General features: G+C 62.5%; 53 protein-coding genes and 1 pseudogene (1 of these 54 only partly in view). 30 read left to right on the plus strand and 24 right to left on the minus strand.

Translation table 11 applies throughout. The features are described 5' to 3' along the window. Positions 1-15: 15 nt before the first annotated feature. Positions 16-369, minus strand: coding sequence for a YkgJ family cysteine cluster protein (locus tag HX811_RS18700; protein WP_003208747.1), 354 nt, complete (start codon positions 367-369; stop codon positions 16-18). A gap of 115 nt (positions 370-484) precedes the next feature. Here HX811_RS18700 and HX811_RS18705 point away from each other — a divergent pair, with 115 nt between their 5' ends. Next, complete coding sequence (locus HX811_RS18705; protein WP_003208746.1) at positions 485-1,777, plus strand: FAD-binding oxidoreductase; 1,293 nt, start codon at positions 485-487, stop codon at positions 1,775-1,777. A gap of 1 nt (position 1,778) precedes the next feature. Here HX811_RS18705 and HX811_RS18710 read toward each other — a convergent pair whose 3' ends face one another. Beyond that, positions 1,779-2,015 (minus strand): DUF1127 domain-containing protein, encoded by a 237-nt coding sequence (locus HX811_RS18710; protein WP_023659297.1) that lies wholly within the window; start codon positions 2,013-2,015, stop codon positions 1,779-1,781. 165 nt (positions 2,016-2,180) lie between these two features. Between HX811_RS18710 and HX811_RS18715 the strand changes: the two genes are divergently transcribed. Both HX811_RS18715 and HX811_RS18720 read left to right on the plus strand, forming a co-directional pair. Then, the gene (locus tag HX811_RS18715; protein ID WP_008439421.1) at positions 2,181-3,605 is read left to right on the plus strand and encodes a PLP-dependent aminotransferase family protein; all 1,425 of its coding nucleotides are present in this window, start codon (positions 2,181-2,183) and stop codon (positions 3,603-3,605) included. 62 nt (positions 3,606-3,667) lie between these two features. After that, a complete protein-coding gene (locus tag HX811_RS18720) occupies positions 3,668-5,230 on the plus strand; it encodes a phospholipase D family protein (protein ID WP_177046891.1) in 1,563 nt (520 codons plus the stop codon). A gap of 124 nt (positions 5,231-5,354) precedes the next feature. Here HX811_RS18720 and HX811_RS18725 read toward each other — a convergent pair whose 3' ends face one another. Both HX811_RS18725 and HX811_RS18730 read right to left on the minus strand, forming a co-directional pair. Next, complete coding sequence (locus HX811_RS18725; RefSeq protein WP_134327524.1) at positions 5,355-6,497, minus strand: MFS transporter; 1,143 nt, start codon at positions 6,495-6,497, stop codon at positions 5,355-5,357. A 156-nt stretch (positions 6,498-6,653) separates the two neighbouring features. Beyond that, positions 6,654-8,147, minus strand: a complete 1,494-nt coding sequence (locus HX811_RS18730; RefSeq protein ID WP_177046839.1) for an aldehyde dehydrogenase — start codon at positions 8,145-8,147, stop codon at positions 6,654-6,656. A 230-nt stretch (positions 8,148-8,377) separates the two neighbouring features. Here HX811_RS18730 and HX811_RS18735 point away from each other — a divergent pair, with 230 nt between their 5' ends. After that, positions 8,378-8,740: a cupin domain-containing protein gene (locus HX811_RS18735; protein ID WP_003213261.1), complete on the plus strand. Its 363-nt coding sequence runs from the start codon at positions 8,378-8,380 to the stop codon at positions 8,738-8,740. A 70-nt stretch (positions 8,741-8,810) separates the two neighbouring features. On the opposite strand, the gene rpmG is transcribed toward HX811_RS18735, so the two are convergent. Next, the gene (gene rpmG / locus HX811_RS18740) at positions 8,811-8,966 is read right to left on the minus strand and encodes a 50S ribosomal protein L33 (RefSeq protein ID WP_003176906.1); all 156 of its coding nucleotides are present in this window, start codon (positions 8,964-8,966) and stop codon (positions 8,811-8,813) included. An 11-nt stretch (positions 8,967-8,977) separates the two neighbouring features. Next, positions 8,978-9,211 carry a 50S ribosomal protein L28 gene (gene rpmB, locus HX811_RS18745; protein WP_003213263.1) on the minus strand — a complete coding sequence of 78 codons (234 nt, stop codon included), beginning with the start codon at positions 9,209-9,211 and terminating at the stop codon, positions 8,978-8,980. Between the two features lie 458 nt (positions 9,212-9,669). Between rpmB and HX811_RS18750 the strand changes: the two genes are divergently transcribed. Further along, on the plus strand, positions 9,670-11,262 hold the full coding sequence (locus tag HX811_RS18750; protein WP_177046841.1) for an ABC transporter substrate-binding protein: 1,593 nt from the start codon (positions 9,670-9,672) through the stop codon (positions 11,260-11,262). A gap of 58 nt (positions 11,263-11,320) precedes the next feature. On the opposite strand, the gene radC is transcribed toward HX811_RS18750, so the two are convergent. Further along, the gene (radC, locus tag HX811_RS18755; RefSeq protein WP_177046843.1) at positions 11,321-11,995 is read right to left on the minus strand and encodes a DNA repair protein RadC; all 675 of its coding nucleotides are present in this window, start codon (positions 11,993-11,995) and stop codon (positions 11,321-11,323) included. 130 nt (positions 11,996-12,125) lie between these two features. Here radC and coaBC point away from each other — a divergent pair, with 130 nt between their 5' ends. The 4 genes and pseudogenes from coaBC (at position 12,126) to argB (ending at position 16,393) form a co-directional block, all read left to right on the plus strand. Further along, positions 12,126-13,334 carry a bifunctional phosphopantothenoylcysteine decarboxylase/phosphopantothenate--cysteine ligase CoaBC gene (gene coaBC, locus HX811_RS18760; protein ID WP_008439425.1) on the plus strand — a complete coding sequence of 403 codons (1,209 nt, stop codon included), beginning with the start codon at positions 12,126-12,128 and terminating at the stop codon, positions 13,332-13,334. 5 nt (positions 13,335-13,339) lie between these two features. Then, the gene (gene dut / locus HX811_RS18765; protein WP_003213270.1) at positions 13,340-13,795 is read left to right on the plus strand and encodes a dUTP diphosphatase; all 456 of its coding nucleotides are present in this window, start codon (positions 13,340-13,342) and stop codon (positions 13,793-13,795) included. Between the two features lie 296 nt (positions 13,796-14,091). Then, positions 14,092-15,468, plus strand: a pseudogene (locus tag HX811_RS18770) (phosphomannomutase/phosphoglucomutase); the annotation flags it as partial. A gap of 19 nt (positions 15,469-15,487) precedes the next feature. Further along, positions 15,488-16,393 (plus strand): acetylglutamate kinase, encoded by a 906-nt coding sequence (gene argB / locus HX811_RS18775; RefSeq protein ID WP_003213275.1) that lies wholly within the window; start codon positions 15,488-15,490, stop codon positions 16,391-16,393. Between the two features lie 168 nt (positions 16,394-16,561). Here argB and pyrE read toward each other — a convergent pair whose 3' ends face one another. Beyond that, on the minus strand, positions 16,562-17,206 hold the full coding sequence (gene pyrE / locus HX811_RS18780) for an orotate phosphoribosyltransferase (protein WP_003213276.1): 645 nt from the start codon (positions 17,204-17,206) through the stop codon (positions 16,562-16,564). Between the two features lie 82 nt (positions 17,207-17,288). Between pyrE and HX811_RS18785 the strand changes: the two genes are divergently transcribed. Continuing rightward, positions 17,289-18,068, plus strand: coding sequence for an exodeoxyribonuclease III (locus HX811_RS18785; protein ID WP_003176915.1), 780 nt, complete (start codon positions 17,289-17,291; stop codon positions 18,066-18,068). Positions 18,069-18,126: 58 nt separating this feature from the next. Here the strand turns inward: HX811_RS18785 and HX811_RS18790 are convergent, their stop codons facing one another. After that, entirely contained in the window at positions 18,127-18,495 is a 369-nt protein-coding gene (locus HX811_RS18790; protein WP_003213278.1) for a DUF4870 domain-containing protein, read from the minus strand. Positions 18,496-18,517: 22 nt separating this feature from the next. Further along, positions 18,518-19,240 carry a ribonuclease PH gene (gene rph, locus HX811_RS18795; protein ID WP_003213280.1) on the minus strand — a complete coding sequence of 241 codons (723 nt, stop codon included), beginning with the start codon at positions 19,238-19,240 and terminating at the stop codon, positions 18,518-18,520. A 217-nt stretch (positions 19,241-19,457) separates the two neighbouring features. On the opposite strand from rph, the gene HX811_RS18800 reads away from it, so the two are divergent. The 7 genes from HX811_RS18800 to HX811_RS18830 all read left to right on the plus strand — a co-directional run bounded on the left by HX811_RS18800 (position 19,458) and on the right by HX811_RS18830 (position 25,572). Next, a complete protein-coding gene (locus HX811_RS18800) occupies positions 19,458-20,321 on the plus strand; it encodes a YicC/YloC family endoribonuclease (RefSeq protein WP_008439430.1) in 864 nt (287 codons plus the stop codon). An 11-nt stretch (positions 20,322-20,332) separates the two neighbouring features. After that, a complete protein-coding gene (gmk, locus tag HX811_RS18805) occupies positions 20,333-20,953 on the plus strand; it encodes a guanylate kinase (protein ID WP_003213284.1) in 621 nt (206 codons plus the stop codon). A gap of 167 nt (positions 20,954-21,120) precedes the next feature. Beyond that, complete coding sequence (rpoZ, locus tag HX811_RS18810; protein WP_003176920.1) at positions 21,121-21,384, plus strand: DNA-directed RNA polymerase subunit omega; 264 nt, start codon at positions 21,121-21,123, stop codon at positions 21,382-21,384. Positions 21,385-21,444: 60 nt separating this feature from the next. Beyond that, positions 21,445-23,550 (plus strand): bifunctional GTP diphosphokinase/guanosine-3',5'-bis pyrophosphate 3'-pyrophosphohydrolase, encoded by a 2,106-nt coding sequence (spoT, locus tag HX811_RS18815; protein ID WP_008439435.1) that lies wholly within the window; start codon positions 21,445-21,447, stop codon positions 23,548-23,550. Between the two features lie 24 nt (positions 23,551-23,574). Further along, positions 23,575-23,955 (plus strand): RidA family protein, encoded by a 381-nt coding sequence (locus tag HX811_RS18820; protein WP_003213288.1) that lies wholly within the window; start codon positions 23,575-23,577, stop codon positions 23,953-23,955. A gap of 63 nt (positions 23,956-24,018) precedes the next feature. Then, positions 24,019-24,762: a hypothetical protein gene (locus HX811_RS18825; RefSeq protein ID WP_003213290.1), complete on the plus strand. Its 744-nt coding sequence runs from the start codon at positions 24,019-24,021 to the stop codon at positions 24,760-24,762. Between the two features lie 75 nt (positions 24,763-24,837). Beyond that, on the plus strand, positions 24,838-25,572 hold the full coding sequence (locus HX811_RS18830; RefSeq protein WP_177046845.1) for a hypothetical protein: 735 nt from the start codon (positions 24,838-24,840) through the stop codon (positions 25,570-25,572). Between the two features lie 5 nt (positions 25,573-25,577). On the opposite strand, the gene HX811_RS18835 is transcribed toward HX811_RS18830, so the two are convergent. After that, positions 25,578-26,429, minus strand: a complete 852-nt coding sequence (locus tag HX811_RS18835) for an SDR family oxidoreductase (protein ID WP_177046847.1) — start codon at positions 26,427-26,429, stop codon at positions 25,578-25,580. 189 nt (positions 26,430-26,618) lie between these two features. On the opposite strand from HX811_RS18835, the gene exbB reads away from it, so the two are divergent. The 9 genes from exbB (at position 26,619) to HX811_RS18880 (ending at position 35,257) form a co-directional block, all read left to right on the plus strand. After that, positions 26,619-27,605, plus strand: coding sequence for a tonB-system energizer ExbB (gene exbB, locus HX811_RS18840; RefSeq protein WP_087693713.1), 987 nt, complete (start codon positions 26,619-26,621; stop codon positions 27,603-27,605). Between the two features lie 6 nt (positions 27,606-27,611). Continuing rightward, positions 27,612-28,037, plus strand: coding sequence for a TonB system transport protein ExbD (gene exbD / locus HX811_RS18845; RefSeq protein WP_003213296.1), 426 nt, complete (start codon positions 27,612-27,614; stop codon positions 28,035-28,037). Next, on the plus strand, positions 28,034-28,783 hold the full coding sequence (locus HX811_RS18850) for an energy transducer TonB (protein ID WP_003213297.1): 750 nt from the start codon (positions 28,034-28,036) through the stop codon (positions 28,781-28,783). Before exbD ends, HX811_RS18850 begins: the two co-directional genes overlap by 4 nt. A gap of 168 nt (positions 28,784-28,951) precedes the next feature. After that, a complete protein-coding gene (locus HX811_RS18855) occupies positions 28,952-29,287 on the plus strand; it encodes a cupredoxin domain-containing protein (protein ID WP_177041067.1) in 336 nt (111 codons plus the stop codon). Between the two features lie 3 nt (positions 29,288-29,290). Continuing rightward, complete coding sequence (locus tag HX811_RS18860; protein ID WP_008439439.1) at positions 29,291-30,109, plus strand: FTR1 family protein; 819 nt, start codon at positions 29,291-29,293, stop codon at positions 30,107-30,109. 19 nt (positions 30,110-30,128) lie between these two features. Then, complete coding sequence (locus tag HX811_RS18865; protein WP_087693714.1) at positions 30,129-30,659, plus strand: iron transporter; 531 nt, start codon at positions 30,129-30,131, stop codon at positions 30,657-30,659. Positions 30,660-30,773: 114 nt separating this feature from the next. Next, the gene (locus tag HX811_RS18870) at positions 30,774-31,694 is read left to right on the plus strand and encodes a hydrogen peroxide-inducible genes activator (RefSeq protein ID WP_003213305.1); all 921 of its coding nucleotides are present in this window, start codon (positions 30,774-30,776) and stop codon (positions 31,692-31,694) included. Positions 31,695-31,702: 8 nt separating this feature from the next. Next, positions 31,703-33,778: an ATP-dependent DNA helicase RecG gene (gene recG / locus HX811_RS18875; protein ID WP_003213306.1), complete on the plus strand. Its 2,076-nt coding sequence runs from the start codon at positions 31,703-31,705 to the stop codon at positions 33,776-33,778. A gap of 78 nt (positions 33,779-33,856) precedes the next feature. Further along, entirely contained in the window at positions 33,857-35,257 is a 1,401-nt protein-coding gene (locus tag HX811_RS18880) for an aminoacyl-tRNA deacylase and HDOD domain-containing protein (protein WP_177046849.1), read from the plus strand. Positions 35,258-35,391: 134 nt separating this feature from the next. On the opposite strand, the gene HX811_RS18885 is transcribed toward HX811_RS18880, so the two are convergent. The 13 genes from HX811_RS18885 to tagH all read right to left on the minus strand — a co-directional run bounded on the left by HX811_RS18885 (position 35,392) and on the right by tagH (position 52,906). Beyond that, complete coding sequence (locus HX811_RS18885; RefSeq protein ID WP_008439448.1) at positions 35,392-35,772, minus strand: hypothetical protein; 381 nt, start codon at positions 35,770-35,772, stop codon at positions 35,392-35,394. 125 nt (positions 35,773-35,897) lie between these two features. Then, the gene (gene tagQ / locus HX811_RS18890; protein ID WP_003213311.1) at positions 35,898-36,821 is read right to left on the minus strand and encodes a type VI secretion system-associated lipoprotein TagQ; all 924 of its coding nucleotides are present in this window, start codon (positions 36,819-36,821) and stop codon (positions 35,898-35,900) included. Between the two features lie 84 nt (positions 36,822-36,905). Beyond that, positions 36,906-38,618, minus strand: a complete 1,713-nt coding sequence (locus tag HX811_RS18895; protein WP_003213313.1) for an SUMF1/EgtB/PvdO family nonheme iron enzyme — start codon at positions 38,616-38,618, stop codon at positions 36,906-36,908. Further along, positions 38,611-39,795 carry an ABC transporter permease gene (locus HX811_RS18900; RefSeq protein ID WP_177046852.1) on the minus strand — a complete coding sequence of 395 codons (1,185 nt, stop codon included), beginning with the start codon at positions 39,793-39,795 and terminating at the stop codon, positions 38,611-38,613. The genes HX811_RS18895 and HX811_RS18900 overlap by 8 nt, the downstream gene beginning before the upstream one ends. Further along, positions 39,795-40,499 carry an ABC transporter ATP-binding protein gene (locus HX811_RS18905; RefSeq protein ID WP_177046854.1) on the minus strand — a complete coding sequence of 235 codons (705 nt, stop codon included), beginning with the start codon at positions 40,497-40,499 and terminating at the stop codon, positions 39,795-39,797. The genes HX811_RS18900 and HX811_RS18905 overlap by 1 nt, the downstream gene beginning before the upstream one ends. Then, complete coding sequence (locus HX811_RS18910) at positions 40,499-43,507, minus strand: serine/threonine-protein kinase (RefSeq protein ID WP_177046856.1); 3,009 nt, start codon at positions 43,505-43,507, stop codon at positions 40,499-40,501. The genes HX811_RS18905 and HX811_RS18910 overlap by 1 nt, the downstream gene beginning before the upstream one ends. After that, the gene (locus HX811_RS18915) at positions 43,504-44,223 is read right to left on the minus strand and encodes a PP2C family serine/threonine-protein phosphatase (protein WP_177046858.1); all 720 of its coding nucleotides are present in this window, start codon (positions 44,221-44,223) and stop codon (positions 43,504-43,506) included. The genes HX811_RS18910 and HX811_RS18915 overlap by 4 nt, the downstream gene beginning before the upstream one ends. Continuing rightward, positions 44,224-44,877 (minus strand): type VI secretion system-associated protein TagF, encoded by a 654-nt coding sequence (gene tagF, locus HX811_RS18920; protein ID WP_008439457.1) that lies wholly within the window; start codon positions 44,875-44,877, stop codon positions 44,224-44,226. Then, a complete protein-coding gene (tssM, locus tag HX811_RS18925; RefSeq protein WP_177046860.1) occupies positions 44,874-48,374 on the minus strand; it encodes a type VI secretion system membrane subunit TssM in 3,501 nt (1,166 codons plus the stop codon). The genes tagF and tssM overlap by 4 nt, the downstream gene beginning before the upstream one ends. Then, on the minus strand, positions 48,371-49,660 hold the full coding sequence (locus HX811_RS18930; RefSeq protein WP_102370169.1) for a DotU family type VI secretion system protein: 1,290 nt from the start codon (positions 49,658-49,660) through the stop codon (positions 48,371-48,373). Before HX811_RS18930 ends, tssM begins: the two co-directional genes overlap by 4 nt. Positions 49,661-49,666: 6 nt before the next feature. Further along, on the minus strand, positions 49,667-51,001 hold the full coding sequence (gene tssK, locus HX811_RS18935; protein WP_003213330.1) for a type VI secretion system baseplate subunit TssK: 1,335 nt from the start codon (positions 50,999-51,001) through the stop codon (positions 49,667-49,669). A 14-nt stretch (positions 51,002-51,015) separates the two neighbouring features. Next, the gene (gene tssJ / locus HX811_RS18940; protein ID WP_003213332.1) at positions 51,016-51,522 is read right to left on the minus strand and encodes a type VI secretion system lipoprotein TssJ; all 507 of its coding nucleotides are present in this window, start codon (positions 51,520-51,522) and stop codon (positions 51,016-51,018) included. A gap of 52 nt (positions 51,523-51,574) precedes the next feature. Continuing rightward, on the minus strand, positions 51,575-52,906 hold the full coding sequence (gene tagH, locus HX811_RS18945) for a type VI secretion system-associated FHA domain protein TagH (protein WP_177046863.1): 1,332 nt from the start codon (positions 52,904-52,906) through the stop codon (positions 51,575-51,577). A 403-nt stretch (positions 52,907-53,309) separates the two neighbouring features. Here tagH and tssA point away from each other — a divergent pair, with 403 nt between their 5' ends. The 4 genes from tssA to HX811_RS18965 all read left to right on the plus strand — a co-directional run. Further along, positions 53,310-54,329, plus strand: coding sequence for a type VI secretion system protein TssA (gene tssA, locus HX811_RS18950; protein ID WP_177046865.1), 1,020 nt, complete (start codon positions 53,310-53,312; stop codon positions 54,327-54,329). Between the two features lie 54 nt (positions 54,330-54,383). After that, positions 54,384-54,890: a type VI secretion system contractile sheath small subunit gene (gene tssB / locus HX811_RS18955; RefSeq protein ID WP_003213340.1), complete on the plus strand. Its 507-nt coding sequence runs from the start codon at positions 54,384-54,386 to the stop codon at positions 54,888-54,890. Positions 54,891-54,892: 2 nt separating this feature from the next. Continuing rightward, positions 54,893-56,389, plus strand: coding sequence for a type VI secretion system contractile sheath large subunit (tssC, locus tag HX811_RS18960; RefSeq protein WP_003213343.1), 1,497 nt, complete (start codon positions 54,893-54,895; stop codon positions 56,387-56,389). 174 nt (positions 56,390-56,563) lie between these two features. Next, on the plus strand, positions 56,564-56,598 hold the 5' portion of the coding sequence (locus HX811_RS18965) for a type VI secretion system tube protein Hcp (RefSeq protein WP_003213345.1). 454 nt of this gene lie beyond the right edge of the window; 35 of the gene's 489 nt are visible here — the first part of the coding sequence; its start codon is at positions 56,564-56,566; its stop codon lies beyond the right edge, outside the window.

Below are 56,598 nucleotides of genomic sequence, written 5' to 3' on the forward strand. Positions count from 1 at the left end.
GAGCGGGGACATCCGCTAGACCAATACCTGACGCGTCGACGCCATGTACGCATGAATCTGCTTTTCCACCCGTGGGTGGATCAACTCCACCGGGCGGCGGTCGTTGGGGCATGGCAAGGTCGGCGTGGTGCCGAACAAGCGGCAAATCAGCGGGCGCTCGTCGTACACGGTGCAGCCATTGGGGCCAAGGTGCACGCAGTTGAGTTCGTCCATCGCCGCTTCCTGCTCGGCAGCGGTCTTGCGCGGCAGGCGCGACATTTCCTCGGGGGACGTGGTCACCGGCCCACAGCAGTCGTGGCAACCCGGGACACACTCGAACGAGGGAATCTGCCGGCGCAGCGCGTTGACTTTCTGACTGTTGCAACTCATCGACACAGGGACCGAACGGCGAATAGGCGTGGATTCTGCCCTAAAAGCCCCCGGTGAGACAGCTTCGCCCGACCGCTGTATCCTGCGTCAAATTTTCCAAACAGGGATGCTCCCCATGACCGCCAGCGCCCGGCACGCCAATTCCTACTACGCCGCCAGCAGTTTCCCGCAGCCTGATTATCCGGTGCTGACAGGTGAAATCGTGGCCGATGTGTGCGTGGTCGGCGGCGGCTTTTCGGGGCTCAACACTGCTCTGGAACTGGCCGAACGGGGTTTCAGCGTAGTCCTGCTGGAAGCCCGCAAGATTGCCTGGGGCGCCAGCGGGCGCAATGGCGGGCAACTGATTCGTGGCGTCGGTCATGGCCTGGATCAGTTCACCAACGTCATCGGCACCGAGGGCGTGCGCCAGATGAAACTGATGGGCCTGGAAGCCGTGGAAATCGTGCGCCAGCGGGTCGAGCGTTCGCAGATCGCCTGCGACCTGACCTGGGGCTACTGCGACCTGGCCAACAAACCCCGCGACCTGGAACACCTGGCCGCCGACGCCGAAGAGCTGCAAGGCCTTGGCTATCGCCATGAAGTGCGCCTGCTGCAAGCCAGCGAGATGCGCAGTGTGATCGGCTCCAACCGCTATGTTGGCGGCATGATCGACATGGGCTCCGGCCACCTGCACCCGCTGAACCTGGCCCTCGGCGAGGCAGCCGCTGCACAGCAGTTGGGCGTCCAGTTGTTCGAGCATTCCGAGGCGGTTCGGATCGATTACGGCCCGGAGGTCAACGTTCACACCGCCCAGGGCAATGTGCGCGCCAAGACCCTGGTGCTGGGCTGCAATGCTTATTTGAACGGCCTCAACCCGCATCTGAGCGGCAAGGTGCTGCCCGCAGGCAGCTACATCATCGCCACCGAGCCCTTGAGCGAAGCCCAGGCAGCCGAGTTGCTGCCGCAAAACATGGCGGTGTGTGACCAGCGGGTGACGGTGGATTACTTCCGGCTGTCCGCCGACCGACGCTTGCTGTTCGGCGGTGCCTGCCATTACTCCGGACGGGATCCGAAGGACATCGGTGCCTACATGCGTCCGAAAATGCTGCAGGTGTTCCCACAACTGGCCAACGTGAAAATCGACTACCAGTGGGGCGGGATGATCGGCATTGGCGCCAACCGCCTGCCGCAGATTGGCCGGCTGGCCGACCAGCCCAATGTGTATTTCGCCCAGGCCTATGCCGGCCATGGCCTCAATGCCACCCACCTGGCAGGCAAGCTGTTGGGCGAAGCCATCAGCGGCCAGCAAAGCGGGCGCTTTGATCTGTTTGCCAAGGTGCCGCACATCACTTTCCCGGGCGGCAAGCATTTGCGCTCGCCGCTGCTGGCGCTGGGAATGCTCTGGCACCGATTGAAAGAACTGGTCTGAATCAGCCGCGCCAGAAGGGCTTCAAGCCTTCCCGGCGCGCCTGCTCGGCACTCAGGCCCACGTCTCGCAGTTGCTCGGGGGTCAGCTCCAGCAAGGTTTTGCGCGTATGCATGCGGTGCCAGAACAACGCCCATGAACTGAGTGTGGGGGCCTTGGTACGCGCCGCCATGCGCCGCTCCTGCCCGGCTTCCAGTTCCTGACTGTGTAACGCCAACCGCACATCGCTCATACCGCTCATTTTCCTGCCCCTCATTAACGTGTTGCCATGAGTACGTAGGATGAGCCGGCGCGTAAAACCATGACAGATTCAACCACCCTGTATTAAATCCATACAGATACTGCCTATCGGCCGCTGAATCCTGTATTTTCAGCCTATCTGTACTGGTAACCGGGAAGCACCGCCATGACCCTATACGTCAACCTCGCCGAACTGTTGGGCACGCGCATCGAGCAGGGTTTCTATCGCCCGGGCGACAGATTGCCGTCAGTTCGGGCCTTGAGTGTGGAGCATGGGGTCAGCCTGAGCACCGTGCAGCAGGCCTACCGCGTACTGGAAGACAACGGCCTGGCGATGCCCAAACCCAAATCCGGCTACTTCGTACCGGTGGGCCGCGACTTGCCGGCATTGCCCGCCGTAGGCCGCCCCGCCCAGCGCCCGGTGGAAATTTCCCAGTGGGACCAGGTGCTGGAGCTGATCCGCGCGGTGCCACGCAAAGACGCCATACAGTTGGGCCGGGGCATGCCGGATGTATTGTCGCCGACCATGAAACCCCTGCTACGCAGCCTCGCCCGGATCAGTCGGCGCCAGGACATGCCGGGGCTGTATTACGACACCATCCACGGCAACCTGGACCTGCGTGAACAGATTGCCCGCCTGATGCTCGATTCAGGCTGCCAACTGACGCCCCAGGACCTGGTGATCACCACCGGCTGCCACGAGGCCCTGTCCGCCAGCATCCACGCCATTTGCGAGCCCGGCGACATCGTTGCCGTCGACTCGCCAAGCTTCCACGGCGCCATGCAAACCCTCAAGGGCCTGGGCATGAAAGCCCTGGAAATCCCCACCGACCCACTCACCGGTATCAGCCTGGAAGCGCTGGAACTGGCACTGGAACAATGGCCGATCAAAGTCATACAGTTGACCCCCAACTGCAACAACCCACTGGGCTACATCATGCCGGAGTCGCGCAAACGCGCACTGCTGACCCTGGCCCAGCGCTTTGACGTGGCGATCATCGAAGACGACGTGTATGGCGAACTGGCCTACAGCTACCCGCGCCCACGCACCATCAAGTCCTTCGACGAGGATGGCCGCGTCGTACTGTGCAGCTCTTTCTCGAAGACCCTCGCACCCGGCCTGCGGATTGGCTGGGTCGCACCCGGTCGCTATCTGGAGCGTGTGCTGCACATGAAATACATCAGCACCGGCTCCACCGCGACCCAGCCGCAGATCGCGATTGCCGAGTTTCTGAAAGGTGGACATTTCGAGCCACATTTGCGGCGGATGCGCACGCAATACCAGCGCAATCGCGACCTGATGCTCGATTGGGTCAGCCGCTATTTCCCGGCGGGCACCCGCGCCAGCCGCCCCCAGGGCAGTTTCATGCTGTGGGTGGAACTGCCGGAAGGCTTCGATACCCTGAAACTCAACCGGCTGCTGGTGGATGAAGGTGTACAGATTGCAGTGGGAAGTATCTTTTCCGCCTCCGGCAAGTACAGGAACTGCCTGCGCATGAACTACGCTGCCAAACCAACGCCGCAGATTGAAGAGGCTGTACGCAAGGTCGGCGCGACCGCCATCCGGTTGCTGGCCGAAGCGATGGACTGACCTTTTACGGGAAATAGCCGTCATATGCCGACAATCGCCCTGATTCGGAACCCATGTCATTGATGACCCACCGGCTATTACCATTTTTCCTGCTGGGCATCCTGGCCCTGGGCGGCTGCGCCACCATCGACGCGCCACGCACGCCCAGTGAGGCGCTGCCGGCCAGCGAATCTTCCTTCGGCCGCTCGATCCAGGCCCAGGCCGCACCCTACAAAGGCCGCTCCGGGTTCCGCCTGCTGCCCAACAGCAGCGAAGCCTTCATGGCCCGCGCCGAACTGATCCGCAACGCCCAGACCAGCCTCGACTTGCAGTACTACATCGTCCACGACGGCATCAGCACCCGCATGCTCGTGGATGAACTGCTCAAGGCCGCCGACCGTGGCGTGCGCGTGCGCATCCTGCTGGACGACACCACCAGCGACGGCCTGGACCAGATCATCGCCACCCTCGCCGCCCACCCGCAGATCCAGATTCGCCTGTTCAACCCGCTGCACCTGGGCCGCAGCACCGGCGTGACGCGGGCCATGGCACGGCTGTTCGACCTGTCGCTGCAACACCGGCGCATGCACAACAAGCTGTGGCTGGCAGACAACAGCGTGGCCATCGTCGGCGGGCGCAACCTGGGGGATGAGTATTTCGACGCCGAGCCCAACCTCAACTTCACCGATATCGACATGCTCAGCGTGGGCCCGGTGGCCGAGCAACTCGGCCACAGTTTCGATCAGTACTGGAACAGTGCCCTGAGCAAACCCATTGGTGACTTCGTCAGCAGCGCTTCCAAAGGCGACCTGGCCAGCGCCCGCGTACGCCTGGAAGATTCCCTTGCCGAGTCTCGCCAACAAAACCATGCCCTGTACAACCGCCTGCGCACCTACAAGACCCAGCCGCGCATGGACATCTGGCGCCGTGAGCTGATCTGGGCCTGGAACCAGGCACTGTGGGATGCGCCGAGCAAGGTGCTGGCCAAGGCCGATCCGGATCCACGGCTGCTGCTGACGACCCAACTGGCGCCGGAGTTGGAAGGTGTCAGCCATGAGCTGATGATGATTTCGGCTTACTTCGTGCCCGGGCAGCCCGGGCTGGTGTACCTGACCGGTCGCGCGGACGCCGGCGTATCGGTAAGCCTGCTGACCAACTCCCTGGAAGCCACCGACGTACCGGCCGTGCACGGCGGTTATGCGCCCTATCGCAAGGCGCTGCTGGAACACGGGGTGAAGCTATACGAGTTGCGCCGCCAGCCGGGAGACGGTGGCGGCAGCGGCCCTCATCTGTTCCGCAAAGGTACATTCCACGGTTCGGATTCCAGCTTGCACAGCAAGGCGATCATCTTTGATCGGGAGAAATCCTTCATCGGCTCATTCAACTTCGACCCGCGCTCGGTGCTGTGGAACACCGAAGTCGGGGTGCTGGTGGACAGTCCCGAACTGGCGGAACACGTGCGCAACCTGGCACTGGAGGGCATGGCGCCCCCGTTGAGCTATCAGGCGAAGCTGCAGAATGGCCAGGTGGTATGGGTGACCGAAGACAACGGCCAACTGCACACCCTGACCCGCGAACCCGGCAGTTGGTGGCGCCGGTTCAATGCCTGGTTTGCCACATCCGTCGGGCTGGAACGCATGCTTTAAGAACAGCGACGGGACCTGTGGGAGCTGGCTTGCCTGCGATGGCGGAGTGTCAGTTTACGCATCCGGTGCTGACACTCCGCCATCGCGGGCAAGCCCGGCTCCCACAGGTGATCGCATTTCAAGTTCAGGCGGGTTGTGCGGCGCCGAACGCACCTTGGCGCAGCAACAGGATCACCAACCCCAACGCCCCCGCCGCCATCAACAACGGCAACGCATGCCCGCTGATCCACTGGCTGCCGGCACCGGCCACCAGCGGGCCGATCAGGCAGCCAATGCCCCACAGCTGCGCGATATGCGCATTGGCGCGCACCAGTGCGTCGTCGCGGTAGCGCTCGCCAATCAGGATCAGCGACAGGGTGAATAACCCGCCGGCGCTGGCCCCGAACAGCACCCACACCGGCCAGATCATCAGCGTATCGAGCAACAGCGGAATCGCCAGGCTCGTCACCAGCAGCATCAGCGCGCAGCCGAGAAACAGCGTGCGCCGAGGCAGGTAGTCCGCCAGCGCGCCAATCGGCAGTTGCAGCAACGCATCACCGACCACCACCGTGCTGACCATCGCCAGGGCAATCTCGGCGGTGAAACCCTGTTGCAGGCAATACACCGGTAACAACGTAAGAATCATCGCCTCGAATGCGGCGAACAACGCCACTGCCCAGGCAATCGCCGGCAAGCCCTGGCAGAAGCGCAGCAAGTCGCCAAAGGTCACGCTGAAAGACTCGGCAGTCGGCGCACCGGTGCGGCCCAGCAGCAGGATCGGCGAGCACGTCAGCAGGCCGACACCCACCCAGAAGCCAATGTCGTTGTCCGTACCCAGCGCGCCTAGCAGCAACGGGCCCGACAGCTGGCTCAAGGCATAGCTGCAGCCATACAGCGCCACCAGACGGCCGCGCCAGCGCTCGATCACCAGTTGGTTGATCCAGCTTTCGCCGAGGATAAACACGATGGTCAGGATCACCCCGATCATCAGCCGCAACACCAGCCATACCGGGTAGCTGGGCAATACCGCCAGCAAGCCGATGGAAATCGCCCCCGCCCACAGGCACAGGCGCATCAGGTTCGCCGTGCCCAGGCGCGAGGCCAGGCCGCTGGAGACCTTGGCACCCAGCAGCACACCAAAGGCCGGCATCGCCGCCATGACTCCGATGGCGAAGCTGCCATAGCCCCAGCTTTCCAGGCGCAGGGACACCAGCGGCATGCTCACGCCCAAGGCCAGGCCCACGCTCAAGACCGACGCCAACACGGCGAAATAGGTCGCCCAACGCATTTCCACGCTCCTGTGGATGATTTGGAGATCACACAAAACAGTGTGGGAGCGGGCTTGCTCGCGAATGCGGTGTACCAGTCAATACATCAGCGACTGTGATACCTCATTCGCGAGCAAGCCCGCTCCCACATTTTTTTCAGCGGTGTTCCTGGAGGCTTACAACTTGATCCAGGTCGCCTTCAGCTCGGTGTACTTGTCGAACGCGTGCAGCGACTTGTCGCGGCCGTTACCCGACTGCTTGAAACCACCGAACGGTGCGGTCATGTCGCCGCCATCGTACTGGTTGACCCACACGCTGCCGGCACGCAGTGCCTTGGCGGTCAGGTGTGCCTTGGAGATGTTCGACGTCCACACCGCAGCGGCCAGGCCGTATTGGGTGTCGTTGGCGATCGCAATGGCTTCTTCCACGCTGTCGAAGGCAATTACCGACAGCACCGGGCCGAAGATTTCTTCCTGGGCGATCTTCATGGCGTTGGTCACGCCGTCGAAAATCGTCGGCTCCACATAGGTGCCACCGCTTTCCTGCAGCGTGCGCTTGCCGCCGGCCACCAGCTTGGCGCCATCGGCATGCCCGGCTTCGATGTACGACAGCACGGTGTTCATCTGCTGGGTATCCACCAGCGCACCGACCGTGGTGGCCGGGTCGAGCGGGTTGCCCGGCTTCCAGGTCTTGAGGGCCTCGATTACCAGCGGCAGGAATTTATCCTTGATCGAACGCTCCACCAGCAGGCGCGAACCGGCGGTGCACACTTCGCCCTGGTTGAAGGCGATGGCGCCGGCCGCGGATTCGGCGGCGGCTTGCAGGTCCGGGGCATCGGCAAACACGATGTTCGGGCTCTTGCCGCCAGCTTCCAGCCAGACGCGCTTCATGTTCGACTCGCCGGAGCGAATCAGCAGTTGCTTGGCGATCTTGGTGGAACCGGTGAACACCAGGGTGTCGACGTCCATGTGCAGCGCCAGGGCGTTACCCACGGTGTGGCCATAACCCGGCAGCACGTTGAACACGCCTTTCGGGATGCCGGCTTCAACCGCGAGGGCAGCGATGCGGATGGCAGTCAGCGGTGATTTTTCAGATGGCTTGAGGATCACCGAGTTACCGGTGGACAACGCCGGCCCGAGTTTCCAGCAGGCCATCATCAGCGGGAAGTTCCACGGCACGATGGCCGCGACAACGCCGACGGGCTCACGGGTCACCAGGCCCAGCTGGTCGTGAGGGGTGGCTGCGACTTCATCGTAGATCTTGTCGATGGCCTCGCCGCTCCAGCTCAGCGCTTGCGCCGCGCCTGGGACGTCGATGTTCAGGGAGTCGCTGATCGGCTTGCCCATGTCCAGGGTTTCAAGCAGTGCCAGCTCTTCGGCGTTGGCCTTGAGCAAGCCGGCGAAACGGATCATGGTGGCTTTGCGCTTGGCTGGCGCCAGGCGCGACCAGGCACCGGAATTGAACGTGGCACGGGCGTTTTCTACGGCACGCTGGGCGTCGGCGACGTCACAGCTGGCAACGGTTGCCAGCAGGCGGCCATCGACTGGGCTCAGGCATTCGAACGTGTCGCCGGAAACGGCGGCGGTGTATTCGCCATTGATGTAGGCGCGGCCTTCGATCTTCAGATCCTTGGCGCGTTGTTCCCAGTCGGCACGGGTCAGGGTGGTCATGCGAGTGTCCTCCTCTTATTGAATACAAGGGCCGGGCGATGTACCCAGGCACCTTCGAAGAATTCTTGCCCGGCCAGCCAGCTGTTCGGCTCAAGGCAGCTGCCACCCTAAACCAGCGGCGATGGATGTTTCAATATATTTGACATAACGGCAGCAAACGCCCTTGCGATGTTCATTTTAATAAACATAGACTTTGAGCTCTCCAACCGCAGGCCAGACGGGACACGCCCATGAACATCCAGAATATCGTCGACTTCAGCCAGGCCAGGACCGAGCCTGATCGCTACCGTCCGGCTGCGGAAAAAATCCTCAAGGGCGACCCGGAGCAAACCGTCTACAACCACTACAACAGTCCGTGCGGCCAGATGAGCGCCGGGGTCTGGGAAGGTGAAGTCGGACAGTGGAAGGTCAACTACACCGAGCATGAGTATTGCGAGATCGTGCAGGGTGTTTCGGTGTTGCGCGATGCCGACGGCAACGCCAAGACCTTGCGGGCCGGTGATCGCTTCGTCATTCCGGCCGGCTTCAGCGGCACCTGGGAAGTGCTGGAACCCTGCCGCAAGATCTACGTGGTGTTCGAAGAAAAGGCCTGATCATTTATCAGGCACAAAAAAAAGCCCGCATCGTGAGATACGGGCTTTTTTTCACAAGAAAGAAAACCAATTACTTGATTTTGCCTTCTTTGTAGATCACGTGCTTGCGAACGCGCGGGTCGAACATTTTCTTTTCGAGCTTGTCCGGGGTAGTACGCTTGTTCTTGTCGGTAGTGTAGAAGTGACCAGTACCGGCGCTAGAGATCATTCGAATCAATTCACGCATGATTTAGCTCCTTAGATTTTGCCGTCGCGGCGCAGTTCGGCCAGCACGACAGTGATGCCGCGCTTGTCGATAACACGCATGCCTTTGGCAGATACGCGCAGACGAACAAAACGTTTCTCTTCTTCAACCCAAAAGCGGTGATGCTGCAGGTTTGGCAGGAAACGACGACGGGTTTTGTTGTTTGCGTGGGAAATGTTATTCCCAGTCACCGGACCCTTACCGGTAACTTGACAGACTCTCGACATGCCTCAGCCCTCTAAAACCACATGCCCAACCCGGCATGGGTTGGCCGCTTAATCTCTCAGTCATTTGGCGCCAGGCGCCGCGTTTCTTTAGGGTCTTACCGGCTACACCTACTAGCGAAGGAACCGGGCCCCTAGAAAAGAGCGCTGCTTTATACCAGAAAGACCCCAGTGCAACAACAGGCCGTGTACTTTTATACGCGTAAATCCAGGCCATGGACGCCTGAACCGTTGCCAGGGTGGGCCGCTATAGAAGCTAACCGCTCGTCGCACAGAATGATTTACAGCGCCCGCGCGCACTGCAAAGTGCTCGGCAAAACGACCTGAGGCGCCATCAAAACAGTATTTGCGGCAAAAGCACAGGCAAAAATGGGCTAGTCATTTGTCAATCAGCCCACTACGGTAGGACTTTTCCAGACTGCACTCGCAGATGGGCCTTCGATCTGCAAAGGAAACCGAATATGCGCCTCGCTGCCCTACCGCTATTGCTAGCCCCTCTTTTTATTGCTGCACACGCCCAGGCGGCCACTACCCTGAGCGTCTGCACCGAAGCCAGCCCCGAAGGCTTCGACGTGGTGCAATACAACTCGCTGACCACCACCAACGCCTCGGCAGACGTATTGATGAACCGCCTGGTGGACTTCGACGCCACCAGCGGCAAGCTGGTCCCGAGCCTGGCAGACAGCTGGGAAGTGTCGCCGGACGGCCTCACCTACACCTTCAAGCTGCACCCGGACGTTAAATTCCACCGCACTGACTACTTCACGCCTAGCCGCAGCCTGACCGCCGAAGACGTGCGCTTCAGCTTCGAGCGCATGCTCGACCCGGCCAACCCCTGGCACAAGATCGCCCAGAGCGGCTTCCCCCACGCCCAGTCGCTGCAGTTGCCCACGCTGATCAAGAAGATCGACGCCCTCGACCCGCTGACCGTGCGCTTCACCCTGGACCACGCCGATTCGACCTTCCTCGCCGCCTTGAGCATGGGCTTTGCCTCGATCTACCCGGCGGAATACGCCGACAAACTGCTCAAGGCCGGCACCCCGGAGAAGCTCAACAGCCAGCCTATCGGCACCGGGCCGTTCATTTTCGGGCGCTTCCAGAAGGACGCGACGATTCGCTACAAGGCCAACCCGGATTACTTCGCCGGCAAGCCTGCGGTGGATAACCTGATCTTTGCGATCACCCCGGACGCCAACGTGCGCCTGCAGAGACTGCGTCGCGACGAGTGCCAGATCGCCTTGTCGCCCAAGCCCCTGGATATTGATGCCGCCCAGAAAGACGCCGACCTGAAGGTCGAGAAAACCGCGGCCTTCATGACCGCGTTTGTCGCCATCAACAGCCAGCATCCGCCACTGGACAAGCCGGAAGTTCGCCAGGCGATCAACCTGGCCTTCGACAAGGCCAGCTATCTGAAGGCCGTATTCGAAGGCACCGCCGAAGCCGCCAACGGCCCTTACCCACCCAATACCTGGAGCTATGCCAAGGACCTGCCGGGCTATCCGCAGGACATTGCCAAGGCCAAGCAGCTGCTGGATCGCGCCGGGCTCAAGGATGGCTTCAAGACCACGATCTGGACCCGGCCGTCGGGCAGCCTGCTGAACCCCAACCCCAGCCTGGGCGCCCAACTGCTGCAGGCGGACCTGGCCAAGGTCGGCATCCAGGCTGAAATCCGCGTGATCGAGTGGGGCGAACTGATCCGCCGCGCCAAGGCCGGCGAGCACGACCTGCTGTTCATGGGCTGGGCCGGTGACAACGGCGACCCGGATAACTTCCTGACGCCGCAGTTCTCCTGCGCGGCCGTGAATTCCGGCACCAACTTTGCCCGCTACTGCGACCCGGCGCTGGACAAGCTGATCAGCGCCGGCAAGACCACCAGCGAACAAGGCGTGCGCAGCAAGCTGTACCAGCAGGCCCAGGCGCAGATCCAGCAACAGGCGCTCTGGCTGCCACTGGCGCACCCGACCGCGTTTGCGCTGACCCGCAAGAATGTCGAGGGGTATCAGGTGAGCCCGTTCGGGCGTCAGGATTACTCGAAAGTCAGCGTCAAGCCATAAGCTACAAGCTGCAAGCCTGCTTGAGGCTTGCAGCTTGCCACTTGCAGCGGCTTTCACCCTACATCCACCCAAATTCCGCCATCGACAGCGGGTCGCCCTCCCCCACAATGATGTGGTCCAGCACACGCACGTCCACCATCTCCAGCGCCTTTTGCAACACCTTGGTCAATTTTCGATCAGCGATGCTGGGCTCGGGGCTGCCGGAAGGATGGTTGTGGCACAGGATCAGCGCCGCGGCGTTGTAGTCCAGCGCGCGCTTCACCACTTGTCGCGGGTAGACGATGGCGTTGTCAATGGTGCCTTGAAACAGCTTTTCGAAGCCCAGCACCCGGTGTTTTGAGTCGAGAAACAGACAGCCGAATATCTCGTGAGGCTCATGGCGCAGCAGTGCCTTGAGGTAGTCGCGCACAGCCTCCGGACTTTCCAGCACCGAGTCGTTGCGCAGGCGTTCAGCCAAATGGCGGCGCGCCATCTCCAGTACGGCTTGAAGCTGGGCGAACTTCGCCGGCCCCAACCCCAAATGCTGGCTGAACACCGGCTGCCTCGCCTCCATCAGCGCCCGAAGGCTGCCAAATTGCGCCAGCAGATGGCGCGCCAGGTCCACGGCACTCCTGCCTGACACCCCGGTGCGCAGGAAAATCGCCAGCAATTCCGCGTCGGAAAGGTTCTCCGCTCCCAGCTCCAACAGCTTCTCCCGCGGACGCTCTGCCGCAGGCCAATCGCGAATACTCATGGCACCTCCGTGTGCATGTGCGCCGCTGTTGCATGGCGGACGCTGTGGTATCTTAGGCCATCTTTTTGCGTGCGATTTCACCTGGGGAGGGGGCATCGCAACGCCATCACTGAACTGGAAAGGCAAGCCAATGCAGCGTCTGTATCGGAAACGCATCGTTCTCGGCGTCGGCGGCGGCATTGCCGCCTACAAGAGCGCAGAGCTGGTTCGCAGGCTTCTCGACCAGGGCGCCGAAGTGCGCGTGGTCATGACCCGTGGCGGCAGTGAATTCATCACCCCGTTGACCATGCAGGCCTTGTCCGGCCACCCGGTTCACCTCGACCTGCTGGACCCTGCGGCCGAAGCCGCCATGGGCCACATCGAGCTGGCCAAGTGGGCCGACCTGGTGCTGATCGCCCCGGCCACCGCCGACCTGATCGCCCGCCTGGCCCAAGGCATTGCCGACGACCTGCTGACCACCCTGGTACTGGCCACCGACGCCACCGTCGCGATCGCCCCGGCCATGAACCAGGCCATGTGGCGCGACCCGGCCACCCAGGCCAACACCCAACTCCTGCAAAGCCGCGGCCTCAAGGTTTTCGGCCCGGCCTCCGGCAGCCAGGCCTGCGGCGACGTGGGCATGGGCCGCATGCTCGAAGCCACCGACCTGGCCCACTGCGCCGCCGACTGCTTCCAGCACCTGGCCCTGACCGGCAAGCACGTGCTGATCACCGCCGGCCCGACCCAGGAAAACATCGACCCGGTGCGCTACATCACCAACCATAGCTCAGGAAAAATGGGCTTTGCCCTGGCGGAAGCGGCGGTCGAGGCAGGCGCCCGTGTGACGTTGATCACCGGCCCGGTGCATCTGCCGACCCCGGATCGCGTTACCCGAATCGACGTAGTCAGCGCCCGCGACATGCTGGCGGCCTGTGAAGCGGCGATTCCCTGCGACCTGTTCATCGCTTCGGCTGCGGTAGCGGACTACCGCCCCGAGGTGGTTGCGCCGCAGAAACTCAAGAAAGACCCTACAAGCGGCGACGGCCTGCTCCTGCAAATGGTCCGCAACCCGGACATCCTGGCGACCATCGCCACCCGTGAGGACCGCCCGTTCAGCGTCGGTTTTGCTGCCGAAACCGAGCATTTGCTGGACTATGCCGCACGCAAATTGAAAGACAAAAACCTCGACCTGATTGTCGCCAACGATGTCGCCAACCCGAGCATCGGCTTCAACAGCGAGGAAAATGCCATCAGCGTGATCGACCGCGAGTTGCACGCTACCGTTTTCGCCCAGACCAGCAAGGGCAAGATTGCCCGCCAACTGATCTCTTTTATCGCCCAACGGCTGAACCAGGTTTAATTTCCATGCACGCTTTGCAAGCCAAGATCCTCGACCCCCGCATCGGCAACGAATTCCCGCTGCCGGCCTACGCCACACCAGGCTCCGCCGGCCTCGACCTGCGTGCCATGCTCAAGCAGGACACCGTGCTTGAACCAGGCCAGACCATTCTGATTCCGACCGGCCTGTCGATCTACGTGGGCGACCCGGGCCTGGCGGCGCTGATCCTGCCGCGCTCCGGCCTGGGCCACAAACACGGCATCGTCCTCGGCAACCTGGTGGGGCTGATCGACTCGGACTACCAGGGCGAGTTGATGGTGTCCTGCTGGAACCGTGGCCAGACCGCGTTCAACATCGCCGTCGGCGAGCGCATTGCCCAGCTGGTGCTGGTACCGGTGGTGCAGGCGCACTTCGAGCTGGTCGAAGAGTTCGACGAAACACAACGCGGCGCAGGTGGCTTCGGGCATTCCGGCAGCCACTGACTAAGCTGAATTGACTTAGCCGAACAAGCCGGGTGCCTCACCCGGCCTGATGCCAACGCATGGCCTTTCAGGATGAAGAATGCGCGGAACTTATCAGCAAGGTTTCCCCAGTGAAATCAGGGCATTAAGCGGGCAAAAGGGCGGAGCTTCGGCGCCGATGGCACTTTTGCACCACGAACTCTATGCCAAAAACGCCGTCTTACCCTTCAGTTTGAGCCTGCCGGTCAGCACCCTTGAGGCCAGCCCAGCCCCTTATCGATGGAGTTCCCCCCGCAATGAGCAACCCAGCCCGAGTCGCCCCGACATTTCCCGACAGCATTTTCCGCGCCTATGACATTCGTGGCGTGGTCCCCAAGACCCTGACCGCCGAGACCGCCTACTGGATCGGCCGCGCCATTGGCTCCCAGAGCCTGGCCCAGGGCGAGCCCAACGTTTCCGTAGGCCGTGATGGCCGCCTGTCCGGCCCCGAGCTGGTCGAGCAACTGATCCAGGGCCTGGCCGACAGCGGTTGCCACGTCAGCGACGTGGGCCTGGTGCCGACGCCTGCGCTGTACTACGCGGCCAACGTACTGGCCGGCAAGTCGGGCGTGATGCTCACCGGCAGCCATAACCCGTCGGACTACAACGGCTTCAAGATCGTCATCGCTGGCGACACCCTGGCCAACGAACAGATCCAGGCCCTGCACACCCGCCTGAAGACCAACGACCTGACCAGCGGCGAAGGCAGCGTCACCAAAGTCGACATCCTGCAGCGCTACTCTGACCAAATCACCGGCGACGTCAAACTCGCGCGCCGCCTCAAAGTGGTGGTGGACTGCGGCAATGGCGCGGCCGGCGTGATCGCCCCGCAACTGCTCGAAGCCCTGAACTGCGAAGTGATCCCGCTGTTCTGTGACGTCGACGGCAACTTCCCGAACCATCACCCGGATCCAGGCAAGCCCGAGAACCTGGTGGACCTGATCGCCAAGGTCAAGGAGACAGGGGCTGACGTCGGCCTGGCCTTCGACGGTGACGGCGACCGCGTTGGCGTGGTGACGGACACCGGCGAAAACGTGTTTGCGGACCGCCTGCTGATGCTGTTTGCCCGCGACGTGGTTGCGCGCAACCCAGGTGCCGAAATTATCTTCGACGTGAAGTGCACCCGCCGCCTCACACCGCTGATCAAGGAATATGGCGGTCGCCCGCTAATGTGGAAGACTGGCCACTCGTTGATCAAAAAGAAAATGAAAGAAACCGGCGCGCTGTTGGCCGGCGAAATGAGCGGCCATGTGTTCTTCAAGGAGCGCTGGTTCGGCTTTGACGACGGCATTTACAGCGCCGCTCGTCTGCTGGAGATCCTCAGCAAGGAAAAATCGACCGCGCAGGAGCTGTTCCAGACCTTCCCGAATGATATTTCTACGCCAGAGATCAATATCCATGTGACCGAGGAGAGCAAATTCAGCATCATTGACGCACTGCACGATGCGCAATGGGGCGAAGGCGCCGACCTGACCAGCATTGATGGTGTGCGAGTCGATTACGCCAAAGGCTGGGGCCTGGTTCGCGCATCCAACACCACACCGGTGCTGGTGCTGCGTTTCGAGGCGGATACCGAGGCTGAGTTGCAGCGCATCAAGGACGTGTTCCACGCCCAGTTGAAACGTGTTGCCCCTGATCTCCAATTACCGTTCTGATTTTTTACCGGAGCCCTGAATGACCCTCGAACGCGAAGCCGCCGCCAATACCGCCAAGGTCCTTTCCGAAGCGTTGCCTTACATTCGACGCTACGTCGGCAAGACGCTGGTGATCAAGTACGGCGGCAATGCCATGGAAAGCGACGAGCTGAAAACCGGCTTTGCCCGCGACATCGTGTTGATGAAAGCCGTCGGGATCAACCCGGTGGTGGTACACGGTGGCGGCCCGCAAATCGGTGACCTGCTCAAGCGCCTGTCCATCGAGAGTCACTTCATCGACGGCATGCGTGTGACCGACGCCCAGACCATGGACGTGGTAGAGATGGTCCTGGGCGGCCAGGTGAACAAAGACATCGTCAATCTGATCAACCGCCATGGCGGCAGCGCCATCGGCCTGACCGGCAAGGACGCCGAACTGATCCGGGCGAAGAAGCTCACCGTGACCCGCAAGACCCCGGAGATGACCCAGCCGGAAATCATCGACATCGGCCAGGTGGGCGAAGTGATCGGCATCAACACCGACCTGCTGAACCTGCTGGTGAAAGGCGATTTCATTCCGGTGATCGCGCCGATCGGTGTCGGTGCCAACGGTGAGTCCTACAACATCAACGCCGACCTGGTGGCCGGCAAGGTGGCCGAGGCGCTGAAGGCCGAGAAGCTGATGCTGCTCACCAACATCGCCGGCTTGATGGACAAGGAAGGCAAGGTCTTGACCGGCCTGACGACCCAGCAAGTGGACGACCTGATCGCCGACGGCACCATCTACGGCGGCATGCTGCCGAAGATCCGCTGCGCGCTGGAAGCGGTGCAAGGCGGCGTTGGCAGCTCGTTGATCCTGGATGGCCGGGTGCCGAATGCGATCCTGCTGGAAATCTTCACCGATACCGGTGTGGGTACCCTGATCAGCAACCGCAAGCGCCCCTAAGCGCTGGTAAACAAAAAGGCCCCGTTCAATTCGATTGAACGGGGCCTTTTCTATGTACTCGGTCTAAAAATGTGGGAGCGGGCTTGCTCGCGAAAGCGGCGGGTCAGTCGACACATATATCAACTGACAAGCCGTATTCGCGAGCAAGCCCGCTCCCACATGGATCTTCTAAACGCCGAACTGCTCGCGATAAGCCTTGACCGCCGGCAAATGCTGCTTGAGCTGCGGGTCATCTTCCAGGAACTGCAACACTTGGTTCAACGAAACAATGCTCACCACCGGAATCGCGAAATCACGCTCCACTTCCTGGATCGCCGACAATTCACCGTTGCCGCGCTCCTGGCGGTTCAGCGCGATCAACACGCCGGCCGCCTTGGCGCCGTCCTGGGAAGCGATGATCTGCATCACTTCGCGAATCGCCGTACCGGCAGTGATCACGTCGTCGATGATCAGCACGTCGCCCTTGAGCGGCGCACCCACCAGGCTGCCGCCTTCGCCGTGGGCCTTGGCTTCCTTGCGGTTGAAGCACCAAGGCAGATCCAGCTCGTGATGTTCAGCCAGAGCCACGGCGGTCGCGGCCGCCAGGGGGATGCCTTTGTAGGCAGGGCCGAACAGCACGTCGAAGGAAATGCCGCTTTCAACGATGGCGGCCGCATAGAAACGACCCAGCTGCGCCAGGGCAGAACCCGAGTTGAAAAGGCCGGCATTGAAGAAGTAAGGGCTGGTGCGCCCGGACTTCAGGGTGAACTCACCGAAGCGCAATACGCCGCGATCGATGGCAAAACGAATAAAATCGCGTTGATACGCCTGCATGAAAAAAGCCTCAGATACCACGGATTTAGCTAATTAGGTAGACGGCGTGTATCATACACGCACGCGATTTTTGGGGCCATTTATGCGGATCATCAGTGTGAACGTCAATGGTATTCAGGCTGCAGTCGAGCGTGGTTTGCTCAGTTGGCTGCAAGCCCAGAATGCCGACGTCATCTGCCTGCAGGACACCCGCGCCTCCGCCTTTGAACTGGACGACCCAGCCTTCCAACTGGATGGCTACTTCCTTTATGCCTGTGATGCCGAAGTTCCCGCCCAAGGCGGCGTGGCTTTGTATTCGCGGTTGCAACCCAAGGCGGTCATCAGCGGCCTCGGCTTCGAGACAGCCGACCGCTACGGGCGCTACCTGCAAGCCGATTTCGATAAGGTCAGCATTGCGACCTTGCTGCTTCCATCAGGGCAGAATGGCGATGAAGACTTGAACCAGAAGTTCAAGCTAATGGACGACTTCGCCCGTTATCTGGATAAACAGCGGCGCAAACGTCGCGAGTACATTTACTGTGGCTCGCTGTACGTGGCGCAACAGAAGCTGGATATCAAGAACTGGCGCGACAGCCAGCAATCCCCGGGCTTCCTGGCGCCGGAACGGGCCTGGATGGACGAGATTGTCGGCAACATGGGCTATGTCGATGCCCTGCGGGAAGTCAGCCGCGAAGGCGACCAGTACAGCTGGTGGCCGGATAACGAACAGGCCGAGATGCTCAACCTCGGCTGGCGTTTTGACTACCAGCTGCTGACGCCAGGCTTGCGTCGCTTCGTGCGCAGCGCACGTCTGCCACGCCAGCCGCGCTTCTCGCAGCACGCGCCGCTGATCGTGGACTACGACTGGACCTTGACCATCTAAGGTCTTTTTCCAGGCACAAAAAAACCGACATCACTGTCGGTTTTTTTGTGGGCGGTGGTTATTTGATCAACCGCAATGTCCACGGATAACGATAAGCCACGCCCTTGTTGGCCTTGATGCCCGCAATGATCGTCATCACCACCGCGCCGATCACCAGCACGGTCATCAACACAAAGCCGATCACGATAAAACCCAGCAGGAAGCAGACCGCCCAGGCAATGCCCACGGTGATCTGGAAATTCAGCGCTTCCTTGCCCTGGTCATCAATGAACGGGTCTGCATCCTTCTTCACCTGCCAAAGAATCAAGGGCCCCAGCAGGCTGCCGAACGGGAACATCAGCCCGAAGAACGCCGCAAAATGACAGAGCATCGCCCACTGGCGAACTTCCTTGGACGGTGTCGGCAGTGGAAGTTGGCTGTCACTCATGGCGTCGCTCCTTGGGATTGAATCAGTCGGCCAATGCGGCGTTCTGCAGTTCGAAGATTTCGGTCATGCCCTTCTGGGCCAGGGCCAGCATGGCATTCAGGTCCGCCGGCTGGAATGGCGCGCCTTCGGCGGTGCCCTGCACTTCGATGAAACCACCGGTGCTGGTCATCACCACGTTCAGGTCGGTCTCGGCAGCCGAATCTTCAAGATAGTCCAGATCCAGCACCGGCTCGCCCTGATACATGCCGACCGATACAGCCGCGATCATCTGCTTGAGCGGATCGCCGCCTTTCAGGCCACCACGTTTCTTGATGACCTTGAGCGCGTCGACCAGGGCAACCATGGCCCCGGTGATGGAGGCAGTACGGGTACCACCGTCGGCCTGGATCACGTCGCAGTCGACGTACAGGGTCACGTCGCCCAGCTTGGACATGTCCAGGGCTGCACGCAGGGAGCGACCGATCAGGCGCTGGATTTCCAGGGTGCGGCCGCCTTGCTTGCCACGGCTGGCTTCACGCTGGTTACGCTCGCCGGTGGCGCGCGGCAGCATGCCGTATTCGGCGGTCAACCAACCCTGGCCCTGGCCCTTGAGGAAACGCGGCACGCCGTTTTCGACGCTGACGGTGCAGATAACCTTGGTATCGCCAAACTCGACCAGTACAGATCCCTCGGCGTGTTTGGTGTAGTTGCGGGTGATGCGGATCGAGCGGAGCTGATCGGCAGCGCGACCACTTGGACGTTTCATAGGGGATACCTGTACGGAGGACGAAAAACTGCCGAGCATTATAGAGCCGCCAGCCCTGATCGGCACGGCTAAAAAATCCTGTTACAAACCCGGGCACCGAAGCCACTGTTTGGGGCCACCCGTCCCCTTGAGCTACAATCCTGCGCCTTCGCAGCCTGTCGGCTTCAATCTACCCATCAGCCCGCCTGTTTGCGGGACTGCATCGCGAGGTACCTCCATGGTGCACAGCATGACCGCCTTCGCCCGCGTCGAAAAAGCCGGCGTCCAAGGCACCCTGAGCTGGGAATTGCGCTCGGTCAACAGCCGCTACCTGGAGCCGCACCTGCGCCTGCCGGAATCGTTTCGCGACCTCGAAGGCGCGGTTCGTGAGGCACTGCGCCAGGGCATCTCCCGCGGCAAGCTGGAATGCACCCTGCGCTTTACCGAGGAAACCACCGGCAAGCCGTTGCAGGTGGATCGCGAGCGCGCCGCCCAATTGGTCGCCGCCGCCGAAACCATCGCCGGCCTGATCAAGCAGCCTGCCGCCATCAACCCGCTGGAAGTCCTGGCCTGGCCCGGCGTGCTGGTGGCCGACGCCACTGACCCACAGGCGTTGAACGCCGAGGCGCTGGCCCTGTTCAACCAGGGCTTGAAAGAACTCAAGGCCGGCCGCGAGCGTGAAGGGGCCGAACTGGCCCGCCTGATCAGCGACCGCCTGACCTCCATTGAAGAAGACGTGGTGACCCTGCGCGAACTGGTGCCGCAGATGCTTGCCACCCAGCGCCAGAAGGTCCTGGACCGCTTCGCCGACATGCAGGCCGAACTGGATCCGGTGCGTCTGGAGCAGGAGATGGTCCTGCTGGCACAAAAGAGCGACGTTGCCGAAGAGCTCGACCGCTTGAGCACCCACATTCTGGAAGTGCGCCGCGTGCTCAAGTCCGCCGGTGCCGCCGGTCGGCGCCTGGACTTCCTGATGCAGGAACTCAACCGCGAAGCCAATACACTGGGCTCCAAAGCCTTTGATCCGCGCAGCACCCAGGCTGCGGTCAACCTCAAAGTGTTGATCGAGCAAATGCGCGAACAAGTACAGAATATCGAGTAAGGCACCCTGACATGACCCACAGCACCGGCACCCTTTACATCATTTCTGCCCCATCGGGCGCGGGCAAAAGCAGCCTGGTCAAGGCCCTGACCGACGCTGACGAGCAGATCCGCATCTCGGTATCCCACACCACCCGCGCCATGCGCCCGGGTGAAGTGAACGGCGTGCACTACCACTTCGTCGAGCGCACCGAGTTCGTCAAGATGATCGAGCACGGTGATTTCCTGGAGCGCGCCGAGGTCTTCGGCAACCTCTACGGCACCTCGCAAAGCCACCTGCAGCAGACCCTGGACGAAGGCCACGACCTGATCCTGGAAATCGACTGGCAGGGCGCCGAGCAAGTGCGCCAGTTGATGCCCAAAGCCCGCTCGATCTTCATCCTGCCGCCTTCGCTGGAAGCATTGCACCAGCGCCTGACCAATCGTGGCCAGGACAGCGACGAGATCATCGAAGGTCGCATGCGTGAAGCCGTCAGTGAAATGAGCCACTACGTCGACTACGACTACCTGATCATCAACGACGATTTCGCTCACGCGCTGGACGATCTGAAAGCGATTTTCCGCGCCAATCAGCTCCAGCAAAAGCGTCAGCAGCAGCGTTTCGGCAAATTATTGGCCGAACTGCTCGGCTGATTGGCTCTTCCCAAAACCGCTGCAGGGGCTTTACATTGGCACTTGTAGCGCGTTTGCGATGGCCTGCGAAAAATCAGCGCTTCCCTAAACGCTGGTGATTTTTTAAACTGTTCAGTCCGCTCGCCCAACCGGGCAGCGCGCATATTGCATTCGCTCCGAGGAATACCATGGCCCGCGTAACCGTTGAAGACTGCCTAGAACACGTGGATAACCGCTTTGAGCTGGTCATGCTCTCTACCAAGCGTGCCCGTCAACTGGCCACTGGCGGCAAAGAGCCCCTGGTCCAGTGGGAAAACGACAAGCCTACCGTTGTAGCCCTGCGTGAAATCGCTGAAGGCCTGATGAGCTACGAGTTCATCGCCAACGCCGAAATCGTTGAAGACGAACCGCTGTTCGCAGCGTTCGAGGACGAGTCCAACGAGGCCGTCTAAGCCTATGCCTGGTCGACGTAGCACGGCGCGGGGTCACAGCCAACGGCAGGAGTTAATACTTTGCCGAGCATAGACGCCCTCGCCGATCGCTTATCGACCTACCTCGGCCCAGACCAGGTCAACCTGGTCCGCCGAGCGTATTTCTACGCCGAACAAGCCCACGACGGCCAACGCCGCCGCAGTGGCGAGGCGTATGTCACGCATCCTCTTGCCGTGGCCAATATTCTTGCCGACATGCACATGGACCATCAGAGCCTGATGGCCGCGATGCTGCATGACGTGATCGAAGACACCGGCATTGCCAAGGAAGCGCTCAGTGCGCAATTTGGCGAAACCGTGGCCGAACTGGTCGACGGGGTCAGCAAACTGACCCAGATGAACTTCGAGACCAAGGCCGAAGCCCAGGCGGAAAACTTCCAGAAGATGGCCATGGCCATGGCCCGGGACATCCGGGTGATCCTGGTCAAGCTGGCCGACCGGCTGCACAACATGCGCACGCTGGAAGTGCTGTCCGGTGAAAAACGCCGGCGCATCGCCAAGGAAACCCTGGAAATCTACGCGCCCATCGCCAACCGGCTGGGCATGCATGCCATTCGTATCGAGTTCGAAGACCTCGGCTTCAAGGCCATGCACCCGATGCGTTCCGCGCGCATCTACCAGGCAGTGAAACGCGCCCGGGGCAATCGCAAGGAAATCGTCAACAAGATCGAAGAATCCCTGAGCCATTGCCTGGCGATCGATGAGATCGAGGGCGAAGTCAGCGGCCGGCAGAAACACATCTACGGCATCTACAAGAAGATGCGCGGCAAGCGCCGGGCCTTCAACGAGATCATGGACGTGTACGCGTTCCGGATCATCGTCGACAAGGTCGATACCTGCTACCGCGTGCTGGGTGCTGTACATAATTTGTACAAGCCCCTGCCCGGACGCTTCAAGGATTACATCGCGATTCCCAAGGCCAACGGCTACCAGTCGCTGCATACCACGCTGTTCGGTATGCACGGGGTGCCGATCGAGATCCAGATCCGCACCCGCGAAATGGAAGAGATGGCCAACAACGGCATCGCCGCCCATTGGCTGTACAAATCCACCGGCGACGAGCAGCCAAAAGGCACCCATGCCCGCGCCCGCCAGTGGGTCAAGGGCGTGCTGGAAATGCAGCAACGTGCCGGCAACTCCCTGGAATTTATCGAAAGCGTGAAGATCGACCTGTTCCCGGACGAGGTCTACGTGTTCACGCCCAAAGGCCGGATCATGGAGCTGCCCAAAGGCTCCACGGCGGTCGACTTTGCCTACGCGGTGCACACCGATGTGGGTAACAGCTGCATAGCCTGTCGGATCAATCGTCGACTGGCCCCGCTGTCGGAACCGCTGCAAAGCGGTTCCACGGTGGAGATCGTCAGCGCACCGGGCGCGCGCCCGAACCCGGCCTGGCTCAACTTTGTGGTCACCGGCAAGGCTCGCACCCACATCCGTCACGCCCTGAAACTGCAACGCCGTTCCGAGTCCATCAGCCTGGGCGAACGCCTGCTGAACAAGGTGCTCAACGGCTTCGACAGCTCACTGGACAAGATCCCGGCCGAACGCGTGCAGGCGATGTTGCACGAGTACCGCCAGGAACTGATCGAAGACTTGCTGGAAGACATCGGCCTGGGCAACCGCATGGCCTATGTGGTCGCGCGCCGCCTGCTGGGCGAAGGCGAACAGTTGCCAAGCCCCGAAGGCCCGCTGGCGATTCGCGGCACCGAAGGCCTGGTGCTCAGCTACGCCAAGTGCTGCACGCCGATCCCGGGCGACCCGATTGTCGGCCACTTGTCCGCCGGCAAAGGCATGGTGGTGCACCTGGACAACTGCCGCAATATCAGTGAAATCCGCCACAACCCCGAGAAATGCATCCAGCTTTCGTGGGCAAAGGATGTCACTGGCGAATTCAACGTCGAGCTGCGGGTCGAGCTGGAACACCAGCGCGGCCTGATCGCCCTACTGGCCAGCAGCGTGAACGCGGCCGACGGCAATATCGAGAAAATCAGCATGGACGAACGCGATGGCCGCATCAGCGTGGTCCAACTGGTGGTCAGCGTGCACGACCGCGTGCACCTGGCCCGCGTGATCAAGAAACTGCGCGCCCTGACCGGGGTCATCCGCATCACCCGCATGCGCGCCTAGCCCATCCATTACAAGGAGTCATTCATGACCAAGACTGTTATCACCAGCGACAAGGCACCAGCAGCAATCGGTACTTATTCCCAGGCGATCAAGGCGGGCAATACCGTCTACATGTCCGGCCAGATTCCACTGGACCCAAAAACCATGGAGCTGGTTGAAGGTTTTGAAGCCCAGACCATCCAGGTCTTCGAAAACCTGAAGTCGGTTGCCGAAGCTGCGGGCGGTTCGTTCAAGGACATCGTCAAACTGAACATCTTCCTCACCGACCTGAGCCACTTCGCCAAGGTCAACGAGATCATGGGCAAATACTTCGAACAGCCGTACCCTGCCCGCGCCGCCATCGGCGTTGCCGCCCTGCCAAAGGGCGCGCAGGTTGAGATGGACGCCATTCTGGTCATCGAGTAAAACATCCGGCGCAGCGCTTCCACGGGAAGGCTGCGCCGAATTGGTTCTTGGAAGGATTTCGTAATGCGCAAAGCGCTCGTTGCCTCTTCGTTGCTCGCCCTGTTGCTCGGCGGCTGCGCCAGCAATCCCGCCGACCTGGATGTGAGCGGCACCTGGATCAACCAGGCCGCCATCGACGCGGCAGCCAAGGGCGGCCCTTTGCGTGAAGCCCTGCAGAGCTATGGTCCGAACCTCGAATGGGAGGTGAACACCAAAGCGTCCCAGGCCCGCTACTACAACGGTTTTGAAGTAGCTGAAGGCAAATTGCTGGGTGAAAAATCCGGCGCCTGGAGTGTCGATTTCTACGGCAGCTCCGCCACTGAACTCAAGCGTAAAGGCAAGCTGCTGCTGCAAGGGGCCAATGATAACGAGCCCGAGCAACTGTTCGCCCGTGCCAAGGATCCAGCCCCCGAAGGCGCGCCACTGGGTGCCAACTTCGAACGCACCCTGTACGCCGCCTACATGGGCGGCACCTGGAAAATCAGCAGCGGCACTGGCGAAGGCGCCACCGTACAGTTCCAGGCCAATGGCCAGGTGACCGGCTTGCCCGGCGCCGATCAGTACTCGCTGTGCCTGGCGGGCGATTGCGCCTCCATGAGCGGCGGCTACGACAGTATCTGGCTACAGTTGAACGGCCAGGGCAACCCGTGGATCTTTGCGCGCAAGGGCAAGCAACTGGAGATCTTCCAGGCGATCAACACCGCCCAGGCCGACGAGGTACCCTCGTTTACCCCCGGGCCACGGCAGTGGTTGCTGGAAAAACAGTGATACAGAACAAAGGAGCCCACGGGCTCCTTTTTCTTTAGTCTGCGCCATGGTTTTTTCACCTCCAGGGATTGCCCGATGCGCACCTTACTTGCCCTTGGCCTGATGCTGCTGGGTGGCTGCACTCAAACATCGCAAACAAACGATATCAATGGGCTATGGATCAATCAGGCTGCCATCGACTCAGCCGCCCAGGGCAGGCCCTTGTTGAGAGCCATTGATGCCCACGGTTTGAACCTGGAATGGAACATCGACACCCGCAGCGGCAAGGCGCAGGTCAGCAACGCGTTTGAGTCGGGCGAAGGTCAATTACGGCCGAAGGCACCGGATGTATGGACCGTCGACTACAACGGCCATGGCACCGATGAACTGCATTTGGATGGCAAACAACTGATCCAGCAGACCACACGAAACTACGCGGCCCAACGCTTCACCCGTCCCGGCCAACCCATCGTCGAAGGTGCCAGGTGGGGTACGACTTTCAGACTGGCGCTCAACTCAGCCTATATGGCCGGCCAGTGGAAAATCATTGAAGGCCAGGGCGCCGGCAACCTCGTAGTGTTCAACGCCGACGGCAGCGTATCGGGCCTGGCGCAAAACGACCGGTACGAGCTTTGCCTGGGCGGCGATTGCGCCACCCAGGGGGCCGGCAATGACACCCTCTACCTGGGCAAGGGCGATGTGGGAGCCAGCTGGATTTTTATCCGCTACGGCAAACAGCTGGAGATTCTCCAGGCAATCAACCTGTCGCGACCCGACGAAATCCCTCAACTCACTCCAGGCCCGCGCCAGTGGCTGCTGGAAAAGCAGTGACGCAATTACCGCTGAAGAATCGCCGCATACCCTTCGCGATAACTCGGGTACTTCGGCACCCAGCCCAACGCCTTCGCCCGGGCATTACTGCACCGCTTGCTGCCGGCTCGTCGCACGCTGGCGTCTGCAGCCCATTCGGTCACGCCGAGATACTCACGCAGCCAGTCCACCACCTCGGCCAAAGGCGCAGGTGCGTCGTCGACGCCGATGTAGCACTGTTGCAGTGCACCGCCCTGCTCCACATGCCGCAGCAAAAACGCCAGCAGGCCGGCGGCGTCGTCAACGTGAATCCGGTTGCCATATAAAGGTGGGTCGATCGTCACGCGATAGCCTTCACGTACCTGGGTCGACAAACGCTCACGGCCCGGCCCATAGATCCCGGTAAGGCGCACGACAGTGGCGGGAATCCCGCTCTTCAATGCCACCTGCTCGGCCTCCAGCATGACTTGCCCGGAATAACCGCTCGCCTGGGTCGCGGATTCTTCGTCGACCCACTCACCGTTCTGCTGCCCGTAAACACTGCTGCTGGACACAAACAGCAGGTGCCTGGGCTCCTGGCCGTAGTCGTTCAGCCACTCCAGCACATGCCGCAACCCTTGCACGTATGCCGCGCGATAACCGGCCTCGTCGTGATCGGTGGCCGCCGCGCAATACACCAGGTAATCCACCCCGCCCACCGGCCAGGTATCGGGGCAGTCTTCATTGAACAGGTCGCCGGCAATCCCGATAACCCCCTTGGGAAGGCGCGAAATATCCCGCCGCAGGCCATGAACCTCCCAGCCCTGGGCCAGCAATTGGGTGGCCAGACGGCTACCGACATCGCCGCAACCGGCAATCACCACAGAAGGCGCAGACATCACAAAACTCCGTTCTTAAAGGTCAAGGTTAGCCCCCGCAGATGACCAGCGGCCAGCAAAACGACAAATAAAGTAACTGTATTACTTCTGTTAACAAGAATTACTTGCAATAATAACCGCCCATTTGTCCTCGACCCGTTACGGTCTGGAAGGACGCTCACTCATTTTTTTCTCTCAGGTCCGGCCAGCATGACACGCAATACATCCCCCGCTTCGCCAACCAAGCCTCACAGCCCATCCCGCGCCTGGCGTGCGATTGCTGCAGTGCTGTTCAGCGTCCTGCTGGCACCGACCGCCGCGTTCGCCGACAACACCGCGCCGGCCGCCCCGCCTGCAGCGAGCGCGCCAGCTACAGAGCAAAACGCTCCTGCGCCAGCCGCCGCACCGGCCGCGACCGACCCGGCCCTGGCCGCCGAAGGCGCACCGGCTGACGAATCCGGCGTCGTGCTGGAAGAAGACAACAGCCTGGGCATGGCCCACGACCTGTCGCCGTGGGGCATGTACCAGAACGCTGACATCATCGTGAAGATCGTGATGATCGGCCTGGCCATCGCTTCGATCATCACCTGGACCATCTGGATCGCCAAGGGCTTCGAACTGCTGGGCGCCAAGCGTCGCCTGCGCACTGAAATCGTCCACCTGAAAAAAGCCACCACCCTGAAAGAAGCCAGCGAAAGCGCGGCGAAGAAGGGCACCCTGGCGCACCTGCTGGTTCACGACGCACTCGAAGAGATGCGCCTGTCTGCCAACACCCGTGAAAAGGAAGGCATCAAGGAACGCGTGAGTTTCCGTCTTGAGCGCCTGGTTGCCGCCTGCGGTCGCAACATGAGCAACGGCACCGGCGTGCTGGCAACCATCGGTTCCACCGCGCCCTTCGTCGGCCTGTTCGGTACCGTGTGGGGCATCATGAACAGCTTCATCGGCATCGCCAAAACCCAGACCACCAACCTCGCCGTCGTGGCGCCCGGCATCGCCGAAGCCCTGCTGGCAACCGCACTGGGCCTGGTTGCCGCGATTCCTGCGGTGGTGATCTACAACGTCTTCGCCCGTTCGATCGCCGGCTACAAGGCGCAGGTGTCGGACGCTTCGGCAGAAGTCCTGTTGCTGGTCAGCCGTGACCTCGATCACCTGCCTTCCGAGCGCAGCTCGCAACCGCACATGGTGAAAGTGGGGTAATCGGCCATGGGCCTGCATTTGAATCAAGGCGACGACGAGCTCGTCGAGAACCACGAAATCAACGTCACGCCGTTTATCGACGTGATGCTGGTGCTGCTGATCATCTTCATGGTGGCAGCACCGTTGGCCACCGTGGATATCAAGGTCGACCTGCCCGCTTCCAGCGCGAAACCTGCGCCGCGGCCGGAGAAACCGATATTCCTCAGCGTGAAGGCGGACCAGCGTCTGTTCCTGGGCGAAGAAGAAGTCAAATCCGACACCCTGGGCGCGGTGCTCGACGCCAAGACCCAGGGCAAGAAAGACACGACCATCTTCTTCCAGGCCGACAAGGGCGTGGACTACGGCGACCTGATGAGCGTGATGGATGCCCTGCGGGCGGCCGGCTACCTCAAGGTAGGCCTGGTCGGACTTGAGACGGCAGCCAAGAAATGATCACGACGCGCCACAAACTGACGCGTTATGGCACCAGCCTCGCCGTCGTGCTGGGCGTCCACGCCGTCGCGATCATCATCGCGCTCCAGTGGTCGGCGCCACATATGGTCCAGCTGCCTCCGGCCGCCATGGTCATCGACCTGGCACCGATGCCGGCGCCGCCACCTCCGGCCCCGCCGAAGGTGATCACGCCGCCACAGCCGCCTGCGCCGGTCGAAGAGCTGCCATTGCCGAAACTGGCCGAGGCACCTAAGCCCACGATCCAGGTGCCAAAGCCGGTCAAGCCCAAGCCAAAACCACAGCCGCCCAAGCCTGTGGAGAAGAAGCCCGATCCGCCCAAGGAAAAACCTTCCGAAGAGCCGCCGAGCGAAACTCCGCAGAACAACGCGCCTACGGAAAAATCCGCCCAGCCACAACCGGGCCCTTCACCGCAGCAGATCGCGGCCAAGGCCACCTGGGAAAGTACCCTGCTGGGCCACCTGCAGAAGTACAAGAAGTACCCGCCGGGCGCCCAGGCGCGTGGCAAGGAAGGCCTGAACCGCCTGCGTTTCGTGGTGGATGCCGATGGCAACGTGCTGTCCTACGAACTGGTGGGCCGCTCCGGCAACGCCGACCTGGACCGCGCCACCCTCGACATGATCCGTCGTGCCCAGCCGCTGCCCAAGCCGCCGGCCGACATGTTGAAAGGCGGGAGCATCGAGATCGTTGCACCATTCGTTTACAACATCGAAAAACGTCGCCGCTAAACCCTACCGTGGGCACTCTCGGGTGCCCACGGCTGCTGTTCCCTCCCCCGCGCATCACCGCAACCTGAACCAGGCTTGAACGAATCGACACCTAACTCGATCTTCACTTGTAACAATTAAAGACAACGCTAATTATCCGCGAATAGTTCTCATTAGCGGACATTCGGCATGCCCAACCTTGCCCGGCTGGCTCTCCTCCTACTGGCTTTCCCCGTCGCCGCACAGGCGGATCAGCTGGTCACCCTGGTCATTCAGAATCACACCTTCAGCCCCTCGACGTTCGAGGTGCCGGCCGGTGAGCGCTTTCGCATTCAACTCACCAGCCACGATGAAAGCGTCGACGAGTTCGAAAGCTACGACATGAAATTCGAAAAAATCATTGTCCCCGGCAACACCATCACGGTGTTTGCCGGCCCGCTGCATCCCGGCACCTACACCTTCTTCGATGACTACCACCCCGACCAGGCCAAAGGCACGGTCACCGCCGTCGCAGCCAAGGAGTAAGCCATGCTGGCCTGTCTGTTGATCGTGTTTCGTGAAGTGCTGGAAGCCGGGATTGTGGTGGGCATCGTGATGGCCGCCACCCAGGGCCTGGCAAGACGTGGGCTGTTCATTGGCGGCGGAATCGCAGCCGGCGTGCTCGGTGCCGGCATCCTCGCACTATTTACCGGCGCAATTACCCAGGCGCTGCAGGGCTTTGGCCAGGAGATTTTCAACGCAGCCATCCTGGTGGTCGCCGTAGTCATGCTGGGCTGGCACAACCTGTGGATGGCCAGTCATGGTCGCGAGCTGGCGACCCAACTGCGCAGCGCCGGCAATTCAGTACTCAAGGGTGAAAAATCACTCTGGGCCCTGGCCGTGGTCATCACCGTGGCCGTGCTGCGCGAAGGCTCGGAAATCGTGCTGTTCCTCTATGGCATCGCCGCCTCCAGCCAGACAGACCCACTGTCGATGCTGGCCGGCGGCGTGCTCGGTATCGTCGCCGGCGCCGCGCTGTCCTGGCTGATGTACCGCGGCCTGGTCGCCATCAGCCTCAAGCGCCTGTTCTCGATTACCGGCTGGATGATCGCCTTGCTTGCCGCCGGCATGGCTGGCCGGGCCGCCGCGATCCTCGCCGGTATCGACCTGATTCCCGCCTGGGGCTACCAGCTCTGGGACACCTCCTGGCTGGTCTCCGATGGCAGCCTCACCGGCCGCGCATTGACCGCGCTGGTGGGCTACACCGACCGACCTCTGGGCGTTCAATTGGTGGCGTGGCTCGTCACCCTCTCGCTCCTGGTGCTGGGTAACCGTTTACTGCATTCACGCCCGACACAATCACATTAACCGCCCCAGGAGCCCCACCATGAAACACCTGCGCAACCCCTTCGCCGCCGCACTGCTGCTCGTCAGCGCCGTGGCCGCTTCCTCCCTCGCCCAAGCCCGCGAATACCCGATTGGCGGACCGGTGCAGATCAATGACATGGAGATCGCCTCCTCGTACTTGGTGGGCATCGAAATGGCGCCCATGCCGCCAGGCATGGTGATGAGCAAGGACTCGGTACACCTTGAAACCGATGTGCACGCCACCGCCGACAACAAATACGGCCTGTCCAACGGTGAGTGGGTGCCCTACCTGACCATCAGCTACTCACTGGTCAAGGAGGGCTCGCCCGACTACAAGGAAATCGGCACGCTGTTGCCGATGGTGGCCAAAGACGGCGCCCACTACGCCAACAACGTGAAAATGGACGGCCCCGGCACCTACACCGTGGTGTTGCGCTATGAAAGCCCACAGATCAAGGGCTTCTTCCACCATGTAGACAAGGAAACCGGCGTGCCTGAATGGTGGGCTCCCTTCACCGAAACCTTCACCTTCAAGTACCCGCAAAAGTGAAATACGGGGCGGCGATACCCGATTAACCGGTGTTGCGGCCCCTACGCTGTCTGATAACGTGCGTCTATCGATTGCAGCCGGTATGCTTGGCCCGCAACCTCATGGACGCCCGCTATGACTCTTACAGAATTACGCTACATCGTTACCCTCGCCCAAGAGCAGCACTTCGGCCACGCGGCCGAGCGTTGCCACGTCAGCCAGCCGACGCTGTCGGTGGGTGTGAAGAAGCTTGAAGACGAACTCGGTGTGCTGATTTTCGAGCGCAGCAAAAGCGCCGTGCGCCTGACGCCCGTCGGCGAAGGCATCGTCGCCCAGGCCCAGAAGGTTCTGGAACAGGCCCAAAGCATTCGCGAGCTGGCCCAGGCTGGCAAGAACCAGTTGACCGCGCCGCTGAAAGTCGGCGCCATCTACACCGTCGGCCCGTACCTGTTCCCGCACTTGATTCCGCAACTGCACCGCGTCGCGCCGCAGATGCCGCTGTATATCGAAGAAAACTTCACCCACGTGCTGCGCGACAAACTGCGCAACGGCGAGCTGGACGCGATCATCATCGCCCTGCCGTTCAACGAGGCGGATGTGCTGACCCTGCCGCTCTACGATGAGCCGTTCTACGTGCTGATGCCGGCGTCCCACCCATGGACGCAGAAAGACACCATCGACGCGGGCCTGCTCAACGACAAGAGCCTGCTGTTGCTGGGCGAAGGCCATTGCTTCCGCGACCAGGTGCTGGAAGCCTGCCCGACCCTGACCAAGGGCAACGACGGCGCCAAGCACACCACCGTGGAGTCCAGCTCCCTGGAAACCATTCGCCATATGGTCGCCTCCGGCCTGGGTATCTCGATCCTGCCGCTGTCGGCGGTCGACAGCCATCACTACGCCCCCGGCGTGATCGCCGTGCGCCCACTGACGCCGCCGGTACCGTTCCGCACCGTGGCGATTGCCTGGCGTGCGAGCTTCCCGCGTCCGAAAGCGATTGAAATCCTCGCCGACTCGATCCGCCTGTGTTCGGTGGCCAAGCCGCCTGCTGCGAGCTAAGTAACGGTATGACTGAGCTGTCGCAGGTATCGGTGACGGCACTCAAGGGTGTCGGGGAGGCCATGGCCGAGAAGTTGGCCAAGGTCGGGCTGGAAAATCTCCAGGACGTGCTGTTCCACCTGCCCCTGCGTTACCAGGACCGCACCCGCGTGGTGCCCATCGGCCACTTGCGCCCTGGGCAGGACGCCGTGGTTGAAGGCACCGTCAGCGGCGCCGACGTGGTCATGGGCAAGCGCCGTAGCTTGGTGGTGCGCCTGCAAGACGGCACCGGCGGCCTGAGCCTGCGCTTCTACCACTTCAGCAACGCCCAGAAGGAAGGCCTCAAGCGTGGTACCCGCGTGCGCTGCTACGGCGAAGCCCGGCCCGGTGCTTCGGGGCTGGAAATCTATCACCCGGAATACCGCGCGATTACCGGCGACGAACCGCCGCCGGTAGACACCACCCTCACGCCAATTTACCCGCTCACCGAAGGCCTGACCCAGCAGCGCTTGCGCCAACTGTGCATGCAGACTCTGACGATGCTCGGGCCAAAAAGCCTGCCCGACTGGCTGCCCCAGGAACTGGCGCGCGACTATCAACTGGCGCCGCTGGATGATGCGATCCGCTACCTGCATCACCCACCCGCCGATGCCGACGTCGACGAGTTGGCTCTCGGGCATCATTGGGCCCAGCATCGCCTGGCGTTCGAAGAACTGCTGACCCATCAACTGTCCCAGCAGCGCCTGCGCGAGAGCATGCGTTCGCTGCGCGCGCCGGCCATGCCCAAGGCCAAGCGCCTGCCTGCGCAATACCTGGCCAACCTGGGGTTTGCACCGACGGGCGCCCAGCAACGGGTCGGCAATGAAATCGCCTACGACCTGAGCCAGAAAGAACCGATGCTGCGGCTGATCCAGGGTGACGTGGGCGCGGGTAAAACCGTGGTCGCCGCCCTCGCCGCGTTGCAGGCCCTCGAAGCCGGCTATCAGGTGGCGCTGATGGCGCCCACCGAGATTCTCGCCGAGCAGCACTTCATCACCTTCAAGCGCTGGCTCGAACCGCTGGGCCTGGAAGTCGCGTGGCTGGCTGGCAAGCTCAAGGGCAAGAACCGCGTAGCCGCCCTAGAGCAGATCGCCGCCGGCGCCCCGATGGTGGTGGGCACCCACGCGTTGTTCCAGGACGAAGTGAAGTTCAAGAATCTGGCGCTGGTGATCATCGACGAACAGCACCGCTTCGGTGTGCAGCAGCGCCTGGCCCTGCGCCAGAAAGGCGTGGGCGGCCGCATGAGCCCGCACCAGTTGATCATGACCGCCACACCCATCCCGCGCACCCTGGCCATGAGCGCCTATGCCGACCTCGACACTTCGATCCTCGACGAACTGCCGCCGGGCCGAACGCCGGTCAACACCGTGCTGGTCACCGACACCCGCCGCGTCGAAGTCATCGAACGGGTGCGCGGCGCCTGCGCCGAAGGCCGTCAGGCGTATTGGGTGTGCACGCTGATCGAAGAATCCGAAGAGCTGACCTGCCAGGCCGCTGAAACCACCTATGAAGACCTCACCAGCGCCTTGGGTGAACTCAAGGTCGGGCTGATCCACGGTCGCATGAAGCCGGTGGAAAAGGCCGCGGTGATGGCCGAGTTCAAGGCCGGCAACCTGCAATTGCTGGTGGCGACCACGGTGATTGAAGTCGGCGTCGACGTCCCCAACGCCAGCCTGATGATCATCGAGAACCCCGAGCGCCTGGGCCTGGCGCAACTGCACCAATTGCGCGGCCGCGTCGGCCGGGGCAGCGCCGCCAGCCACTGTGTGCTGCTGTACCACCCGCCGCTGTCGCAGATCGGTCGCCAGCGCCTGGGGATCATGCGCGAAACCAACGATGGCTTCGTGATCGCCGAAAAAGACCTAGAACTGCGCGGCCCCGGCGAGATGCTCGGCACCCGCCAGACCGGCCTGCTGCAATTCAAGGTCGCCGACCTGATGCGCGATGCCGACTTGCTGCCCGCCGTGCGCGACGCGGCCCAGGCGTTACTGGAGCGTTGGCCGGAACACGTCAGCCCGCTGCTGGATCGCTGGCTGAGACATGGGCAGCAATACGGCCAAGTGTGACGGCTGACTCACTTAGACAACCCTCACTTGTATCAAGCTGGTTATACTCCAATGACTGTAGGAAATTGGATTCAGGCCATGTCAGAAGTTGCCCTCGCCACAGCCCCACCGACTGCACCCTCGGTGATTCGGACGCTGCTTGCAAAGCTCGCCATCAGCTACACGGAAGTTTCCGAACGCCCCGGCCTGAACCCGGCGCAGAAGGTTCAAGCCGTACTGCTCGATGATGCCGTGGGTGCACTCATGGTGCTGTTTCCACAGAACCAGTTGCTGGACCTTAATCGCCTCGCCGAGCTCACCGGTCGGCGCCTCACGGCCGTGTCGCCGGAGCGCCTGGAGCGCATGCTCGGCAAGCACAGCCTGAGCCTGCTGCCCGGCCTGCCGCCGCTGACCAGTTCTCCCTGCCTGTACGAAGAAAGCCTGTTGCGTGAGCCGACCGTGCTGGTGCACTCGGGCGAAGCCGGGCTGCTGCTGGAGATTTCCAGCGACGCGTTCAAGAGCATGCTGACCAAGGCCAGCGCCGCGCATTTCGGCGAGCCGCTGAGCAACATCCGGCCAAACCTGGATCGCCCCAACGACGACCGCGAGGAAATCACCCAGGCGATGCAGGCGTTCACCGCCCGCCGTATCCAGCAGCGCCTGGAAGCCACCATCGAAATTCCGCCGCTGGCCGATACCGCGCAAAAGATCATCAAGCTGCGGGTCGACCCCAACGCCACCATCGACGACATCACCGGCGTGGTCGAAACCGACCCGGCCCTGGCCGCCCAGGTGGTGAGTTGGGCCGCGTCGCCCTACTACGCCTCGCCGGGCAAGATCCGCTCGGTGGAAGACGCCATCGTGCGCGTGCTGGGCTTTGACCTGGTGATCAACCTCGCACTCGGCCTGGCCCTGGGCAAGACCTTGAGCCTGCCCAAGGACCACCCGCAACAGGCCACGCCGTACTGGCACCAGTCGATCTACACCGCTGCCGTCATCGAAGGCCTGACCCGCGCCATGCCCCGCGCCCAGCGCCCGGAAGCCGGGCTGACGTACCTCGCCGGCCTGCTGCACAATTTCGGCTACCTGTTGCTGGCCCACGTCTTCCCGCCGCACTTCTCACTGATCTGCCGGCACCTGGAGGTCAACCCGCACCTGTGCCACAGCTACATCGAGCAGCATCTGCTGGGCATCAGCCGCGAGCAGATTGGTGCGTGGTTGATGCGCTATTGGGACATGCCGGACGAACTGTCCACCGCCCTGCGCTTCCAGCACGACCCGACCTACGACGGCCAATATGCGGAATACCCGAACCTGGTGTGCCTGGCCGTGCGCTTGTTGCGCAGCCGCGGCATCGGCTCGGGGCCGGATGAATCCATCCCGGACGAACTGCTTGAGCGCCTGGGGCTGACCCGGGACAAGGCAGAGGATGTGGTGACCAAGGTGCTGGACGCGGAGACGTTGTTGCGCGAGTTGGCTTCGCAGTTCAGCCAGGGATAAATCGGGCGCCTGTTACACCGTATTCGCGAGCAAGCCCGCTCCCACATTCGACCGAGTTCCAACTTTGGAATGGGATTGAATGTGGGAGCGGGCTTGCTCGCGAATGCAGGCGACGCAGTATTGCTGAAGAACCCCTAGCCTTTGGGCTTTTTCTTCGGCTTCAAATACTTGGTCAACCCCTGGAACCAGATCACCAGCGCCGGGTTGCCCTTGATCTGGATCGACTTGTCCTGAATCCCCGTCATGAACGCCAGTTGCTTGTTCTTCGCCTGCATCGTGGCGAAGCCGTAGGCGGCATCCTTGAAGGCAATAGCAAACGCAGGCGCGGGATGAACACCCGAGCGGCTGGTAATGCGCTGGTCTTTGACGATGAAGTGACGGGCAACCTTGCCGTCGAGGGTCTGCAACTGGAACGCCAGGTCCTTGTCACCCAACTGCTGCTGGAACGCAGGGTTGGTGCGGCTGGCTTTGCCCATCAACAGGCCAAGCATCCAGAGAAGAAAACGAAATTTCATGCACACGGCCTCAGTGTAATTATTGGGTGGCCGCAGCAGTTTAACGATTTGTGCAAATAACGCTACCGATCTCCCGTTTTAGCAGGAGATCGGCTGGCGTTTAACGCTTATAGCAACAACTTTCCTCAGACGTTAGGGCAAGGAACCGGTGCCCAATCCGCCAGGTTCGGATCACGGCAAGTGCCTTCGATCTGCGCTTTACCGGCGCTGGCAACCTGCTTGCTTTCAGCTTGTTTGGTCTGGGCGGTCTGGATGGTTTTCTCGGTGGCTACGGCTTCTTTCGGCACGGTTGGCAGTACCGGCTTTTTCGCGACTTTTACCGGCTTCTTACCTTTGGCTGGCGTCACCACCGGCGTGGTATCGGCAGTCGCAACAGTGACCACGTCAGCACGTTGTACGCCCACTTGTTGCAGATCCTGCTCGTACGCCTGGGTGTAGTTGTTCAGGTCTTCGCTGGCCTTGCCGTTCACCGCGACGATCAGGTCGTTGGACTCTTTCAGGCCCGAGACGATTTCTGCCAGGCGCTTGCGGCCTTCAACGTCGTTGACGGTCTTGGCCTTGCGGTCGGCCACCAGCTTGGTGAACGCGCTCTGGTAGCACTGCTGGGACGCCTTGGCGTACGCGGTGCTGCGGTCGATGTCGGAGGCACGCTTGTTGACGTCGGTGGCGTAGGAGGCGATGCGCTGGTTGTCATCGGTGATCTGCTTCTGGCGCTCGGTGTAGTAACCCGCAGCACCACCGGCCAGGGCGCCGCCCGCTGCACCGATGGCAGCGTTGCGGCCACGCTTGTCGGAGTCGCCGGTCAGGGCGCCCAGCAAAGCACCACCGGCCGCACCCAGGGCGGCGCCGGTGACCACCGACTTGGTCAGGTCCGAATCGGTAGCACGCAGGTGCTGCACCGGCTCGTAGCAGTTCGGGTAGTACTCGACCTTGGTGGTCGAGGCGACCTTGTTGGTCGGCGACGTTGCGCAACCGGTCAGCACCGTGCTGAAGCCTGCGGCAATCAGCAGCAGATGACGCTTGGAAACCGCCTTACGGGAAAAAATCATCGTTGTGTTCTCTTTTAAGTTTGACTTGCCCAGCGCGGCCCACCGCCGCCTGAGTCCCTTCCAAGCTCGCTGTACAACCAGCGGTCAAGACCGCTGACCGCTCGCTGCGAGCAATTCCTTCAAAATCGTCGCCGGGTCGGCCCGCTGTTGCTTGCGGTAGTTGCCCACATGGCGAACGAATAACGTCGCACGCGTCACCAGGCTCTTGCCCAGTACCGGCTTGCGATCCAACTCTTCCTTGATCCGTTGAAACTGCGCCTGGATCACCGCATCGGTGTAGCGCGTGCCGGTGGCCAGGTTGTCGATGTAGATCGCCACCGCGCCGTCCAGCGCACTGCGCCCATTGGTGATCGCCGTGGCGAACAGCTGCGCGCTGGCCTCGTCCTTGGCGTCGATGGCCTGCTGGCGGCTCTTCTGCAAATTGATCAGGCGGATGTTGTAGTTGTTGATGGTCTCGGCCACCAGGGCCGCGGACTGAATCAGGTTGCCAGCCGCTTCTTCGCGCTGCTGGGCGATCAGCGAGACGTTGCGCTTGAGCTCTTCGTTGACCAGCCCAAGTTCGGCTTGCAGGCGCGGGTCGACGCTGGCGGCGATGATGCTGTCCAGGCGCTTGGTCGGGTCCTGGGCGTCGTCGATGGCATCGGTCAGCGAGGCCAGGCGACCTTCCTTCTGCCACTGGGCGAACAGTTCCTTGTAGCGCGAACGCGGTGCCGACAAGGCGCCAATCGCCACGCGAAAGCCGGTGGTCTCGTTGCTTTGTTCGGTACCGTCGGCGGCGAACAACGGGTACTCGCGGCGCATGCCGGTGAACAGCGTGCCCTCGCCTTCCAGGTAGTTGCCGCCCTTGACCACGAACCCGCCGTAGGTGCCCTGGCGACGCCCGGCGTGCACCAGTTGGAAGGATTCCTGGACCATTTCCGCTGCGTTGCCGATCACATCGAACATGCCGATCGGGTTGGGCAGCTTGGTGCCAATGGGCATCAGCCGTGCGGCCTGGCCGGTGCCACCGGCGACCTGATTGAACACCGCGTAATCGGCAAGGGGACCATCGCTTTCGCTGCCCTCGGTACGCCGTGGAAACAGTCGGCCTTCAAGGTCCTGACGGCTGACCGCCTGGCCACCGCGCGCGGCAAACTCCCACTCCACTTCGGTAGGCAGGCGCACAAAGCCCAGGCCGCCGTCGTCCGCCGAAGCACCGCGACCACTCACCGGCAGCAGCTCGCGGTGATATTTCATCAACCAGGCGCTGTACACCGCCGAGAAGCGTTCGGCTTCAAAGCGCGACAACTTGACCTTGGGCAAGCGCGCCGCCATCCCGGTAGGTACATCGCACGCCGGGGCGGGTTCGCCACTGGCCAGGGATTGCGCCTGGGACATGACCTGCGCATATTGCCGCGCAGTGACTTCGTACTTGCCGATGAAGTACAGCATCGGCTTGAGCGGGGTCTTGGCGTCGGTCTTCGGCATCAGCGGCGCAATGACCTTGTTCCAGTCCTTGGGCAGGTCCTTGAGGGTGAACTGGCCGTTGATGAAGTCGCGGCGATAACCGGAAATGAACGACTGCTGATAGCCCGCTTCACCTTCGCTGAACGGGTAGCCGAGGCTGATCTCGCGGTCATCCAGGGTGCCCTGGGCCAGCACGTAGGCATAGCGGAACACCATGTTGCCTTCGCAGGGCAGCGGCAGGCTGACGTCGTCCGGCAACGGCTTGGGGTTGTCCAGCTTGTCGCTCGCCTCATCGGCCCAGGCCACACAGGACAGGGTCAGCGCCATGGCGGCGCCCAGTAACTTATACATCTCTGATTCCTTCAGAAGCCTGGATACGCGCCACACGCCAACCACCACACGCCGCCGCCACGGCGCTGACGCCGAGGACAGCTGCCAGGGCCAGGCCGTAGTGACGCGCCAGCAGGTGACTGGCGTATTCGCCCGGCACCTGCACGAATAATTGGTTCAGGCCGGACTCTGCCAAGCCATATAAAAGCCCACTCAATGCAGCGGCAAACCCCGCGCTGTAGAGCGCCTGCAACACCACAAACAGCAACAACCCGGCGGTGGAAAACCCCAACAACCGCAATACCGACAGCTCCCGGCGCTTGCGTGCAACCGACGCCAGCGCCGCGGCAAAGATCGCGGCAAACGCGCCCGCCAACGCCAGCCCGGCGATGATCCAGAACACGATCGACAGGTTGCGGCTCAACGACTGCACCTGGGCGATGGTCTGGGCCTGGGTCGACACCAACAGATTCTGCCCGGCGAAATACACCCGCAGCGGCTCCACATCCACCAGGCGCCGCGCATACAAACGGAACGCCGGGTATACCCGTTGCTCGCTGACGCCCACCGCATCGCCGTCCCAGCCAAACGCCGGCACCGCGCGGCCATCGCGATAATCTTCCGCTGCTTCCAGCAAGCCCAAGGGTGCAAACAATCCATCCCGGGCGAAGGCTTCCAGCGGCGCTACCTGCAGCACTTGAACCCGCAGGCGTTGCGACTCGATGCGCCCCGCCACCTGGCGCCCAAAACTCGCCTCCAGCCAATCCCCGGCCTTTGCCCCGAGCTTTTCGGCAACGGTGTGGCTCAGCACGATCTGATCCAGGCCCTTGGGCATCGGCAGGCCGGCCAGCAATGGGTCGTTGGCGGCGGTCGGCAGCATCTCCACCGTCACCGCCCCCAACTGCGCCGTCGCCGCAATCTGCCGGGTGCGCGGCAAGGCGAACGCCACGTCGCTGCGCTGGCGGAGCTGCTCGACAAATTCACTGCTGAATCGACCACCGCCCAACGGAATAATTTCCCGGGTGGCCGGGTCGTTCTCCATACGTTCGGTCAAACTGCTAACCAGTCCAAATTTCAGGCCGAATAACACCAGCAACGGCGCGATCACCGCCACCAGCGCCAGCACCGAACACACCGACAGCCACGCATCGTTGCGGTAATCCTGCCAGGCCAGGGAAGCCACCAGGGCGATACGCATCAGCACGCCTCCCCAAGGGTGGCGGTGACGCCGCCGTCGGCGTCGCGACGGCAACTGATGCGCCGCACCTGCAAGCCGCTGGCCCGGGCCAGGGGTTCATCATGGGTGGCGATCACGCAGCACGCGCCGTTATGCCGGGCCTGGGCCAACAGCGCCTGCATCACCCGCTCGGCGTTCAACGGGTCGAGCGCAGCGGTGGGCTCATCCGCCAGCAACAGCTGCGGACCGTGGGCCAGGGCTCTTGCGCAACTGACCCGCTGACGCTGGCCGACGGACAACGCCGTCGGCTTCTTGTCCAACTGATCAGTGATTTCCAACTGCTCGGCCAACCGCGCCACGCTGCCGTCGTCTTTCAAACCCAGGAGTTGCCGCGACAACGCAATGTTGCCGCGCACATCGAGAAAACCCAGCAGGCCGCCGGTTTGCAGCACGTAACCCAGGTGCCGACTACGCAGGTCCGCCAGCGCGCTTTGCTGGTCACCACGCCAAAGCCCGGCAATGTCGACGCGGTTGAAATCGAACTGCCCGACCTGATCCGGCGCCAACACCAGCGCGAGCAAATCCAGCAAGGTGCTCTTGCCACAGCCACTCGGCCCGACCACCGCCAACTGTTCACCCGCACGCAGTTGCAAGCCCGGTATCACCAGGCTGTAGCGCTGGGCACCAACGCCCCGGCTCTTGTGCACTGCGCTCAAGTTCAGCATTACGGCAGCGTCGACAGCGGCACGCGGTACAACGCATCACCCGGCTCGGCATCGCCGAAACGGACCCAGTTGGCCACATCGTTATGGAAGGTTTCGTAGAGGCGGATCTTCGAATCCAGCTCGTCGATAAAGTCTTCCTGCTCGGCCACGCTCAACGACAGCCACAAATCCTGGGTCATGTTCAGCGACTTGCTGCGGTACGGCAGGCCTTCCAGGTATTCGCCAAGGATGCCGCCGTCCGCCAGGTTGCCGCCTTTTTTCAAGGCCTGTGGATCGCGGCTCATATAGGCCGAGGCGCTGGCGATTTCCTGGAAGAAATCCTTCGGTGAGGTCTGGGTTTTGCGCGCCGCGTCGACGATCAGTTTCAAGGATTGCTGCAAATCGTTGAGCTGCAATTTGGTCAACATCACGCACACCTGGAAGGCCGGCAGCGCGGTGTTGGTCAGGTCGCGGTCGGCGGTCCAGGCACTCACCAGTTGCGGCGCCTGGCTCGCGGTTTTGCGGCCGAGGAAATCCATGTGCATCGCGTAACCGACGGCGGCGGATTTGTCCGCCAGGGTCGGCGCGGCACTGAGCAGCGGCACCGGCTGCGGCGTGTTGCTGCGCACCTGATGCACCAGGTTGGCGAACACCGTGCCGATCTCGTCGACCCGCTCGCCAAACTTGCGTACATCGCCGCCGGGCACCGGCGTGTACAGGTCGCCGATCTGCGGGTTGGCATCGGCGGTCAGGGTGCGGTACTGGGTTTCGGCGCCGCTGTGGGTTTTCTTCCCGGCGTCGGTGCGCAGGTGCAAGGCGTAGATCTTGATCTGCTTGCCCAGCGCCGCCTGGCGCACTTCGGCTTCGTTCATCTGGGTGGTGGCGAACGGGTCGTTCTTGCGCAGCGCACCGGCGTCGGTCACCAGCAGGATCAAGCGCCCGCCGTAGCCGGACCAGTCCATGCCTTCCACCGCCTGCATGACACCGGCGAACGCGTCTTCGTTGAACGAGTGGCTGGACACCGTCGACGCTTTGACCTGCCGCGCCATGTCGAGGAAGCGCTGCGGGTCGCGCCCTTGGTCGAGGGTGATCAGGGTCTTGGCCACATACTCCAGGCCCGGGGTTTTCTTGATGCTGTTGCGAAAACCCACCAGCCCAAAGCTCACGCTGTCCAGCTCGCCACGCTCGGCGATACGGGTTTGCAGCTCGTGGACCACGTCGCGAACCTGGTCGATGTAGGGCTGCATCGACACCGTGGTGTCGACCACCAGCACCACGGCGGTGCGGAAGGCGTCGGCGCTGGCATCGATCGCCGGCGTTCGGCCGACAGCCTTGGCGATGACATTAGGCGTGTTGCCCGGGTCGATGGAGGCGACGTTGAGCAACTGCACCGGCTGGCCGTTTTCGTCGAAGCTCTCTTTGGAGTCGAAGATCGGCAGCAGGTAAAACTGGTTCTGCGGCACAGCACTGGCGGCCGGTTCCAAGGCCAGCACTTGCTGGTTGTCCTCGCTGTTTTTCTGCACCTTGAGCAGCAGGTTTTTCGCTGCGGCAGGATCGGCCAGCAGCTTTTCCACTTCCGCAGATTGGCGCAGGAACATCACCGGCGCCCGACCCGAACGCTCGGTGAACTTGAGCACCAGGCTCTGCTTCCAGTCGCTGGCTTGCGCCGCCGGCAGCCAGCCGTCGCTGCGCCCGTCAGTGGCGGCGCCAACCCGTAGCCAGGGGCTGCCGTCGACGTCCTTGCGTTGGTAGACATAGAGCACGGAAAACGCCGGCAAACCTTCGCCAGGCGCCCCGCCCGCTTCGTGGGAAAGCTTGGCGCCGGGCTTGCTCAGTACCCGCTGGAACAGGGTTTTCTTGCCGGCCATCAGCAACGGGCGTTGACCGCCGTCAACCTGCGCCGCTACCGGTTGCGTGGCAGGCGGCGTGACGGCCTTGGCCGCCTCGGCAACCGGCGGCGCGGCGGCTGGCGCGTCATCTTTCAACCACCAGTAACTTGCGCCCGCAATCGCCAGCGCGACTGCCACGGCAACTGCCGCCAACGCCAGCACCGGTCCACGGTTTTGTCCGGACACAGCCGAGTGTTGCGTCGGCGTCACCACCGGTTGCCGCACGGGTTGTGGCTGCGGCTTTTCGGTCGGGATTTCGATGGAAACCGGCGTGAGTCCGGCCAGGTCATTGGCGACCGCAACCGGAATCGGCAGGGGCCGAATCAACGTCGCCTCTACCTGCTCCTCCTTCGGCAACTGATCCAGCGCCAGCAGCAACGCCGCCGCATCCGGGAAGCGCTCCGCCGGGTCCTTGGCCAGCAGCTTGCGCAGCACCTCCTGATAGCGCCCGTGGTGCACCGGCAATTCCGGCAGCGGTTCAGTCAGGTGTGCCAGTGCTGTGGAAAGCGCATCGGTGCCGTTGTAAGGCAACTTGCCCACGAGGATTTCATAGAGCACCACGCCCAGCGCATACAGGTCGGCGCGCCCGTCAATTTCCTGGCCCCGGGCCTGCTCCGGGCTCATGTAGCTCGGCGTGCCAACGGCAAATCCGGCCTGGGTGAACTGCGTGCGGTCATCCAGGGACTTGGCGATGCCAAAGTCCGACAGCACCGCCGTGCCATCCGCGCGGAACAGAATGTTCGCCGGCTTCACATCGCGGTGTACCAGGCCCTGGGCGTGGGCATAACCCAGCGCCGAGGCGATCTGGCGGATATACGTCAGCCCTTGCTCCGGCGTCAGGCCCGCGGCGATGCGCTCCTTGAGCGTGCCATTGGGCAGGTATTCCATGGCCATGTAGTACAGTTCACCGACATTGCCGATGTCATGGATGGTCACGGTGTGCGGGTGGGACAGGCGCGCCAGGGTCTTGCCTTCGCGCAGGAAGCGCTCGCAGAAACTCGGGTCGGCCGCCAGCGCCGCCGCCATGATCTTCAGCGCCACCTTGCGCTCCAGGGAACGCTGGGTCGCCAGGTACACGCTGGCCATGGCGCCAACGCCGATTTCGCCTTCGATGTCGTAGCCGGGAATGATGATGTTCATGTCGACACCTTCACAACGATGGCGGTGATGTTGTCCGGCGCGCCGCGATTGAGCCCCAGGTGCACCAGGCTGCGGACGATTTCGTCCGGCTCGGCATGGCTCAGTACTTCGCGGATCTCGTGGTCTTCGACGGTCTTGTTCAGGCCGTCGCTGCACAGCAGGTAACTGTCGCCGGGGGCGATCAACAGGTCGACCGACGACAACGCCAACTGTGCTTCCACGCCAATCGCGCGGGTGACGATATTCGCCCGTGGATGCACCCGCGCATCGGCTTCGCTGAGCAGGCCGCTGTCCTGCAAGTCCTGCACGTAGCTGTGGTCGCGGGAAATGCTTTCCAGCAGGCCGTCGCGCAGGCGATACAGGCGGCTGTCGCCGGCCCACAGGCACACGCCGCGCAAGCCTCGGGTGGCGAGCAACACCACGGTACTGCCCATCATGGTCACGCCACGGTGGGCGGTTTCTTCGCGCACCGCGCCGTTGACTCGCAGCAGGTCGCTGCGCAACGCCGCCGTGTATTCCTCAAGGGAACGGCCCACGGGAATGCTGCGCAGGCTGTCGACGATCAGGCTGCTGACGTAATCCCCCGCCGCGTGCCCGCCCATGCCGTCGGCCACCAACCACAGGCCGTTTTCCGGCAGGTCGAGGCAAGCGTCTTCATTGACTTGGCGAACCATGCCGACGTGGCTTTTGCTGGCGGATTTGAACGTGGACCGCATCTACACAACACCTTCTTGGCCGAGCAAAAATTGCGCAAAATCGTCGGCAGCAGGCAAGCCCTGACACCGCATCAAACCGGGAGAAATCTGTTGCGAACCACGACCCCACCACAGGCTCGCGCCTTCGCAGGCCTGTTCGGCAAGCGCAGTCATCCGCGCTTGAGGGTCTGTGGCGTTGACACGCTGCAAGCCCGCAAAGCGACTACCCAAGGTGCGAGGTTGGCAGGCTGGAGCGCCGAGGGATTCGATCCCGCCGCTGAAACCTTCGAAGCTGGCGCCGGCATCCAGCGTGCTCAGCAGCAACTCTTCCACCTGTTCAAACCAGGTGTCCGGGCCGCCAACGACGGAGGCCGGGTCGGTGTCGTGATCCAACAGCGCAGCCACCGTCAGCGGGAAATAGCGCCCCACCCGGTCGATGCTCGGCATCACCACGCCCACCGCCGCGTCCGGCCCGCACACACCCGGCGCCAACACGAAGCGCCACAACGGGCTGACCAGGTAAGCATTCAGCCAGTCAGCCCCGAGGCGGGTCTGGCTGGCGAGCAATCCGGACGCCAGCCAACTGTCCCAAGGGCCGATAAAACTCTGGGGCAGCGCGCGGCTGACAAAGTCGCCGCGGCACGCCAACTTGCCGTAGAAACCCAGCGTGGTCATAGCCGCTCCGGCAGGCTGAAGCCGTTAAGCACGCGGCTCTTGAACGGGTTGAAGGCACTGTTGGCCCGCAACTCGTAGGAGATGCTCGCGCCGTCGACCCGCAGACGCAGGTTGAAGCGGTCCGGCGAATTGCCGGCGGTCAGGTCCGATTGCTCCAGCAGACGAAACCAGGCCCACGGGCCGTCCAGCGTCACGCCGGAGCGCCCGCTGGCTGACGGCGGCATGATGGAAATGCGCACCACGCCAATGCTGCCGGGATTCGGCCACTGCATCGCGACCGGCCGGCTCGGGCCGTGGTCATAGCTCAGTTGCTGGCCGTCCAGGTCCAGCAGGAACTGGGTGATGGTCGCGTCCATCGCCACCGGTTTGAGTTCAAAGCGCACGATCGGCTGGGTGCCACCGGCACGGAAAAACGCATCCCGAATGGTCGCCGCGCGCTGGAAGGTTTGCAGCACGCCCGGCGCGATGCCGAGCTTCTGCGCCGCGCCCGGCTGCCAGCGCCAGGTTTGCGTGGAGGTGTCGACGTAAGGTTGCAGGTACTTGCGGAAGTAATTGTCCATCACCCCGCCCACCCCGAAGAACTGGCCGAAGTCATCCAGGGTCGCGTCCCGCGCACTGCCGGGCGACATCGGATAGCGCCCGGCCAGGGACTGGCGATACACGTTCACCACTTCGCTGACCCACGCCGCATTTAGCTGGTTACGCACCCCGCCCATCATGCTGTTGGTGGTGGAGTTGACCACTGACTTGACCATGCCCTGCACCAGCGGCGGCTGGCGTTCGGCATTCAGGCTGACCCGCGTGGCCGCAGCCGCCGCCTGGTTTTTCGCTTCGCCGAGCAACGCATCGCCACTGGCGCCGACCATGGCGCTGACCTGCACATACAGCGCATTCATGTCCGCCAGCAGGCCATCGATGGCCGCCGGTTCGCCTTCGTTCTTGCTGACGATGCTGTTGAGTTCGGCGAAGTGCGCCGTCACCGGATCTTCACTGGCCGCTGGTGCATTCGCAGTTGGCTGGTCCTGGCCAAGCAGGCTGCCGAGGCGTTCCTTGAGCTTGTCCACACCACCTTCCACCGGCGCGCCCTTGGCAGCCAGCAGGCGTTCTTCCGCCTGCAAGTCGGTCTCCTTGGAGACCGCCACCAGCAGCTTCTTCAGCGGCGAGGTCGGCCCGGAAATCACCCGCAAGACGTCGGCCGCCTGGGCCACGCTGGTGATCGGCACAAAGTCGATATCCGCCAGCAACGCATCCCACTGGCGTTGATAGTCCTGGAAGTACAGGCGGCGCACATCGGCGGCGAGGCTAACGACGTTTTGTTGGTCGGCCTGCTCGCGGCCCAGTACCCACTGCTCTTCCGCAAGGGTGCCGGTCTGGTTCAGGCTGGCCAGCAGGAAGCCCTGGCGATAGCCCTTGGCGGTGAAGAAACCGCTCAACGGTTCGCCCAACGGCTTGCCGCTCTTGCGACTGAACACCAGCGCGGCATCGCGGCCCGCCGCTTCGTTGATGCGAAAGTCCGGCACGCCTTCCGGCAGTTTCTGGCGCTTGATACGGTCGTAGACGCGCTGGGCCACTGGCAGTTGCTGCAGTTGCCGACGCAGGTCGTCGATCAAGCGCGGGTCGAGACGGGCGCTGGGCGGATGCCGCTCGAACAAGGCCTGCAAGTGCCCGATCAGGGCCTGGCGTTGGTCCGCCGGCAGGTCGCGCGGCAGGTTGCGGTCCCAGTCGAGAGCGATCCAGGCCTTGATGAAGTCCGGGTCGTAATGCTCGCTGTCGGCGAGCATCAGGTAGGCCTTCAAACCTTCGTAGAGGAAGTCGGAATTGCCGCCGCCGTGCAGTTGCTCTTCGATGCGCGTCACCAACCGGGGTGCGAACACGGCGATCAACAGCTTGCGGTAGACGCTGGAGGATTCGGCTTCGAGCATGTCGCCCTGATACAGGCCCAAGCCTTCGGACCAGCTCGGCGAGTCGCCCGCCAGGTTCTTCACCGCATTGAGCAACGGCAATACCGCGAGTACTTCGCGCTGCGCCGGGCTCAGGTTCTGCACGGTCTGGCCCAACGGCGCGACCTTCTGGTCAACCTGGGCGATGTAGGCCTGGTTGGCGCGATAACTCACCCACCACAACGTGCTGACGACCAGTACCAGCGCCACGGTTGCGGCCAGCACACCCCGGGCAATCCACTTGCGACGGCGCTCGACCTTCGGGTTGACGCCCACCAGGCCACGCTCGGCAAACGCCACGGCGGTGAACAGTTTTTCGATGAAGTAACTGCGCCCGGTGCCGGTCTGGCGCGCCAGGTGCTGGCGGTCCAGGTTCATGCTCTGGGCCATGGCGCCGATCAAGCGGTCAATCGGGCTGCCTTCCTGGGTGCCGCTGGTGAAGTACACACCGCGCAGCAAGACGCGCTCTTCAAAGGCGTTGGGTTTGAACACGCCTTCGAGGAAGCCTTGCAGGCAATCCTTCAACGCGCCGAACTGCTGCGGGAAACCGTAGATCAGGTCGCGCCGCGCCGGGTCGCGTTCCTGTTGCAGGCGCTCCACCAGGCGCTCGTTGAGGCGCTGTTCCAGGCCGGCGAACTCGCTTTGCAGATGGGCCAGCGGGCTGTCGCTGTTCTTGCCGTCGTCCAGGGCGAAGGTCATGCCCCACACTTGGGCGCGCTCCTCCTTGCTCAGGTTGTCGAAGAACTCCATGAAGCCCGGCACCAGGTCGAGCTTGGTGAGCATCAGGTAGATCGGGAAGCGCACGCCCAGTTGGGTGTACAGCTCCTGGATGCGCAGGCGGATCGCGGCGGCATGGGCGGCACGCTCGGCATCGCTGCCCAGCAGCAGGTCCGAGAGGCTGATGGCGATAAACGCACCATCAATCGGGCGCCGGGAACGCTGCTTTTTCAGCAGGTCGAGAAAGCCCAGCCAGGCGGCTTTATCCACCGTGGAGTTGCTGTCCTGGGTGGTGTAGCGGCCAGCGGTGTCGAGCAATACGGCCTGGTCGGTAAACCACCAATCGCAATTGCGCGTACCGCCCACGCCCCGTACCGCACCGGCACCCAACTGCGCCGCCAAGGGAAAGTGCAGCCCGGAATTGACCAGCGCGGTGGTCTTGCCCGAGCCCGGCGGGCCGATGATCACGTACCACGGCAGCTCATACAGGTTGCGGCGCTCGTCACCGCCCAGCTTGGCCTTTTTCAACAGGGCCAGGGCTTCGTCCATGCGCTGGCGCAAGGTCGCCAGCTCTTCGGCGGTGGCGACGCTGGCAGGGTCTGGCGGGGTTTCTGCGGCAAGGCTGCGCATTACTTCGGCGGCCTGGCGGCGGGCCTGGATAATCCGGAATACGCGGTAGGCAATCCACACCGCGAACACCAGGATGATCAGCGCCCAGCGGCGCCCTTCCGGCACCAGCACATCGAGCAACGGGCCCACAAACCAGATGATCAGGCTCAAGGCGACCAGGCCCAGCAGCGGGATCACCCAGCGAATCACAAAACTGAAAAACGCCTTCACTCGACGCCCTCCGCCAATACGGTGATTTCTACCCGGCGATTGCGCGCACGGCCTTCGGCTGTGGCGTTGGTCGCCACCGGCTCGGTGTCGCTGCGGCCTTCGGCGCTGAAGCGTTCCGGCTGGCCGGTCTTGGCCGCGAGAATCTCCAGCACCGACTTGGCCCTCGCCTCGGACAGCGCCCAGTTGGACGGAAAGCGCAGGGTCGCAATCGGACGGTTATCGCTGTGGCCGGTGACCCGCACCTGGCCCTTGACCTTGCGGATGGCGTCGGCAATACGCAGCATCAGCGGCTGGAAGTCATCGACGATGCTGGAGCTGGCCGAGGCGAACAGTTCATCACCACGGATGGTCACCACGGAGCGGTCGACGGCATCTTCCACGGCTACGCGACCGGCCTTGATGTCTTCCACCAGGAAGCCCGCCAGACGCGGTCGCTCGATGATTTTCGGCTGGGCCACCGGACGGTCGATGGCCTGCACCGGGATCTCCCCCAGGGCATGAATATTCTTGAACACCGGCTCGGCATCCGACGCCAGTTTCATCCGCAACCCGAACAGCAATGCCAACAGCAGTGCCAGGCCGATGGCCACGGCGATCCATGGCGGCATGAACTGCGCCAGGCGATCACGGGCCACGGTCACGCCGCGCCAATGGGGTGACAGCTCGCGCTCATGCTCGCCACGGGCACTGCGAATCGCCGCAGCGGTACGCTCGCGCAAGGCTTCCAGCTGGCTGCGGCCATCGTTCATCACGCGGTAGCGACCTTCGAAACCCAGGCACAGGCACAGGTACAGCAGTTCCAGCAGGTACAGGCGTTCCCGCGGGCTTTGCAGGCAGTGATCCAGCAATTGGAAGACCTTTTCGCCGCCCCAGGCTTCGTTGTGCACGGTGATCAGCAGGCTCTGCTTGCCCCAGTCACTGGCACTGCCCCACGGCGTACTCAGCACGGCTTCATCGAGGGCGGTGCACAGCGCGTAACGCGCCAGCAGCACATCGTTGCGGGCCACGCCGGCCGCCTCGGCACGTTCTTCGAACTGGCGCAGGTAAGCCAGCAGCTGCGCACGCAGGCTCGCTGGCGCAGGGTGCGAGATCGTGTTGCGCAGGCGCGTCAGCAGCGCCAACAACGGGCCGGCGGCGCTTTCCAGCGGGTTCAGGCCCTGGGCCTTGCCGGTCAGGATCGGCGCAGCGGGCATCGACAGCGGCGCCGGCTCTGCGCGAACAGGCTCCGGCGCGCGGCCACCGGGACGCGGCATGAACTGGGTGCGGTCATCGTCATTCGGATGCATCGCGGATTACCCTCGGATGGCCCAGAAAGCCAGGTTCAACCCCGGGAACTGGCCGGCGATGTGGAACGCAAAGCCACCGGAATTACCCAGTTGCTGCCAGTGCTCGCTGCCCCGGTCCAGCTCGTAGTAGGTGGAGCCTGCGTGGTACGGAATCTGCCGTGGCGCCACCGGCAGCGGCAGCAGGCCGATGCCCGGCAGTTGCAGGTTGACCAGGTCGCGGATGTGTTCCACCGAGCCAACTTTGCTTTGCTGGCCGAAGCGCGCGCGCAGGGTTTCGCCCGGCACATCGGCGCGCACCACCAGGATGAAACTGGCGCTGTCGATCAGGGTTTTGTCGGCCAGCATCGCCACGTGCACGCCGTAGGCTTTCTCGACAATCGGGATCGGCGTGGCCTTGCTGTCGATCAGCATCGACAGCGCCTCGCGCAGGGCCTGCATCACCGGGGTGAAGCTCAGGGCCAGGTCGTCATGCTGGTACTGCGGATATTCGTGGGGGCGGCGACCCGTGGTGGAGAAGGTCGAGAACTCGCCGGCCAGGCTCACCAGCTCACTGAAGAAACGCTCCGGGTGCAGCGGGCTCAACTGACTCAGGTGCTGGATCAGCGGCTGGGCGCGGTTGACCAGTTGCAGCAGCATGAAGTCGGCAATCTCCGAAGCACCACCGGCGCCCGAAGCCACCACGCGCCCGGCCAACGCTTCGCCGCGCTGGTGCAGCAGGCCCAGCAGTTCGCTGCGAAACGCGGTCAACGGTTTGCTGGCCGTCACGTCGAGGACCGGCGGGATGTAGCTCTCGTCCAGCACCAGGGCGCGATCGGCGCGTTTTTCCTTGATGCGCACCAGGCCAATGGCCGCGTAATCGCTGATGCCATCCTGGGCGGTCAAAAGGCGCAAGGCGCGGGAGCCGACCGCCACCGGCGCACGGTTTTCGAAGGGCGCGTTGTCGTCGCGCACTTCACGCACCTGGCTGACATAGCGCGCGGCTTCCAGGGCCTCGCCTTCGTCGACGGTGTCGCGGGCGCCGGCACGCTTGAGGGGCAACGCCAGGTACACCAGGCCATCGCGCAAGTTGTCGTCGATATTCAGCGGGCTCGGCGCCAGGTCGTCCTGGGGGATATTGAACGGCGTGCCATCCGGTAACAGGCCGCGTGCCGAGACGATCGCCAGCTTGCCCTGGGCCAGCAGGCCCTGGTCGATCAACAGTTCGGAAAAGCCCCAGGCCCCCGCCGACAACGGGCGGCTGCGCGCATCGATCAGGTTTTCCAGGTAACGGTCATGCTGCTGGAAGTGCTGCGTTCCGATGAACATGCCTTCCGACCAGACCACGCGATTGTTCCAGGACATAGGGGCTCCGATTCTTATTGGGCAGGGCTGGATGGGGGGACCACGACGTCGGCACGAACGGCATGCACATCGAGGCTGATCTGGTATTCGGTGTATTGGCGTGCCGGCACGTTGAGCACCGTGCGCCACTCGGCGCGGTCCAGTTCGCGATAGCCCACCAGCAGGCCGATCTGGCGGGTGGACGGGTCGAGGTCGCGCTGGATGCTCAATTGCTGGCCGGGCAGGATCACCACTTCGTCCTGGTCGAGCAGGTCGAGGCCGAGGGTTGACTGGGCGCGATCGGCCAGGGCGAAGTAGTCGGATCGGCTGAAGGTGGCGGCGTTTTTCAGTTCGAAAATCCGCACCCGTACCGGGGCTGCCTGGCCATTGGCGCCGGGGTTGAGCCCGGCGATGGCATGGAAATGCAGCTCGACGGCGGCGGTGTCTGCCTCAGCTTCGGCGGCCTCGGGCTTGGCCGCATCCTTGGCACACGCCGTCAGCAGAAGCGCGGTGGCGACTGCGAGTAAAAACCTGGGAATCATCCTGCGTCCTCAATGACGTACTTAGCTATCCGTTGTTCCATGTACTGCGTTGTTAGTGACGCTGTCGGCTGCTGTGCGCTTCGTAGGCACGGCTGAATTCACGCCCGAACAGGTCCTGGAAATCTTCCTGGGCCTCGCGGGAAATATTGCTGTAGAGCTCGGTGAACTGCTGCCAGTACTGGGCCTGGCGCGAGCCGTTGAAAATGCTCGACAGCCCGCCGGGCTTGCCCATGCGTTCTTCGAGCTGCGCCGGTTCAAAGCGCGTCAGCAGGTGCTTGATGGCGGCTTCGACCCCGGCCATGACGGCCAGTTGGTGGGCGCGCAGATCGTCGAAACTGTCGCGCACCGCCAAGTCCGGCGCCATAAACGCCTGATTGCTGTGGCGTAGGAGCAGCAGTAGCGCTTCATCGGCATTCGGGGCGAATTTCAACGGATTGTTTTCCACCGGTTGAATCACCGTCTGCTGCATGCGGAACTCGCCCTTGAGGCTGCTGCGGGCACGCAACACGTCGATCAGGCCTTCGACCATCAGCCGGTAACTGCGGCCGATGCTTTCCATCTGGGCTTCGGCCTGGGCCTTGTCCAGGCGCAACTGATCGAGGCCCGCACCGCGCAGGAAGGCTTGCAACAGGTCGGGCTGGCTGGCATCAGCCACCGGAAGCGGGCGCTCGACCTTGGGCGGCTCGATGACCGGCGGCTGTGGCGGTGTTGGCGGCAGCGGTGCGACAGGCCTGGGTGCCGGGGCATCGCCGAACAAATCCCAGTCTTCGGGGATTACTGAGCCCGAGACCACCGGCGCAGGCGGCTCAGCCACGGGCAGCGGTGTCGGCGGGCGGAAGTCGTGCTGCTCGGCCGGCACGTGATCGTGCACGGTAGCCGGCGGTACGCTGGTGGGCGCGAGGAAGTCGAACAGGTCCGGCAGGGTGTCCATCGACGAGGCGCCCTGGAACTGCGGCGCGATCACCGGAGGTGGCGTCGGGGCCTTCACGGCGGCGCCCATCAGGGCTTCGAAACTGTTGGAAGCGTCACCGGTGAAAGACGGGGTATCTGTCACTTTCAGGTTGAAATCGATACGCGCCTGGATCTCGTAATCGCCGATGCGGATCAGTTCGCCGTCCTGCAATGGCTCGCTGCTTCCCCGCCGCAAACGAATACCGGCATGCACTAACTCAACTCCATTAGTGCTGTTATCAGTTAAGTAGTAACGACCATCTTTGTACTGAATAACGCAATGTTGCGTGGAAACAAGACGTTCTGGATCAGGCAGTACCCAGTCATTTTCGGAACCGCGGCCAATAGCCATCACTCCCTGGTCCAGGGACTTTTCAGAACACTGGCCAGGGGTAATCTTGTGATAACTAGTGATAGTCAAGCACAGCGACATCTTGCCTCCTTGCTGATACTTCGCGCGCGGCCGTTCCCTGGGAGAAATGCTCCGAGAGATCCACGACAGATCCTTTCAAAACCTTGAAAGCCTGCTTCAACCCGCGTAATTGCTGATCTTAACCGGCCTGTATGACAAAAATCCTGCCTCGGCACCTGCTTCGACTGATCAGTCGCACAAGATGTTAAGCACCGCACATCTGTCATAGAGGGCGAATAGCTTACCTTGACAAGGCATAAGTACTACACCAAAAATGCACAACTTCTTGAACACCAATGATGGCACTTTGAAATCAGCATGATGTCAAAGCGCTAAATAAGACCAAGAAAACATGCAAAGTTCCTCGCGCAACTAATGCATGAGTTGCCCGTCATCTAACGGGCTGATAGGGAGATCGAATTTAGTGGATGTGCCTCTGCTGCTCGCCGCCGTTTCCGCGACTTCGCCCTGTGGCGAAGACTTGGAATATGACGCCGATTACTTGCATCTTGAGCGTGCCGCACAGGGTCAACCCGAGCGCAGCATGGGCGACTCGATCCTGCCTGCCGAACCTCCGGAATGGCGCAGCATCCAGCAGCAAAGTCTCGGCCTCCTGCAACGCAGCAAAGACCTGCGCATCACCCATTTCCTGTTGCAAGCCGCCCTCGCCCTCCAGGGCATTGCAGGGCTTGCCGACGCACTCGCGCTGATCAACGCGCTGCTGCGCGAATACTGGGCCGACCTGCATCCGCGCCTGGATGCCGATGACGACAACGACCCCACCGTGCGCATCAACGCCCTCAGCGGCGTGGCCAGCGACGCGAACATCCGCCTGCTGCGTGAGGCCATTCTCACCCGTTCGCGCACCTTCGGGCCCGTCAGCCTGCGCGCCGCGCTGAATGCCAGCGGGCTGCAGAGTTTCCCCGGCGAAAACCTCGGTGCCGAACAGCTTAACGGCGCATTCCTCGACAGCGATGCCGAGCAACTGCAAGCCACCCGCGACGCGCTGAACGCCGCCCGCGACGCCTGTGAGGCCATCGAACAATACGTCAGCGACCAGGTCGGTTCCGCCCAGGGCGTGGACCTCGGCCCCTTGAAGCAACTGCTCAAGCAGGCCGCGCAGATACTTAACCAATACGCCCCGCACAGCGGCGCTGCCAGCGAGCCCGAGGTTGTCAGTGACGACAATGCCCCCTCGGTTGAATACGCCGCCGCGCCCGTTGCAGCACGCCCGACCGGCGACATCGCAAGCCGCGATGAAGTGCTGCGCAGCCTCGACAAGATCCTTGCGTACTACACCCGGCACGAGCCTTCGAGCCCGCTGCCGGTGCTGTTGAACCGGGCGAAGAATCTGGTGCACGCCGACTTTGCGGCCATCGTGCGCAACCTGATTCCCGACGGCATGTCCCAATTTGAAAATCTGCGCGGGCCGGACAGCGAATAAGCGTACGGATCGCGCAGTTACAACACCGTCGCTCAAGCGACCAGGAGCAGCAACGTGGCGAAGCAAAGTTCTCAGAAATTCATCGCGCGCAACCGTGCGCCTCGGGTGCAGATCGAGTACGACGTCGAGCTCTACGGCGCCGAGAAAAAGGTCCAGCTGCCCTTCGTCATGGGCGTGATGGCCGATCTCGCCGGCAAGCCCGCCGAGCCTCTGGCGCCTGTGGCCGACCGCAAGTTCCTTGAAGTGGACGTCGACAACTTCGACTCGCGCCTCAAGGCCATGCAGCCACGCGTCGCGTTCCACGTGCCCAACGAGCTGACCGGCGAAGGCAACCTGAGCCTGGACATCACCTTCGAAAGCATGGACGACTTCAGCCCCGCCGCTGTGGCGCGCAAGGTCGATTCGCTCAAGCAACTGCTCGAAGCCCGCACCCAACTGGCCAACCTGCTGACCTACATGGACGGCAAGACCGGCGCTGAAGAAATCATCATGAAGGCGATCAAGGACCCGGCACTGCTTCAGGCACTTGCCAGCGCGCCCAAGCCTGCAGGGGAGCAGTAATCATGACTGACAATACCGCCCGCGAAGGCACCCAGATCCTGGGTACCACCGAAGAAGCCAGCGAGTTCGCGAACCTGCTGCTGCAAGAATTCAAACCCAAGACCGAGCGTGCCCGCGAAGCCGTGGAAACCGCTGTGCGCACCCTGGCCGAGCAGGCTCTGGCCCAGACCGACCTGGTGTCCAACGACGCGATCAAGTCGATCGAATCGATCATCGCCGCCATCGACGCCAAGCTCACCGCCCAGGTCAACCAGATCATCCATCACCAGGATTTTCAGCAGCTGGAAAGCGCCTGGCGTGGCCTGCACTACCTGGTGAACAACACCGAGAGCGATGAGCAGCTGAAGATTCGCGTGCTCAACATCTCCAAGCCGGACCTGCACAAGACCCTGAAGAAATTCAAGGGCACCGCGTGGGATCAGAGCCCGATCTTCAAGAAGATGTACGAAGAAGAATACGGCCAGTTCGGCGGCGAACCCTACGGTTGCCTGGTGGGCGACTACTACTTCGACCAGTCGCCTCCCGACGTAGAGCTGCTGGGCGAGCTGTCGAAAGTCTGCGCCGCCATGCACGCACCGTTCATTGCCGCCGCTTCGCCAACCGTGATGGGCATGGGCTCGTGGCAGGAACTGTCGAACCCGCGCGACCTGACCAAGATCTTCACCACCCCGGAATACGCCGGCTGGCGCTCGCTGCGTGAATCGGAAGACTCGCGCTACATCGGCCTGACCATGCCGCGCTTCCTGGCGCGCCTGCCGTACGGTGCCAAGACCGATCCGGTGGAAGCCTTCGCCTTCGAAGAAAACACCGACGGTGCCGACAGCTCCAAGTACACCTGGGCCAACGCCGCTTACGCGATGGCGGTGAACATCAACCGTTCGTTCAAACACTTCGGCTGGTGCTCGCGCATCCGTGGCGTGGAGTCGGGCGGTGAAGTCGAGAACCTGCCGGCCCACACCTTCCCGACGGATGACGGTGGCGTGGACATGAAGTGCCCGACCGAAATCGCTATCAGCGACCGCCGCGAAGCGGAACTGGCGAAGAACGGTTTCATGCCGCTGCTGCACAAGAAAAACACCGACTTCGCTGCCTTCATCGGCGCCCAGTCGCTGCAGAAACCGGCCGAATACGATGACCCGGATGCCACCGCCAACGCCAACCTGGCCGCGCGCCTGCCGTACCTGTTCGCCACCTGCCGTTTCGCCCACTACTTGAAATGCATCGTGCGCGACAAGATCGGTTCCTTCAAAGAGAAGGACGAGATGCAACGCTGGTTGCAGGACTGGATCCTCAACTACGTCGACGGTGACCCGGCGCACTCCACCGAAACCACCAAGGCCCAGCATCCATTGGCTGCCGCCGAAGTGATCGTGGAAGACGTCGAAGGCAACCCGGGGTACTACAACTCCAGGTTCTACCTGCGCCCGCACTACCAGCTCGAAGGGCTGACCGTGTCGCTGCGCCTGGTATCGAAGCTGCCTTCGGCGAAAGGCGCGTAATAAAGATCCGCCGGGATCGGGCTTTTTGTGGGAGCCGGGCTTGCCCGCGATGCAGGCGACGCGGTCTGTCAGTCAGACCGCAGTGATGCCATCGCGGGCAAGCCCGGCTCCCACAGAAAAGCACCGCCCTTGAGTTAACCAAATATCGTGGCTGAGTCCACACAGGGAGAAAACATGGCTGTTGATATTTTCATCAAGATCGGCGACAT

The sequence above is a fragment of the Pseudomonas sp. F8002 genome (assembly GCF_013385495.1).
Classification (GTDB): domain Bacteria; phylum Pseudomonadota; class Gammaproteobacteria; order Pseudomonadales; family Pseudomonadaceae; genus Aquipseudomonas.

Coding starts and splice junctions, on each gene's coding strand:
- coaBC (WP_008439425.1), top strand. CDS start 12,126: ATGCAGCGTCTGTATCGGAAACGCATCGTTCTCGGCGTCGGCGGCGGC.
- rpmB (WP_003213263.1), bottom strand. CDS start 9,211: ATGTCGAGAGTCTGTCAAGTTACCGGTAAGGGTCCGGTGACTGGGAAT.
- HX811_RS18835 (WP_177046847.1), bottom strand. CDS start 26,429: ATGTCTGCGCCTTCTGTGGTGATTGCCGGTTGCGGCGATGTCGGTAGC.
- HX811_RS18720 (WP_177046891.1), top strand. CDS start 3,668: ATGACCCACCGGCTATTACCATTTTTCCTGCTGGGCATCCTGGCCCTG.
- radC (WP_177046843.1), bottom strand. CDS start 11,995: ATGAGTATTCGCGATTGGCCTGCGGCAGAGCGTCCGCGGGAGAAGCTG.
- dut (WP_003213270.1), top strand. CDS start 13,340: ATGCACGCTTTGCAAGCCAAGATCCTCGACCCCCGCATCGGCAACGAA.
- HX811_RS18850 (WP_003213297.1), top strand. CDS start 28,034: ATGATCACGACGCGCCACAAACTGACGCGTTATGGCACCAGCCTCGCC.
- rph (WP_003213280.1), bottom strand. CDS start 19,240: ATGAAACGTCCAAGTGGTCGCGCTGCCGATCAGCTCCGCTCGATCCGC.
- tagH (WP_177046863.1), bottom strand. CDS start 52,906: ATGTCGCTGTGCTTGACTATCACTAGTTATCACAAGATTACCCCTGGC.
- exbB (WP_087693713.1), top strand. CDS start 26,619: ATGACACGCAATACATCCCCCGCTTCGCCAACCAAGCCTCACAGCCCA.
- HX811_RS18885 (WP_008439448.1), bottom strand. CDS start 35,772: ATGAAATTTCGTTTTCTTCTCTGGATGCTTGGCCTGTTGATGGGCAAA.
- HX811_RS18820 (WP_003213288.1), top strand. CDS start 23,575: ATGACCAAGACTGTTATCACCAGCGACAAGGCACCAGCAGCAATCGGT.
- rpoZ (WP_003176920.1), top strand. CDS start 21,121: ATGGCCCGCGTAACCGTTGAAGACTGCCTAGAACACGTGGATAACCGC.
- HX811_RS18785 (WP_003176915.1), top strand. CDS start 17,289: ATGCGGATCATCAGTGTGAACGTCAATGGTATTCAGGCTGCAGTCGAG.
- HX811_RS18700 (WP_003208747.1), bottom strand. CDS start 369: ATGAGTTGCAACAGTCAGAAAGTCAACGCGCTGCGCCGGCAGATTCCC.
- HX811_RS18865 (WP_087693714.1), top strand. CDS start 30,129: ATGAAACACCTGCGCAACCCCTTCGCCGCCGCACTGCTGCTCGTCAGC.
- HX811_RS18790 (WP_003213278.1), bottom strand. CDS start 18,495: ATGAGTGACAGCCAACTTCCACTGCCGACACCGTCCAAGGAAGTTCGC.
- exbD (WP_003213296.1), top strand. CDS start 27,612: ATGGGCCTGCATTTGAATCAAGGCGACGACGAGCTCGTCGAGAACCAC.
- HX811_RS18710 (WP_023659297.1), bottom strand. CDS start 2,015: ATGAGCGGTATGAGCGATGTGCGGTTGGCGTTACACAGTCAGGAACTG.
- HX811_RS18870 (WP_003213305.1), top strand. CDS start 30,774: ATGACTCTTACAGAATTACGCTACATCGTTACCCTCGCCCAAGAGCAG.
- argB (WP_003213275.1), top strand. CDS start 15,488: ATGACCCTCGAACGCGAAGCCGCCGCCAATACCGCCAAGGTCCTTTCC.
- tssC (WP_003213343.1), top strand. CDS start 54,893: ATGACTGACAATACCGCCCGCGAAGGCACCCAGATCCTGGGTACCACC.
- HX811_RS18910 (WP_177046856.1), bottom strand. CDS start 43,507: ATGAACATCATCATTCCCGGCTACGACATCGAAGGCGAAATCGGCGTT.
- pyrE (WP_003213276.1), bottom strand. CDS start 17,206: ATGCAGGCGTATCAACGCGATTTTATTCGTTTTGCCATCGATCGCGGC.
- HX811_RS18905 (WP_177046854.1), bottom strand. CDS start 40,499: ATGCTGAACTTGAGCGCAGTGCACAAGAGCCGGGGCGTTGGTGCCCAG.
- HX811_RS18730 (WP_177046839.1), bottom strand. CDS start 8,147: ATGACCACCCTGACCCGTGCCGACTGGGAACAACGCGCCAAGGATCTG.
- tagF (WP_008439457.1), bottom strand. CDS start 44,877: ATGACCACGCTGGGTTTCTACGGCAAGTTGGCGTGCCGCGGCGACTTT.
- HX811_RS18800 (WP_008439430.1), top strand. CDS start 19,458: ATGGTGCACAGCATGACCGCCTTCGCCCGCGTCGAAAAAGCCGGCGTC.
- tagQ (WP_003213311.1), bottom strand. CDS start 36,821: ATGATTTTTTCCCGTAAGGCGGTTTCCAAGCGTCATCTGCTGCTGATT.
- HX811_RS18825 (WP_003213290.1), top strand. CDS start 24,019: ATGCGCAAAGCGCTCGTTGCCTCTTCGTTGCTCGCCCTGTTGCTCGGC.
- HX811_RS18880 (WP_177046849.1), top strand. CDS start 33,857: ATGTCAGAAGTTGCCCTCGCCACAGCCCCACCGACTGCACCCTCGGTG.
- HX811_RS18855 (WP_177041067.1), top strand. CDS start 28,952: ATGCCCAACCTTGCCCGGCTGGCTCTCCTCCTACTGGCTTTCCCCGTC.
- HX811_RS18750 (WP_177046841.1), top strand. CDS start 9,670: ATGCGCCTCGCTGCCCTACCGCTATTGCTAGCCCCTCTTTTTATTGCT.
- recG (WP_003213306.1), top strand. CDS start 31,703: ATGACTGAGCTGTCGCAGGTATCGGTGACGGCACTCAAGGGTGTCGGG.
- rpmG (WP_003176906.1), bottom strand. CDS start 8,966: ATGCGTGAATTGATTCGAATGATCTCTAGCGCCGGTACTGGTCACTTC.
- HX811_RS18915 (WP_177046858.1), bottom strand. CDS start 44,223: ATGCGGTCCACGTTCAAATCCGCCAGCAAAAGCCACGTCGGCATGGTT.
- HX811_RS18900 (WP_177046852.1), bottom strand. CDS start 39,795: ATGCGTATCGCCCTGGTGGCTTCCCTGGCCTGGCAGGATTACCGCAAC.
- HX811_RS18895 (WP_003213313.1), bottom strand. CDS start 38,618: ATGTATAAGTTACTGGGCGCCGCCATGGCGCTGACCCTGTCCTGTGTG.
- HX811_RS18725 (WP_134327524.1), bottom strand. CDS start 6,497: ATGCGTTGGGCGACCTATTTCGCCGTGTTGGCGTCGGTCTTGAGCGTG.
- gmk (WP_003213284.1), top strand. CDS start 20,333: ATGACCCACAGCACCGGCACCCTTTACATCATTTCTGCCCCATCGGGC.
- tssJ (WP_003213332.1), bottom strand. CDS start 51,522: ATGATTCCCAGGTTTTTACTCGCAGTCGCCACCGCGCTTCTGCTGACG.
- tssK (WP_003213330.1), bottom strand. CDS start 51,001: ATGTCCTGGAACAATCGCGTGGTCTGGTCGGAAGGCATGTTCATCGGA.
- HX811_RS18715 (WP_008439421.1), top strand. CDS start 2,181: ATGACCCTATACGTCAACCTCGCCGAACTGTTGGGCACGCGCATCGAG.
- HX811_RS18830 (WP_177046845.1), top strand. CDS start 24,838: ATGCGCACCTTACTTGCCCTTGGCCTGATGCTGCTGGGTGGCTGCACT.
- HX811_RS18930 (WP_102370169.1), bottom strand. CDS start 49,660: ATGCATCCGAATGACGATGACCGCACCCAGTTCATGCCGCGTCCCGGT.
- HX811_RS18860 (WP_008439439.1), top strand. CDS start 29,291: ATGCTGGCCTGTCTGTTGATCGTGTTTCGTGAAGTGCTGGAAGCCGGG.
- HX811_RS18705 (WP_003208746.1), top strand. CDS start 485: ATGACCGCCAGCGCCCGGCACGCCAATTCCTACTACGCCGCCAGCAGT.
- HX811_RS18735 (WP_003213261.1), top strand. CDS start 8,378: ATGAACATCCAGAATATCGTCGACTTCAGCCAGGCCAGGACCGAGCCT.